The 57671-nt window shown below is 63.1% G+C and carries 43 protein-coding genes, 2 tRNA genes and 1 pseudogene (1 of these 46 only partly in view); 35 read left to right on the top strand and 11 right to left on the bottom strand.

Features of this window, described 5'->3' with window-relative positions:
- The first annotated feature begins 41 nt into the window (after nucleotides 1-41).
- The gene (locus ACFQ00_RS19640) at nucleotides 42-1277 is read left to right on the top strand and encodes a cytochrome P450 (protein ID WP_381495039.1); all 1236 of its coding nucleotides are present in this window, start codon (nucleotides 42-44) and stop codon (nucleotides 1275-1277) included.
- A gap of 125 nt (nucleotides 1278-1402) precedes the next feature.
- Nucleotides 1403-1555 carry a hypothetical protein gene (locus ACFQ00_RS19635; RefSeq protein WP_381495037.1) on the top strand — a complete coding sequence of 51 codons (153 nt, stop codon included), beginning with the start codon at nucleotides 1403-1405 and terminating at the stop codon, nucleotides 1553-1555.
- Nucleotides 1556-1564: 9 nt separating this feature from the next.
- Here the strand turns inward: ACFQ00_RS19635 and ACFQ00_RS19630 are convergent, their stop codons facing one another.
- The gene (locus ACFQ00_RS19630; RefSeq protein ID WP_381495034.1) at nucleotides 1565-2536 is read right to left on the bottom strand and encodes a 50S ribosomal protein L11 methyltransferase; all 972 of its coding nucleotides are present in this window, start codon (nucleotides 2534-2536) and stop codon (nucleotides 1565-1567) included.
- Nucleotides 2537-2571: 35 nt separating this feature from the next.
- On the opposite strand from ACFQ00_RS19630, the gene ACFQ00_RS19625 reads away from it, so the two are divergent.
- Nucleotides 2572-4275 (top strand): DUF885 domain-containing protein, encoded by a 1704-nt coding sequence (locus ACFQ00_RS19625; RefSeq protein ID WP_381495030.1) that lies wholly within the window; start codon nucleotides 2572-2574, stop codon nucleotides 4273-4275.
- 132 nt (nucleotides 4276-4407) lie between these two features.
- Nucleotides 4408-4782, top strand: coding sequence for a hypothetical protein (locus tag ACFQ00_RS19620; protein ID WP_381495026.1), 375 nt, complete (start codon nucleotides 4408-4410; stop codon nucleotides 4780-4782).
- A gap of 49 nt (nucleotides 4783-4831) precedes the next feature.
- Here the strand turns inward: ACFQ00_RS19620 and ACFQ00_RS19615 are convergent, their stop codons facing one another.
- Nucleotides 4832-7126 (bottom strand): ATP-dependent helicase, encoded by a 2295-nt coding sequence (locus tag ACFQ00_RS19615; protein WP_381495304.1) that lies wholly within the window; start codon nucleotides 7124-7126, stop codon nucleotides 4832-4834.
- Nucleotides 7127-7180: 54 nt separating this feature from the next.
- On the opposite strand from ACFQ00_RS19615, the gene ACFQ00_RS19610 reads away from it, so the two are divergent.
- Complete coding sequence (locus ACFQ00_RS19610) at nucleotides 7181-10330, top strand: AsmA family protein (RefSeq protein WP_381495023.1); 3150 nt, start codon at nucleotides 7181-7183, stop codon at nucleotides 10328-10330.
- Between the two features lie 5 nt (nucleotides 10331-10335).
- Here the strand turns inward: ACFQ00_RS19610 and rsmD are convergent, their stop codons facing one another.
- Entirely contained in the window at nucleotides 10336-10878 is a 543-nt protein-coding gene (rsmD, locus tag ACFQ00_RS19605; protein ID WP_381495020.1) for a 16S rRNA (guanine(966)-N(2))-methyltransferase RsmD, read from the bottom strand.
- Nucleotides 10875-11990, bottom strand: a complete 1116-nt coding sequence (locus ACFQ00_RS19600) for a pseudouridine synthase (RefSeq protein ID WP_381495017.1) — start codon at nucleotides 11988-11990, stop codon at nucleotides 10875-10877. The genes rsmD and ACFQ00_RS19600 overlap by 4 nt, the downstream gene beginning before the upstream one ends.
- Before the next feature lie 69 nt (nucleotides 11991-12059).
- Here ACFQ00_RS19600 and ACFQ00_RS19595 point away from each other — a divergent pair.
- The 7 genes from ACFQ00_RS19595 to ACFQ00_RS19565 all read left to right on the top strand — a co-directional run bounded on the left by ACFQ00_RS19595 (nucleotide 12060) and on the right by ACFQ00_RS19565 (nucleotide 19277).
- Nucleotides 12060-12144 (top strand) — tRNA-Leu (locus ACFQ00_RS19595).
- Nucleotides 12145-12303: 159 nt separating this feature from the next.
- On the top strand, nucleotides 12304-13524 hold the full coding sequence (locus tag ACFQ00_RS19590) for a tyrosine-type recombinase/integrase (protein WP_381495014.1): 1221 nt from the start codon (nucleotides 12304-12306) through the stop codon (nucleotides 13522-13524).
- Between the two features lie 169 nt (nucleotides 13525-13693).
- Nucleotides 13694-14113, top strand: coding sequence for a hypothetical protein (locus ACFQ00_RS19585; protein WP_381495011.1), 420 nt, complete (start codon nucleotides 13694-13696; stop codon nucleotides 14111-14113).
- Nucleotides 14114-14342: 229 nt separating this feature from the next.
- A complete protein-coding gene (locus ACFQ00_RS19580) occupies nucleotides 14343-17651 on the top strand; it encodes an NERD domain-containing protein (protein WP_381495009.1) in 3309 nt (1102 codons plus the stop codon).
- 90 nt (nucleotides 17652-17741) lie between these two features.
- Nucleotides 17742-18296 (top strand): hypothetical protein, encoded by a 555-nt coding sequence (locus tag ACFQ00_RS19575; RefSeq protein WP_381495006.1) that lies wholly within the window; start codon nucleotides 17742-17744, stop codon nucleotides 18294-18296.
- Between the two features lie 367 nt (nucleotides 18297-18663).
- Complete coding sequence (locus tag ACFQ00_RS19570) at nucleotides 18664-19161, top strand: helix-turn-helix domain-containing protein (RefSeq protein ID WP_381495003.1); 498 nt, start codon at nucleotides 18664-18666, stop codon at nucleotides 19159-19161.
- 9 nt (nucleotides 19162-19170) lie between these two features.
- Nucleotides 19171-19277: transfer RNA gene (locus tag ACFQ00_RS19565), tRNA-OTHER, on the top strand.
- 292 nt (nucleotides 19278-19569) lie between these two features.
- Here ACFQ00_RS19565 and ACFQ00_RS19560 read toward each other — a convergent pair.
- Together ACFQ00_RS19560 and ACFQ00_RS19555 are read right to left on the bottom strand one after the other, a co-directional pair.
- Nucleotides 19570-20502, bottom strand: a complete 933-nt coding sequence (locus ACFQ00_RS19560) for a hypothetical protein (RefSeq protein WP_381495001.1) — start codon at nucleotides 20500-20502, stop codon at nucleotides 19570-19572.
- 53 nt (nucleotides 20503-20555) lie between these two features.
- Nucleotides 20556-21251 (bottom strand): hypothetical protein, encoded by a 696-nt coding sequence (locus tag ACFQ00_RS19555; RefSeq protein WP_381494998.1) that lies wholly within the window; start codon nucleotides 21249-21251, stop codon nucleotides 20556-20558.
- A 361-nt stretch (nucleotides 21252-21612) separates the two neighbouring features.
- On the opposite strand from ACFQ00_RS19555, the gene ACFQ00_RS19550 reads away from it, so the two are divergent.
- From ACFQ00_RS19550 to ACFQ00_RS19530, 5 genes and pseudogenes are all read left to right on the top strand, one after another.
- The gene (locus ACFQ00_RS19550; RefSeq protein ID WP_381494994.1) at nucleotides 21613-22101 is read left to right on the top strand and encodes a sigma factor-like helix-turn-helix DNA-binding protein; all 489 of its coding nucleotides are present in this window, start codon (nucleotides 21613-21615) and stop codon (nucleotides 22099-22101) included.
- Nucleotides 22040-22821 (top strand): annotated as a pseudogene (locus ACFQ00_RS19545) (IS5 family transposase). Before ACFQ00_RS19550 ends, ACFQ00_RS19545 begins: the two are co-directional and overlap by 62 nt.
- Nucleotides 22822-23113: 292 nt before the next feature.
- Nucleotides 23114-24217, top strand: a complete 1104-nt coding sequence (locus ACFQ00_RS19540; protein WP_381494991.1) for a hypothetical protein — start codon at nucleotides 23114-23116, stop codon at nucleotides 24215-24217.
- Complete coding sequence (locus ACFQ00_RS19535) at nucleotides 24217-25797, top strand: GmrSD restriction endonuclease domain-containing protein (protein WP_381494988.1); 1581 nt, start codon at nucleotides 24217-24219, stop codon at nucleotides 25795-25797. The genes ACFQ00_RS19540 and ACFQ00_RS19535 overlap by 1 nt, the downstream gene beginning before the upstream one ends.
- 579 nt (nucleotides 25798-26376) lie before the next feature.
- Nucleotides 26377-28068 carry a DUF885 domain-containing protein gene (locus ACFQ00_RS19530; protein WP_381494983.1) on the top strand — a complete coding sequence of 564 codons (1692 nt, stop codon included), beginning with the start codon at nucleotides 26377-26379 and terminating at the stop codon, nucleotides 28066-28068.
- On the opposite strand, the gene ACFQ00_RS19525 is transcribed toward ACFQ00_RS19530, so the two are convergent.
- On the bottom strand, nucleotides 28069-30102 hold the full coding sequence (locus ACFQ00_RS19525) for a S9 family peptidase (protein ID WP_381494981.1): 2034 nt from the start codon (nucleotides 30100-30102) through the stop codon (nucleotides 28069-28071).
- A gap of 139 nt (nucleotides 30103-30241) precedes the next feature.
- On the opposite strand from ACFQ00_RS19525, the gene ACFQ00_RS19520 reads away from it, so the two are divergent.
- The 5 genes from ACFQ00_RS19520 (at nucleotide 30242) to ACFQ00_RS19500 (ending at nucleotide 37802) form a co-directional block, all read left to right on the top strand.
- A complete protein-coding gene (locus ACFQ00_RS19520) occupies nucleotides 30242-32470 on the top strand; it encodes a DUF885 family protein (RefSeq protein ID WP_381494978.1) in 2229 nt (742 codons plus the stop codon).
- Nucleotides 32470-33498 (top strand): isoaspartyl peptidase/L-asparaginase family protein, encoded by a 1029-nt coding sequence (locus ACFQ00_RS19515; RefSeq protein WP_381494976.1) that lies wholly within the window; start codon nucleotides 32470-32472, stop codon nucleotides 33496-33498. Before ACFQ00_RS19520 ends, ACFQ00_RS19515 begins: the two co-directional genes overlap by 1 nt.
- 146 nt (nucleotides 33499-33644) lie before the next feature.
- A complete protein-coding gene (locus ACFQ00_RS19510) occupies nucleotides 33645-35780 on the top strand; it encodes a TonB-dependent receptor (protein ID WP_381494973.1) in 2136 nt (711 codons plus the stop codon).
- A gap of 31 nt (nucleotides 35781-35811) precedes the next feature.
- Complete coding sequence (locus ACFQ00_RS19505) at nucleotides 35812-36495, top strand: cysteine hydrolase family protein (protein WP_381494970.1); 684 nt, start codon at nucleotides 35812-35814, stop codon at nucleotides 36493-36495.
- Entirely contained in the window at nucleotides 36492-37802 is a 1311-nt protein-coding gene (locus tag ACFQ00_RS19500) for an APC family permease (protein ID WP_381494967.1), read from the top strand. The genes ACFQ00_RS19505 and ACFQ00_RS19500 overlap by 4 nt, the downstream gene beginning before the upstream one ends.
- Here the strand turns inward: ACFQ00_RS19500 and ACFQ00_RS19495 are convergent.
- Nucleotides 37797-38546: a helix-turn-helix transcriptional regulator gene (locus ACFQ00_RS19495; protein ID WP_381494964.1), complete on the bottom strand. Its 750-nt coding sequence runs from the start codon at nucleotides 38544-38546 to the stop codon at nucleotides 37797-37799. The genes ACFQ00_RS19500 and ACFQ00_RS19495 overlap by 6 nt on opposite strands.
- Before the next feature lie 221 nt (nucleotides 38547-38767).
- Between ACFQ00_RS19495 and ACFQ00_RS19490 the strand changes: the two genes are divergently transcribed.
- From ACFQ00_RS19490 to ACFQ00_RS19475, 4 genes are all read left to right on the top strand, one after another.
- Nucleotides 38768-39988, top strand: coding sequence for an MFS transporter (locus ACFQ00_RS19490; protein WP_381494961.1), 1221 nt, complete (start codon nucleotides 38768-38770; stop codon nucleotides 39986-39988).
- Between the two features lie 15 nt (nucleotides 39989-40003).
- On the top strand, nucleotides 40004-41323 hold the full coding sequence (locus ACFQ00_RS19485; protein WP_381494958.1) for an amidase: 1320 nt from the start codon (nucleotides 40004-40006) through the stop codon (nucleotides 41321-41323).
- Nucleotides 41324-41392: 69 nt separating this feature from the next.
- A complete protein-coding gene (locus ACFQ00_RS19480; protein WP_381494955.1) occupies nucleotides 41393-42547 on the top strand; it encodes a CaiB/BaiF CoA transferase family protein in 1155 nt (384 codons plus the stop codon).
- A gap of 11 nt (nucleotides 42548-42558) precedes the next feature.
- Complete coding sequence (locus ACFQ00_RS19475) at nucleotides 42559-43683, top strand: CaiB/BaiF CoA transferase family protein (RefSeq protein ID WP_381494952.1); 1125 nt, start codon at nucleotides 42559-42561, stop codon at nucleotides 43681-43683.
- Between the two features lie 3 nt (nucleotides 43684-43686).
- Here the strand turns inward: ACFQ00_RS19475 and ACFQ00_RS19470 are convergent, their stop codons facing one another.
- Nucleotides 43687-44424, bottom strand: coding sequence for a GntR family transcriptional regulator (locus ACFQ00_RS19470; RefSeq protein ID WP_381494948.1), 738 nt, complete (start codon nucleotides 44422-44424; stop codon nucleotides 43687-43689).
- A 223-nt stretch (nucleotides 44425-44647) separates the two neighbouring features.
- On the opposite strand from ACFQ00_RS19470, the gene ACFQ00_RS19465 reads away from it, so the two are divergent.
- The 9 genes from ACFQ00_RS19465 (at nucleotide 44648) to ACFQ00_RS19425 (ending at nucleotide 56461) form a co-directional block, all read left to right on the top strand.
- Nucleotides 44648-46705: a hydantoinase/oxoprolinase family protein gene (locus tag ACFQ00_RS19465; RefSeq protein WP_381494944.1), complete on the top strand. Its 2058-nt coding sequence runs from the start codon at nucleotides 44648-44650 to the stop codon at nucleotides 46703-46705.
- A gap of 16 nt (nucleotides 46706-46721) precedes the next feature.
- Nucleotides 46722-48644 (top strand): hydantoinase B/oxoprolinase family protein, encoded by a 1923-nt coding sequence (locus ACFQ00_RS19460; protein ID WP_381494941.1) that lies wholly within the window; start codon nucleotides 46722-46724, stop codon nucleotides 48642-48644.
- A 3-nt stretch (nucleotides 48645-48647) separates the two neighbouring features.
- Entirely contained in the window at nucleotides 48648-49295 is a 648-nt protein-coding gene (locus tag ACFQ00_RS19455) for an isochorismatase family protein (protein WP_381494938.1), read from the top strand.
- On the top strand, nucleotides 49288-50094 hold the full coding sequence (locus tag ACFQ00_RS19450) for an alpha/beta fold hydrolase (RefSeq protein ID WP_381494935.1): 807 nt from the start codon (nucleotides 49288-49290) through the stop codon (nucleotides 50092-50094). The genes ACFQ00_RS19455 and ACFQ00_RS19450 overlap by 8 nt, the downstream gene beginning before the upstream one ends.
- Before the next feature lie 3 nt (nucleotides 50095-50097).
- The gene (locus ACFQ00_RS19445) at nucleotides 50098-50913 is read left to right on the top strand and encodes an HpcH/HpaI aldolase/citrate lyase family protein (protein WP_381494932.1); all 816 of its coding nucleotides are present in this window, start codon (nucleotides 50098-50100) and stop codon (nucleotides 50911-50913) included.
- Entirely contained in the window at nucleotides 50906-51415 is a 510-nt protein-coding gene (locus tag ACFQ00_RS19440; RefSeq protein WP_381494929.1) for a MaoC family dehydratase, read from the top strand. The genes ACFQ00_RS19445 and ACFQ00_RS19440 overlap by 8 nt, the downstream gene beginning before the upstream one ends.
- A gap of 11 nt (nucleotides 51416-51426) precedes the next feature.
- Nucleotides 51427-52596, top strand: coding sequence for an acyl-CoA dehydrogenase family protein (locus ACFQ00_RS19435; protein ID WP_381494926.1), 1170 nt, complete (start codon nucleotides 51427-51429; stop codon nucleotides 52594-52596).
- A gap of 73 nt (nucleotides 52597-52669) precedes the next feature.
- Nucleotides 52670-55204 carry a TonB-dependent receptor gene (locus ACFQ00_RS19430; protein ID WP_381494923.1) on the top strand — a complete coding sequence of 845 codons (2535 nt, stop codon included), beginning with the start codon at nucleotides 52670-52672 and terminating at the stop codon, nucleotides 55202-55204.
- A gap of 72 nt (nucleotides 55205-55276) precedes the next feature.
- Nucleotides 55277-56461, top strand: a complete 1185-nt coding sequence (locus tag ACFQ00_RS19425) for a CaiB/BaiF CoA transferase family protein (protein WP_381494920.1) — start codon at nucleotides 55277-55279, stop codon at nucleotides 56459-56461.
- Between the two features lie 15 nt (nucleotides 56462-56476).
- Here ACFQ00_RS19425 and ACFQ00_RS19420 read toward each other — a convergent pair whose 3' ends face one another.
- On the bottom strand, nucleotides 56477-56872 hold the full coding sequence (locus ACFQ00_RS19420; RefSeq protein WP_381494917.1) for a RidA family protein: 396 nt from the start codon (nucleotides 56870-56872) through the stop codon (nucleotides 56477-56479).
- Between the two features lie 17 nt (nucleotides 56873-56889).
- Nucleotides 56890-57671 carry the 3' portion of an alanine racemase gene (locus ACFQ00_RS19415; RefSeq protein ID WP_381494913.1) on the bottom strand. Its footprint extends 349 nt past the window's final position, so the window shows 782 of its 1131 coding nt (coding positions 350-1131); its start codon lies beyond the right edge, outside the window; its stop codon occupies nucleotides 56890-56892.

The raw sequence follows: 57671 nt of genomic DNA, 5'->3' as shown, positions 1-57671 counted from the left end.
TCATTCTGCCGCTTGCGGGGGTGAGGAAGGGAGGCTTCGCCATGGCGACCAAAGTGGCGGCGGGGATCAGCGATCTCGCCGCGATCGATCCGGCGGACTACCGCTATTTCACCGAGCAGACATGGCCCGCACTGTTTGCGCGGCTGCGTGCCGAAGACCCGGTGCATTACTGCACCGAGGGCATGTTCGCGCCTTACTGGTCGGTGACGCGCTACAAGGACATCGTGCATGTCGAGGCGCTGCCGGACATTTATTCCTCGTCGTGGGAATATGGCGGTATCACCGTGCTTGACGCGCTCGACCAGGAACTGAAGTTCCCTATGTTCATCGCGATGGACCGGCCGCAGCATACCGCTGAGCGCCGCGTCGTAGCGCCGGCGTTCACGCCGAGCGAGATGCAGCGGCTCGCCGGGCCGATCCGCGCACGGACGGCGGCGCTGCTCGACGGTCTTCCGGTGGGCGAGACCTTCGATTGGGTCGACCGGGTTTCGATCGAGCTCACCACGCAAATGCTCGCCATCCTGTTCGACTTCCCGTGGGAGGATCGGCGGCTGCTCACCAAGTGGTCGGACTGGGCGGGCGACGTGCAGGCGGCGGCCGATCCGGCGATGCGCGAGGAACGCACGCGCATCCTCTACGAGATGGGTGCCTATTTCCACGGCCTGTGGCAGGCGCGCCTCAACGCGCCGCCTGCGCCAGACCTGCTTTCGATGATGATCCATTCGGAAGCGCTGTCGAAAATGGACGAGCAGGAGTTCATCGGCAATCTCGTGCTGCTGATCGTCGGCGGCAACGACACGACCCGGAATTCGATGACCGGGCTTGTCCGCACCATGCACGAGTTTCCCGGCGAGTGGGAAAAGCTGAAGGTTGACCGCAGCCTGATCCCCAATGCGGTTTCCGAGCTGATCCGCTGGCAGACGCCGCTCGCGCACATGCGGCGCACGGCGAAAGAGGACACCGAGCTTGGCGGCAAGATCATCCGCAAGGGCGACAAGGTGGTGATGTGGTACATCTCCGCCAACCGCGACACAGAGGTTTTCGAAGACCCGGACCGTGTGGATTTTGCCCGTGAGAATGCGCGGCGGCACCTGTCGTTCGGCTACGGCATCCACCGCTGTGTCGGTGCGCGTCTGGCCGAATTGCAGCTTTCGATCCTGATCGAGGAAATGCTCGCACGCGGTATGGATGTGGAGGCTGTTGCGCCGCCGGTCCGCGTGCCGTCGCCGTTCATCAACGGCTACAAGGAACAGATGGTTCGCATCACGAAGGGTTAACAGGTATTTAGCATGAGCTATGCACTGGATGCATAGTTGTTAGGATATTTCAACGGCTACTCAGTGATGCTGCACTGCATCATATGTCTCTCTGTCGCCACTAGGGGCGGCAATAGGAGGCTTACATGATCTACGCATATGCGAAGGCGGCCACGATGGCTTTCCCGCAGGATGGGCAGACGGTGCAGCCGACCAAGCTTCGTGAAGCGCGCAGCCTCGCTGGACTTTTCAGCGATCGCGGCCGCGACATGCAGCTGTTCCACGCTTGGCGCCCGTAACCACGGGCCTCAGGCTCTGAGGAGCCGCAAGGTCGGCCACTCGCCGATGACGGTTCTGGAGACCGGCGCGACACCGCAATTGCGGTACGCCGCTTCAACCGCTTCGGCCTGACCCGCGAGCAACCCGGCGAGGACTAACGTCCCGCCGGGCGCAAGCGCCGCCGCGATGGACGGCGCCATTTCAATGAGCGGTCCGGCGAGGATATTCGCCACGATAAGATCGAACGGACCGCGTGCGGCAAGCGCTGCATCTTCAAGCCCGTCGGCCACGTAGAGCGCGATCTCGCCCGCTTCTTCCCCGACATTCACACCATTGATCTCGACATTCTCGCGCGACACCTTGATCGCGACGGGATCGATGTCGCTTGCCGTGCCCTTTGCGTCCGGCCACATTTTCGCTGCGGCGAGCGCGAGGATCGCGGTGCCGGTGCCGAGATCGAGCACGTTTTTCGGCCCGAAATCGAGCGCATCGAGCGTCAGCAGGCAGCCCGTGGTCGTCGCGTGCTGGCCGGTGCCGAAGGCGAGACCCGCCTCGATCTGAAGGCCGATGCGGCCCGGCGGCAGTTTTTCCGCATCCGCCGCGGTGTGGACAAAGAAACGCCCGGCCTCGACCGGATCGAGCCCCGCCTGACTGAGCGTAACCCAGTCCTCATCATCCAGCTCGACGAGCGTGTACGCGCCCTTTGCGCTCGGCAGTAGCGCCGAGACGGTCTCGATCAGCGCCTGCGGCGGGTGCTCCTCAGTATAAACATCGAGCTGCCAGTCATCGGGCTTCGATTCATCGGGCTCGCTCGTCATCACGACGGGCGGCGGATCGAAGTCGGCAAGCTCGGGCACGTCTCCGGTAAAGAGGTCCGCCTCGGCGCGCTTGCAGGCGAAGGTGAGTTTCCATGTCGTCATAGCGTTGCGGAATAGGCCGCGCCGGAGCGGGTGGCAATGTTTCGACGAACGGCTCTTGGCAGCCGTGGGAGCTGCCGTCATGCTCCGCGCATAGTGCTCCTGACGAGGCTGAAATCATGAAACTTCGTACGCTTCTGCCACTTCTTCTCGTCGGCGTCGCCGCGTGCGACTCCGCGCCCAAAGCGCCCGCGAAGGCGGATTGGAAGGCCTTTTCCGACTCCTATATCGAGGCAACCTTCAAGGCCGATCCCTATTTCGCGGTCTATCAGGGGCGACACGAGTACGACGGTGTGCTTCCCGATTGGTCTAAGGCGGGAATCGATGCCGAGATCGCTCGGCTGAAGGCGGCGCTTGCCGATGCCGAGGCGATCGATCCCGCCGGGCTCGCCGATGCCGAGCGCTTCGAGCGCGATTATCTGATCGCGGTGACGCGCGGCAGCCTGTTCTGGCTGGAAACGGCGCGCTGGCCTTACCGCAATCCCGCCTTCTACACCGATGGCGGGCTCGATCCGAACGTCTATGTGGCGCGGCCCTATGCGGCGCCGGACGTGCGCCTGAAGGCGTTTGTGAAATACGCGAACGCGCTTCCCAAGGCGGCCGAGCAGATCAAGGCTAACCTCGCGGGCCCGATGCCGCGCACGTACATCGATTACGGCCTCGCGGCGTTCAACGGCTATGCCGATTATTTCGCCAAGGACGTGAAGATGGCCTTCGCGGAGGTGAAGGACGAAGCGCTTCAGAAGGAACTGGATACCGCGAGCAGCACGGGCGCGAAGGCGATGCGCGATCTTGCCGCGTTCATGGAAACCAAGCGTGCGGGCCAGACCGAGGACTTCGTACTGGGGCCGAAAACGTTCGCAGCGATGGTACGCGAAACCGAGGGCGTCGACATCAGCCTCGATGAACTCGAACGCATCGGCGAGGCGGACCTTAAGCGCAATCAGGCAGCGCTAAAATCGGCATGCGACAAGCTCGCGCCCGGCAAGCCTATCGCAGACTGCATGGCGGTCGTTTCGAACGACAAACCGGACGGACCGGTCGCGGAGGCGCGGCGGCAGCTTCCGGACCTGAAGGCGTTTCTGGTGAAGGCCGATCTCGTGACCATTCCGGGCACGGAGGAGGCGCTTGTCGAGGAATCGCCGCCGTTCAACCGGCAGAACAGCGCCTACATCGACATTCCGGGGCCGTATGAGAAAGGCCTGCCTTCGGTCTACTACATTTCGCCGCCCGATCCTTCCTGGCCGAAGGACGTGCAGGACGCCTTCGTGCCCGGCAAGCTCGACCTCCTGTTCACCTCGGTGCACGAGGTCTGGCCGGGGCATTTCCTCAATTTCCTGCACGCGAACCGCGCGAAATCGCAGTTCGGAAAGGTGTTCGTCGGCTATGCCTTCGCGGAAGGCTGGGCGCACTATACCGAGGAAATGATGTGGGAAGCGGGGCTCGGGAACGGCGACCCGGCCACGCATGTCGGCCAGCTTTCGAACGCGCTGCTGCGCGATTGCCGCTACCTCTCCGCGATCGGGATGCACGCGCGCGGCATGAGCGTTGAACAGTCCCGCCAGATGTTCCGCGACCAGTGCTATCAGGACGAAGGCAACGCCCGCCAGCAATCGGCGCGCGGCACCTATGATCCTGCCTACCTCAACTACACGATGGGCAAGCTGCTGATCCGCAAGCTCCGCGAGGACTGGACGGCTCCACGCGGCGGTCGCAAGGCGTGGAAGGCCTTCCACGACGAATTCCTCGGCTACGGTGGTCCCCCGATTCCGCTGGTGCGCAAGGCGATGATGAAGGAGGCCGAAGCGAAGGCGGTGTTTTGAGGGGTGGGCGCCTCTTAATCGTCGTTTTGTTAATAGACTGAACTCATGGATTGGGAGAAGTAGAAAGGGTGCGTATTGTCCGGTAGCCTCCTAATGCTGACAATTAGAAATTGGCATCTTGGGAAAGGTCCGATGGCCGAAATTCTTCGGTACGAACCAGAACAGGAGCCGCCTGATGAGGATATTGAGAATTTTGTTTTTGGTGCAAGGGGGAGATTGCGTATTCTTCCCTTCCAAACATCACGATACGTTCTTAGAGAAACACGTCAAACTTTGTCGTGGATAAAGGCTTACATCGCGTGTGAAATAGATGATCTAAAATCTGAATTTGTTTGTAAGGATAAGTCATTTTATATCGCTCTAATTGAAAATATTTTGACCGGCGATAGGTCCGTATCGTTTCGTTTAACGACGGATGGTGTCGCTGGATGCACTGAGTGGCGTGTATCAATTCGTCGCGTCTCTTTTGAGGGAAGCGATGAGTATTTTCTCTGCGCTGAGTATTAGTGGAGCACTGTTCTGCAATGGCTGCCAGCTTTGATAAGCGGCTTAGCCATTAACCTTGCCCCTGCACTTCGACAAAACTGTCGAGCACACGCTTCTCGCCCGCATGATCGAACGCGACTTCCAGCTTGTTGCCCTCGATGCCCTTGATCGTGCCGCCGCCGAACTTTTGGTGGAAGACGCGCATCCCTACGGAGAGGTCGCGGCGGGCGGCGGCGCCGACGGTGACTGAGACGGGCTTCGCTTCGATCTGCGTGCCAGTGCGCACCGGGCGGCCGTAGGTTTGAGCGCGTTGCCAGCCGGGGCCGTGGCCGCGCTGGGTGGCGCGGCTCACATCGGCGAAGGGATCGCGTTCGTCGAGCGCGGCGCGCCAGAGCGAGGCGCCGCCGGAGAGCGAGGTTTCGGCCTCGATATGCTCGCGCGGGAGTTCGCTGACGAAGCGTGAGGGGATGGACGAGGTCCACTGGCCGTAGACGCGGCGGTTCGCGGCGTGGAGGATCGTCGCTTCCTGCTTGGCGCGTGTGATGCCGACGTAGGCGAGGCGGCGTTCTTCCTCCAGGCTCTTGAGCCCGCCTTCGTCGAGCGAACGCTGCGAAGGGAACACGCCTTCCTCCCAGCCGACGAGGAAGACATGATCGAACTCGAGGCCCTTGGCGCCGTGCAGCGTCATGATCGTGACCTTGGGCTCGTCGCGCGCCTCCTCGTTGTCCATCACGAGGCTGACGTGTTCGAGGAACGCCTCCATCGATTCGAACTCCTCCATCGCGCGGGTGAGTTCGAGCAGGTTCTCGACACGTCCCTGCGCCTCGGTGGAGCGGTCGGCCTGCCACATGGCGAGATAACCCGATTCCTCGATGATGATGCGGGCCAGTTCCGGGTGAGGCATCTTATCGGATAGATGTCCGCGCCAGCGGCGGAAGTCTTCCGAAAGCTGGGCAAGCGCCTTGCGCGCAGCCGGGGGAATCTCGCTGGTGCCAGCGATGTCCGAGGCAGCGACGGAGAGAGGGATTCCGGCCGCGGCGGCGAACTGGTGCAGGCGCTGCAGGCTCTTGTCGCCGAGGCCGCGCTTGGGCGTGTTGACGATGCGTTCGAAGGCGAGGTCGTCAGCGGGCTGGCTGACGACGCGGAAGTAGGCGAGGGCGTCGCGGATTTCGAGCCGGGCGAAGAAGCGCGGCCCGCCGATGATGCGGAACGGGATGCCGACGCGCACGAAGCGCTCTTCGAACTCCAGCATCTGATACTGGGCGCGCACGAGGATCGCGATGTGGTCAGCGGAGACGCCCCGGCGCTGGAGGCTTTCGATCTCTTCGCCGACACGGCGGGCTTCTTCGGGGCCATCCCACACGCCGAGCACGCGGACCTTTTCACCGCTGTCCGCCTCGGTCCACAGCGTCTTGCCGAGCCGATCTGCGTTCTGCGCGATGAGGCCGCCCGCTGCACCGAGGATGTGGCCGGAGGAACGATAGTTCTGCTCGAGGCGGATCACCTTTGCGCCGGGAAAATCCTGCTCGAATCGCAGGATGTTGGCGACCTCCGCACCGCGCCATGAGTAGATCGACTGGTCGTCGTCGCCCACGCAGCAGATGTTCTTGTGCTTCTGCGCGAGTAGGCGCAGCCATAGGTATTGCGAGACGTTGGTGTCCTGATACTCGTCGACGAGGATGTAGCGGAAACGCGTCTGGTACTGCTCCAGCACATCGCGGTGCTTCGCGAAGATGGTGAGCATGTGGAGCAGCAGATCACCGAAATCGGTGGCGTTAAGCTCGACGAGCCGTGCCTGATAGGCGGCGTAGAGTGCGCCCGCCTTGCCGTCCGCGAAGGCCCACGTTTCGTCCTTGGGGAGCGATTCGGGTGTCCAGCCGCGGTTCTTCCACTTGTCGATGAGCCCGGCGAACTGGCGCGCGGGCCAGCGCTTCTCGTCGAGATCGGCGGCGGTGATGATCTGCTTCAGCAGGCGAATCTGGTCGTCCGTATCGAGGATCGAGAAGTTGGACTTGAGGCCGACGAGCTCGGCGTGGCGGCGCAGCATCTTCGCGGCGACGGCATGGAAGGTGCCGAGCCAGCCCAGCCCCTCCGACACATCGCCAATCACGCTGTGCATCCGCTCGCGCATCTCGCGCGCTGCCTTGTTGGTGAAGGTGACCGCGAGGATTTCGGATGGCCACGCGCGCTGCGTGTAGATGATGTGGGCGAGCCGCGCGGTGAGCGCGCGTGTTTTCCCTGTTCCAGCGCCCGCCAGCATCAGCACGGGGCCTTCCGTCGTCAGCACAGCGTCGCGCTGCGGCGCGTTCAGGCCGCTGAGATAGGGCGGTTCATCGCGGGTCGAGGTGGGAACAGATACACTCATCATTCGCTGTGATAATCTCTATGGTGCTGTCTTGGCCAGCGTGAAGAACATTTTGTGAACGGAAGCGCAATGCGGAAGACGTGGATTGGTTTCGGTGCAGTGGCGGGAACGGCGGCGGTCGTTGCGATCGTGCCCTATTTCATCGACTGGAACTGGTTCAAGCCGCAGCTCGTAACGGCCGTGGAAGAGGCGACGGGCTATGACGTGGAGGTGGCCGGCGACATCGGCTTTTCGTTGCTGCCGAGCCCGCGGCTTTCAGCCGAGGGGCTGACCGTTACCGGTTTCGGGCCGAGCCGTGAGCCGCTGGTGAAGGCGGAAAAGCTCTCCGCCGCCGTCGCGTTCCTGCCGCTGCTCTCGAAGCGGGCGGAGGTGAAGTATATCGCGCTCGAAACGCCGGTGGTGCGGATCATCAGCTATGCCGACGGCACCAGCAACTGGTCCGATCCGGCGAAGGCGGAGTCGGACTCGTCTGGCGGAGAACTCTCGATCGAGGATTTCCGTATCGAGAAGGGTACGTTCATCATGCAGTCGCCGGAGGGCGAGCCGACGCGGGTGGACGATATCGACATGAACGTCGCCATCGCAAGCGCGGCAGGGCCGTACACGGTGGAAGGTTCGCTGCGCTACGGCGCGATGCCGGTGACGCTGAAGGCGGACTACGAGCAGGGCGGCCTCAAGCTCGATGCGACGCTCGCAAAGGCCGGGACGATCGCCTTCGTGGGCCGAATCGGTGAGGCGGAGGGCGATGCCGCGACGCCGGTTTCGGGCAGGCTCACCGTCAGTGGCGAAAAGCTCGGCGACTTGCTTGCCGCATTCAGCGGTGAAGAGGCGTCCAAGGCGCTCGCCTACGCCAAGCCCTTCCAGCTCAAGGCCTCGATCGAGGGCACGGCGGACCAGCTTCGGATCGCCGATGTCAGCGGAACGGTGGCGGGATCGAAATTCGGCGGGGCGTTCGACGTGGAGCGTGGCGCGCGGACCGCAATCAGTGGCCGGCTGATCATCGATGCGCTGAACGCGGCGGACTGGATATCGGGCGAAAAGAAGGACGAAAACAAGGAGCCGTTCGAGCTTCCCGAGACGATCGATGCCGATGTGCTCGTGCGCGTGAACGATGCGCGTTACGACACGATGCAGCTTGGCGCGGTGAATGCGCCGGTGAAGCTCGCGAACCGTGTGGTGACGCTCGGCGATACAAGGCTCGCGCTCGCGGGTGGGGGCAGCGCTGTTTTGCGCGGTATCTTTGATGCAGCGGATGGCGATCCGCGCTTCCGGGGCCGCTTCGGCACAAGCCTGCCGCGCCCGGCGCAGACGCTCGCGGCGTTCGGGACGGACGGCTACACGTCGCTGCCGCCCGCGACGCTCGGCGGCACGATCGAATACCGCGACGATGCCGTGACGCTCGGCGACCTGCGCGGAACGCTGGATGGCAAATCGGTCGCCGGCAAGGTTCACTACCCGCTGGGAGAAACGCTGCCGATCGACGTGACGCTCGGCCTGCAAGGGCTGAACTGGGATCGCGTGGTTTCCAAGCCATCGACGAGCGCCAAAGCGGGCGATGCTTTCGCGCGCACGGTCAACTTCGATGTGCGGCTCGGCGAACTGCTGATGGGCGGCAGCCGCTATGGCGGCATCACCGCGAAGGGCAGCTACGCGGCCGACAAGGTGACGCTGGCGCAGGCGGTGGTACAGGAGGCGCTCGGCTTCGGGATCACGGCGAAGGGCAGCATTGACAAGCTCTCGGTCGACCGCCGCGCCGACCTTGCGCTCGGGCTTGCGGGTGAGGGCGTGAAGGGCGCCATCACGGTGAAGGGGCCGATGTCGAAGCTCGATGTCGGCGGCGCGGTCACCTATGCGGGCGCGGAAATCGGCCTCAACGGCTGGGTGCGGACGGAGCCGGACGTTGCCTATCAGCTTGCGGCTTCGGCGAAGGCGCCGGAAGCGGGCGTGGTGCTCGCACGGCTTCAGGACGAGCCGCGCGGGGCGAAGCTCGGGCCTCTCGATCTCGGGATGCAGATCGCAGGCGCGGGCGACGTTGCGAAGATCACCGGAATCGCAGGCAAGATCGGCGGCATGACGCTTTCGGGCGACGCGTCCGTCAATACGGGCGGTTCGGTGCCGGTGGTGAACGCCGTGCTGAAAGCGGGCGTCGTGCCCGTGCTCGCGCTGATGGGCGACGACGGCACGGGCGCGGCCGAGGCGGCAAGCGGGAAGGGCGCGCGCTGGTCTTCGGAGCCGCTGTCGTTCGACTGGATCCGGAATTTCGATGGCCGCATTGCATTCACGGCAGAGCGGGCGAACTACGATGCCTATGTGCTCGAGAAGCCTTCGCTCGCGCTCGTCAGCAAGGGCGGGACGCTGAATATCGAAGGCTTGAAGGGTGGCCTCTATGGTGGCGCCTTCACAGCCTCCGGTACGCTCACATCGGGCGACGCGCAGGGCATGGCGCTGAAGGTCGCGCTGAGCGGTGTGCCGGTGGAGCCGTTCCTGAAGGCCGCGATGGCGAGCGCACCTGCGACCGGCACGTTCGACATGACCGCGAGTGTCACCGCGCGCGGCCGTTCGCAGAAAGCGCTGATGTCCTCGCTCGCCGGGCCTGTGCGCTTGGCCGCGACGAACGGCGTGATCCGCAAGGTGAACCTGAAAGCGCTCGACGAGGAACTGAACGATCTGCGTTCGCTCGACAGTTTCGCGCGCTTTGCGGGCACGGCGCTGAAAGGCGGCGAGACGCAGTACCGCACGCTCGCCATCGACGCGACCGGCAAGGGCGGTCGCTTCAATATCGACACGGTGACGAGCGACATGGACGGCGGCAGCGTCACCGCGAAGGGCTATGTCGACATGGGCGCGTGGTATGCGGACAGCGTCGCCACGATCCGCCTCGGCAGCCACAAGGATGCGCCAGCGATTCCCGCCACCATCAAGGGGCCGTTGCCGGTGCCTGAGGTGAAATACTCGCTCGGGCCGCTGCAAACGTGGTTCGGCAAGCGTATCGCGCTCGTTGGCATCAAGGCGGCGGTGGGCGGCGACAAACTCGATCTCGGCACGCTTATCGGCGGCAAGAAACAGCAGGCGCCGGCCATTGCGGAAGGCGAGGCGCCCGCCGAAGCTGCGCCGCAGAAGAGCGTGGAGGATGAACTCGGCACTGCGCTCGGCAAGGGCCTCGGCAAATTGTTCGGGAAGAAGAAGCCGGCCGAGGAGCAGTAGGACGGTTAAAGCGGCCGGAGCAAATGGAGGCAGGCCTTGCCGACGTTTCGCACCGCATTCACGGCATAGCCTTCCGGTGCCAGGGTTTCATCGCGGCTGGTTTCCACGCTGATCCATGCGCCGGGGGCGAGCCAGCCGCCCTGTCGTAATGCCGCCAGTGCCCGTTCGGCGAGACCCTTGCCGTAGGGTGGGTCAAGGAGCACGAGGTCGTGCGGCGCAACGGCTGTGCCGGGCGCATCCGCGCTTCGCGCCAGCACGTCGGTGTGATCGGCGGCGCCGAGCTTGGTGATATTGGTCTTGAGCGCGGCGAGCGCGGCGCGGTCTGTCTCGATGAACGTCGCGTGCGCCGCCCCGCGCGACAGGGCTTCAAGCCCGAGCGCGCCGGTGCCCGCGAACAGATCGGCGACGCGCAGGCCCTCGAACGTGCCGAGGCGACTCGTCAGCATCGAAAACAAGGTTTCGCGTACCCGGTCTGCCGTGGGGCGTGTTTCGGCGCCCGCGGGCGCGACGAGCGGGCGGCCGCGCCATGCGCCGGCAATGATCCTCATTTGCCGGGAAGGCGGCTCCGGAACCGCGAAACGATATCGTCGGGCACCTGATCAACGCCGCGTACCGGAAGCTCGCCCAGTTCGAACGGGCCGTAGCCGACGCGGATCAGCCGCGCGACCTTGAGGCCGAGATGCTCCAGCACCTTGCGGACCTCGCGATTCTTGCCTTCGGTGATCGTGATCACGAGCCACGCATAGGCGCCCGACTTGTGCTCGATATCGGCATTGATCGATCCGTAGCGCACGCCTTCGATGGTGACACCTTCCGCAAGCGCTTCGAGCGAGCGGGCATTCACGCTGCCGAACACGCGCACGCGATAACGGCGTATCAGCGCGTTCGCGGGCAGCTCCATCGCGCGTTTTAGCTCACCGTCGTTGGTGAGCATCAGCAGGCCTTCGGTGTTCATGTCGAGGCGGCCGATGGTGACGAGACGGGGCAAATCCTTGGGCAGCAGGTCGTAAATCGTGGCGCGGCCCTTGGGATCGCGCGCGGTCGTCAGGCAGCCGGTCGGCTTGTGGAAGAAATAGAGGCGTGTCGCGCTCGCAGCGGCGACGGGGTTTCCGTCCAACGTGACCTCGGCGAGCGAGGTGAGGTTGAGCGCGGGCGAAGTGAGCACCGTGCCCGCCACCGAAACGCGCCCTTCCGCAATCATCCGTTCGATATCGCGGCGCGAGCCCACGCCTGCGCGCGCGAGCAGCTTGGCAATGCGCTGCGGCGCACCCGGACGATGCGCGGCCGGCGCTGCAGAGCTTTCGGAGCGACGCGTAGGGCGCTCATCCGTGCGCCGCGAGGGTCGCCCATCCGTGCGGCGGGAAGGCCGGTCATCGGCCTCGAAACGGCGGCCTGGGCGCGGCCCACGCTCGCCGGGCTTTCCCGTCCGTTCATTAGCGCTGCGTTCCATGGGCGTGCGTTCCATGGGCGTGCGTTCACGGACGGGCCGTCCGGTACCGCGCTCGCCAGCGCGTTCCGCAGCGCGCGGACCATCGGAAACGCGGTCGTGGTCCGCCGGGCGGCGCGGACGCTGGGGTTTGCCGTCCGATGGCGGGCGGGCGGGGCCACCGGCTTTCGATGGACGGCGCGGCGGACCGGAGCGGCGAGGGGGTTTCGTCATGCCGATCACCTGAACCCGCAGCGAACAATTGGCAAGCCCGCCGCTTTCCGCTAGTGGCATCCCGCCCGGGCCCCTGTGGCGGAATTGGTAGACGCGCTCGACTCAAAATCGAGTTTCGCAAGAAGTGTCGGTTCGAGTCCGACCGGGGGCACCAGAGACCGTCCGTGGACGTCCATTTTCGTCCGCCAAGTGACTGGTTTTCCTGTATTATTTTTGCTATAGTGTCCGCACGTAATCGGGCAAATTCGCCCGATACCACGACGATACCATGGTATTTTTCGTGGTATCGAGTTGCCCTCCTGAAGGAGGTACCATGCGACTCTCGGCGCTGGCGATCCGCAACGCGAAACCGCGTGACACACCCTACAAGCTCGGCGACGGGCACGGTCTTTATTTGCTCGTAAAGCCGAGCGGCACCCGGCTCTGGCGCATGAACTACGCCTATATGGGGCGGCAGAAGACACTCTCCTTTGGTGAGTGGCCGTTGCTCAGCCTCGCCGAAGCGCGCGTGAAGCGCGACGAGGCTCGTCGCACCCTCGCGGCTGGCCTCGACCCATCCGAGGAGCGGAAGCTGGAGCAGATGCGCGCGGAGCTTGCTGCCAGCAACACGTTTCGGGCGATTGCCGAAGAATGGTACCTCAAGAACGAACGCGACGGCCTTTCAAGCCTCACGCTGGCGAAAATCCGTTGGCTCCTCGACAAGGCGTACGCGACGCTCGCCAACCGCCCGATCACCGAAATCGGCGCGCAGGAGGTGCTCATGGTCCTGCGGCGCATTGAGGCGGCCAAACATTACGAGAGCGCTAAACGGATGCGCAGCATCATCAGCCGCGTGTTCCGCTACGCCATCGCCACGGCCAGAGCCGACCGGGATGTTGCCGTGGACCTGCGCGGCGCGTTGGTGACACCCAAGGTCAAACACCTCGCCGCCATTACCGATCCGGCCGAGGCGGGCGGACTGATGCGGGCCATTGCCGGATATAACGGTCACACCATCACAAAAATCGCGTTGGAAATGTCCGCGCACGTGTTTGTGCGTCCGGGCGAGCTACGTCAGGCCGAGTGGCCGGAATTCGACTTCGACAGGGCGTTATGGGTGCTCCCGGCCGAAAAGATGAAGATGCGCCGGCCGCACCGGGTGCCGCTTTCGCGACAGGTGCTTGCACTTCTTGACCAACTGAAGCCGCTTACCGGACATGGCCGGTATGTGTTTCCGTCGTTTTACACGCCACGCCGCCCGATGTCGGAGAACACCGTCAACACGGCGCTGAGGCGTCTTGGCTACGCCCAGGACGATATGACGGCGCATGGGTTCCGGGCAATGGCGGCAACACTGCTCAACGAAATGAGCATCTGGAACGCCGACGCCATAGAGCGCCAGCTGGCCCACATGGAGAACAACGGCGTCCGCCGCGCTTACACGCGCGGGGAATACTGGGAGGAGCGCGTGCGCATGATGCAGCATTGGTCGGACTATCTCGACCAGCTCCGCGACGGCGCGAAGATCATCAGGGCGAAGTTCGGGGCGGGGTAAACCCAGGCTGCGCCGGTCAAGCAGCTTTCGGATTGTCTTTCCGGGATAGTTACCATTCCCAGCGAAAGCTCAGTCCGGCGCTTGCCGCTGAGATAACCATCGTTCAGCAGCTCGAGTTGGCTCACCGGGTGCTGCCGCTATTTGTCCTGGGCCGCGTGGACAAATTCGTATGGCAGGACACGACGACATATCGGTCAATGGAGAAATGTGCTCTACTGTCGGAATGCGTCGCCCGGTCAATCGCACCCTCATTCTTGCTTTTTTGGCGGCGCTGCCAATTCTAAGCGGCTGCGATCGGCCAGTTTCCGACCCGGCGATTCTGGCAGGGATTAGAGCAGAAGCTCTCTCGCTGACGGTCGCAGAAAATCGCGCTGAACAATCAATCTCCGCGCAGAAATACCCGGCTACTATCGCCAGCCTGCACCCTCAACTTGTGACTGTTCACACTTGGGGTGTCGACATTACGACGAGAACGGGCTTCGATGGAGGTTGGGGCTACCATATCCCACGCGAGAAGCGGGACTTGCCCTTTCCCGCAAAATGTTATGTCGAAGCTGGTCAAAATGTGTTCTGGCATGGCCCATGCTGATGTCCGTTTCCTACGACTTTTCAACCATTCCAGCACGCCATGAATTTGTCCACGCCGCCTAGCGAAGTGGAAATCGATGGGAGGGCCTAGAGGAGTGCGTCCCTCCCGTGTCGGCTCAAAGTAGCCATTCAGAATGAACAGGGGCGAAAACCTATCCTTTTCGCCTCGGGTACTTATAATGTGTGCTATGAACTCTTGATCGGGCTACCCCCACGTATAGCTTGGAGGAATGGCAGCGCGGGATGTGTCGTTACGAACTTATTGCGGTGATAACCTCACCAACTCGGCAGAGATCGCGTGTCTCCATGGGCTCGAGCGCGACTTGAAGGCAGCCGGCGTCGACGCCGTCTTACTCGCCAATGTCATTCTCGGGCCGAACCGGCGGCAGATCGACCTGATCGTCGCGACCGCCGCCACGGCGATCGTTGTCGAGATCAAGGCTTACATTCATCCGGTCCATGGAGGCGTGAACGGTCCCTGGTGTCTCGAACAGGACGACGGCAGCCGGCGAGATCTCGACGGTTCCAACCCCTATCAACAAGCCTTGGAGAATCGCTTCACCGTGACCGACTGCCTTCGCAATGTGGAGGGGGTGGACGTCCGCGATGCGGTAGGGGGCATGCTTTGCCTCTACCCCGCTGCTCCAAACGGGTCGGCGATACCCACGGGTGATTTCAAGGCCGCCATCGGGGGATATGCGGATCTGGTCGCGCTTCTCCAAACCCCAAGAAATAATCCGCTGCCCTTGGAGCGCTGGCGCGCCTTTGCCGAGGCGCAGGGGCTGAAAGACGCTCGCGCTAGTCCACCTTCTGACGCAGACCGGCTCATCGCCCAATATCTGGCGGCCCATGCCGACCTTTCTCGAGCTACGCTTGATCCCTATGTGGACCCCCTATTCGATAGCGAAGACAGTACCGAAAGTTTAACCGCGCGGATCTTGAACGGCGAGCAGATGCAGATTGTTGGTCCCTCGGGAAGCGGAAAGACCAGTTTCCTCAAGCAGCTTGCCAGCGCCTGTGCTGCACACGGCAATATTTCTATTTTCATTCGCAGCCGGGACTTCCATCGCGATCTCGGCCCGCTACTGCGAACGGATGTGGCACGCTACACCCGCGAGAAAGTGCCGGCCCTGTTTCGCGCAGCCGCCAGCATCGGCGCCGAGATCATCATTCATGTCGACGCCATCAACGAATGTCCGGCGGACCGGCGCGCAGACCTGATCGCGGCATTACAAGCGGCGCGCATCAACTATGGTGCCCGCATCGTGCTTTCCGGTCAGGAGATAATCGCGCTCCCGGCGAGCCTTGCGGGTGGCACTGTCCAACTCCCGCAACCCGAGCGAGACCAAGCCCAACGCATTGTCGAAGCGCACCTCGGCCGCGTACTGACCGCGTCGGAAACGCCAGCGCTCGAGGTCGTCGCAACCGCGCACGACGCCGCCATTCTGGCATCGACGCTTGGCGGGACGCATGCTCTTGATGGCCGCTTTTCGCTCTATCACGCATTCACGCGGGCTCGGCTGAAGGCGGCAGGGATAGCGCAGGCCAATGGAGGGCTTGCTAATCTTGCGACCGCGATGCGGACCGGGTTCGTCGCGGCCATGCCGATAGCCGCAGCTGAGCGCGTCATCGATCCGCAGGACGTGACCACGCTCGAAAAAGCGCACGCCGCTGGCCTGCTCTGGCGCGAGGCCGGCCGGGTCGGCTTTCGCCACGATCTGATCGGCGACTTTTTCGCGGCCGACGCGATCCTGCGCCGTGCGGATACGCCCGGTGCGCTCCGTTCATCGGCGCGCCAGCCGATGAACGCCGAACTGCGCGAATTCCTGCTGGGCGGCTGCGCGACGACTGCGGAAATCGAAGCTCTACTGTTGGACGCTCCGGATTCCCGGCTGCTCGAAAGTGCGCTGTCCGGTCGCGCAGGCGCGAAGGCAAAGAGCTATGTGATCAGCCGGCTACGCGACCTGATCGCGCAGCTCAGACAACGCTATGGTGACATCGACCTCGCGCTTCCCGAAGGCGTGACAAATGCCCGCGAACTATCCTCACTTGTCCCTAGCCTCGCGGATGCCGGCGAAGATGCCCCGCTCGACAGTCTATACCTCACGCTGATCCCCTCCGCTGTGAGCGAGGGACTGCTACCAGACCTGCTCGAGCTCTTTGCGCAAGTGGACGAGAGGCTTCTCGCCGAGGCCGATCGTCTGAGGGAGTTACATCCGAATGTTCGCCTCGCGTGGCGCGCCGCAGCCTACAGCACCGTTTACGGAATGCACCACACCGCCGGAGGCCCGCGGCACCTGCAAAATCTCATCCATGCGATTCCGAACAGCTGGGCGCAGCGTGAAGAGCGAAACACACAGCTGAGGCTCGCAGCCCACCTCGATGAATTCGAGACATTTGGCGTGGGGCAGCTCTTCCTGCTGGTCGCGATGTTGCGTTGTACCCTCGGTGAACCGATGCCGACGCGTTTTCCCGAACTGCTGCGTCACGTCTGGCGCACGCAGGTCTATCATCTTCGCCTGATGATCTGCGACATCATCCGGTTCCGCGGAAGCGAGCTGACCAATGCCGATCGGCAGGCGGTCCGAGAAGAACTCGACAGCTTTCTCTCCGACAATCCGTTCATGAACAGCACCGTGCTGGATGCGCTGGAAGGTGTTGGCGGCCTGGAGCATGATTTCTCGGTCGACGCGGCGGTGCAGGAATATGAGGACATGCTCGACCTGCCGGAGTCGCCGGAAGCCTGTGGGCTGGCAATCAGTGCAGTGACGCGCACCTATGACCATCCCTATGCCGACATCTACTGGGAAGCGTTCTACGATGTGCTTTCAGTGGAGAAGCGACAGGCCCTGCTGCTGCGCGGCTTGCGCGAGCGCCCTGGCGATCCGTGGTTCATCAACGATATTTTGCGGGCACTGCGCCGCGATCCCACACCCGAGGCGGAGCCTGAGCTGCAACGTCTGGCACTTGGACCCCTTCTCGAAGGACACTCGCATCAATTCGCAATCGTCGCTTATGCTGAGGCGATCGGGCTTTTAGCGACAATGGACCTGCCGCTCGATCCGCCCCAACCGGCACCGCCCGATATGACAATGCGCGCATGGTTTGCTGCAGCACCGCTTATTCACGTCCTCAACGGCGGCAATGGAACACCATCGACCGATGCGCTCGTCGCGTGCGGCGCCGCGAACGCCTTCGATGTCGTCCAGCGCCTGAGACGGGAAGCGCGCAATGTCGGATTTGGTGGTCATCCCGACATCGCGTTCGAAAGGCTTTGGCCTGACATGGTCCACCAGCTTGCTCGAGTGGTGTTGGCCCCGCACTATACCGCCGCATCCGCCTTTGCCCGCTTCCAGTTTGGTCGATCGCTGGAGGAAGATCATGTCGATGCCGCTCTTCAATTGATGGCGACTGTCGGCCGCCCGACCGACCTCAGACTGGTGGAAGACTGGCTCGACCATCCGCGGCATGGCGAGCAAGCACTGGCGACAGCACGATCGCTCGAGGCCGAGCGTGCCAGTGGGTCCGCGGCGACTTAGCAGCAAACAACAATTCTGGCAGAGCGGCCCCGCTCTGCCTTAGTCAGATCGCGCGCAAGCTGATAACGATGAGCTTCAACTGGATAGGTAATGATGTCGTACCAGCGCCGCGAGGCCCTCGTCGAAGAGATTGTTCAGGCGCAGCCTACGCTGCGCCCATTCGTACGGGATCTGTCGACCGACCTTATGGCCGGCTCTTGGGATCTCGTGTCCTACAGCTTTCAACGCGGGTTCGAGAGCCTGTGGGATTTGGCGCGGGTCGACAGCTCCGGGCTGCTCGATCGTCCGCTGCTCTCATTGTGGCGACAGAGCGTCGAGTTGGCGATCAAGTCCGCGATCCTCGAGCTTGCGGGATCGATGCGGGGGAGTCCCGGCCACAATCTGGAGAAGCTATTTCAGCAGCTTCTCGACATTCGTGCAGAGGAAGGCTGCGAGGACGATGACGATCTGGCCAACAATGTGCGGTCGATGATCGCGCAAGTGCAGTCTTTCGATCCGCTCGCCGACCGCTTCCGCTATCCCACTGATCCCGCCGGCAAGCCCTATGTCGGCGTCGCCGTCGATCTCGATCAACTGTTCCAGGCGCATTGGATCATAGCCACCTGGTGCGAGGGCGCAGTGATGGAGATGCGAGGTGACGTCTGACTGGCCAATGATGGCGAGGCGACGAAGTCCACAAACCTCTTGGTCCGGATCCCGCTCGAACCTTCCGCTGCGAACGGCTACTGAGTTGCCGACGACCTCGGAATTGGAAATTTTTCGGAGATGGGGAGGCGCCTAGGCCTCCCCGTTGGGGATACTGGGTTATGCGCATAGCGGAATATGCGTGAACGGGAATCCTGATTACCCAATATCCCTACTTTGTAGGCCCCGTCGGGCTCCCGGACCGAGCCGCCAGCGGCTCCCACTGGCAGGCCCAAGAACCTCCCCCTCCTGGGCGTCTGTGCCTCCCGGTCAAACTTGCGCTGCGGCACGGTCAGGCACATATAGGTCCGTGAAAGCGAGATACGCCATGCCCGTGAAAGCCCAAACCAAAGCCGTCGAAAGCCTGAAGACCAATGAGAAGAAATGGTCGAAGCCGCTCATGGATGCCGGTTGGACCGCGCTTCCGAGCGTCATCATCGAGAACCAGCGTCAGCTCGATCTCACCCCGCTCGACATGAACATCATCCTCTATCTGGCGAGCAAGTGGTGGAAGGCGGAAGGTAAGCCCTACCCGTCGAAGGGCACGATGGCGAAAGCGATGAACGTGCATCCGCGAACGATCCAGAAGCACATCGCGGCCATGGAAGGGGCGAACTACATCACCCGCGAAGAGCGGCGCACGCCGACCGGCAGCAAGACCAACATCTATCATCTCGACGGTCTGATTGCGGCGGTGATGCCGTTCGCCGAGGAAAAGCTGGACGAAATGAAGGACAAGAGCGAGCGCGAGCAGGTCAAGCGCGACCGCAAGGGTGCGCCGCGCCGGCTGAAGCTTGTCCACAACAAGGATGCGGACGAGGAGTGATCACGGAATTGCGCCGTAGCTCAGACGGATAGAGTCCGCGGTTGCTACGTAGTCGGTCGGGTGACACCGCCGATATACGGCCGCGGGGGTCGCAGGTTCAAGTCCTGCTGGCGCACCCCACATCATAGACACTCTCACGGGCGCGCAATACGCCCGATATTGACATTATCTTTAAAGGTGCCATGTAGGCGCCATCTAATGCCCCTATGGGCATCGCGTGGATTCTAACGGCAGTTAGGAAAAAGCGCTGGAGCTACGGCTTCAAGATCCGCTGGTCCCTACGGACCTTCCGCTCCGGTTGCGACCTGAGTGGAACGATAGGCTTCCAAGCCTTTCGACCGGCTGATGAGCGATAGGGTGTTTGTTAGATAATCGCCGTACACTCGCTTGAGAGTGTCGGCGGATTATCTATTCCACCGCCGTGTAGTTCGCGACCCTGACAAAATCGTTCGGATAGACGTTGGCGTATGGCGCGTTGGCGCTGATCCGCCCCTTCTCGCAGCACTCGAAGATCGCCCCACCCAACGCGGAGCTGTCGCTCCGCTGCGCGTCGTGATGAAGGCCGGGTTCGAGCGCACCGCCGAAACGGTAAAGCGAACGCAATGTGTCGAGGAGTTGATCTACGTCTTCGTCGTCTTCGACCTCCCGCGCCGCGCCGTCATAGGCTGCGGGATGGGCAATGAAGAAGCCGACCGCGCGGCTGTCGACGAACACGCGCCGGGTTTGCTGATGCTGAATGCGCGCCGGGACGTCATCATGGGTCAGCGCGGTCGGCCCCAGTTCCTCGAGGCGATCCGTCCAAAGGCGATTCCCTTGCCGAAGATCCAGAAATGCCGGCACGAGATCGCCATCCTGGGTCATGAAGTTGCGCGGCGGAAGCAACAGCGCCTCATTGTCCGAGCGATATCCCAACCGCCGCGCCACATGATTCAGATTTGTGCGCGCCTCTCCGGAAGCCCTCACCGCCTCAACCAGCGCGGCGACCGCAGCGTCGCGATCATGCCGCAGCTGTTGATAGCGCCCATCTCGAGCGACGAGCGTCGGCAACGGAGCGGACATGAGCGCGAAATCGAACCGCCGAAGCAACCGCTCCTGATCGGGCGCGGGGACGAAGAGCAGGGTAATCGAACCTGGTGTCGGCTGAGCATTGCCCCTCGTGCGTCGGCGCACCGCGAACTCTCCGACCGATCGCACCAGGCTATTGACGAGGGCAGGTGAGTAGAGCGCGCCGTCCTGGCTCGGCGACGGTATCCCTTTGACGATCGCGAGCGGCAACCGTGCCTGCAATGTGTCAACAGCCTCCTTGTGGATCGACTTTGGCAAGCCGGCCACCACATACATCGGTTGGGGGCCGCGCGGTTGCACAACCCGTCGGCGCCGTGACCCCGTCGACATCAGGGCATGCGGCTCAGGGTAAGCGCGATATCGATCGGCACGCTTAGGCGTTTCGCCACGTCGGGCTCCTGAGCGGCATAGAGCCGTTCGAGGGCGCTCGATCGAGCAGGCGCCGCTGTCGGCGCTTTTGCGGCCGCCGATTTGCCGTGAACGCGGACGAGGCTGGAGGGGTCGACCTCGTGACGCTCGCACCAGGCCTTAATATTCGTATCGAGCCGCTCGACGTCGGCCTCAGAGAGCGCCGTCACGTCCATCGCGTCGAGGCCGACTATGCGAAGATCCTGGTCGACGACAATCGATCCCTCTTCTGCTGCGGGGCCGCCGACATAGCTGATCTTCGGGCCAAGACGCACGGCCATGACCTGGCCCTCCGCCATGTCCAAAGTGAAGGCGAGGAGCAGGGCGCGCGGCAAACCGCGCAGAAAATGGCGCTTCTGACGGTTGGCAATCGCCCTGACGGCCCGCTGTTCGTCGCCCGCCCGAACAATCGCAATGAACGATTTCGCGGTTTCGTCCCGAACCACCGTGATGTCTGCTGTTGCTTCCGCCGCCTCCAAAAGCGTCCGTTTGTCATTCGCCGGCGGCCAAAGACCTTCCTTGGTTAGCCGCACGCCGAGATTTGAAAGAAGCAGAACTTCCGCTTCAGCATCGGCATAATGCTCCTCAACGAGTCTCTTGATTTCATTTTCGATCATGGCGCCTTCTTATTCGCTCGTGCGACCACCCGCCACTAACATCTCGATGTCGTAGCGCCTGCGGCAGATACCTATTCTACGAACATCTTTGGCCGGGAAGCCGTCATAAAGTTCGCACGCCTGCATAGCGCCATCCCGCCTTCGGCGGTCTGGAAGCTGTTTAATCCGGCTCCCGCGCGGTGTGTGCGGGTCGCTTTGCCTTTGGCCCGGCCGTGCCGGTCCTGCAACCCGCTGACGCGGGTCTTCCACGTGCGTTCCAGCCCTTCGGGTGCAGGCCCGGCCCTTTAGGCCGGACCTGTCGGCGCTCCGCCGCCCACCCCGCTCTTCCGCCGGGTGCGGCTGTTGGAGAGGGAGAAGAGGGATGCAGCAGCGTATCAATGGAGCCACCGTGCCGCAGGAGATGGACCGGCTTTCTGTTATGCGGCGGGTGCTTGAAGGTCTGCCGGAGACAACGCTCGTCGTGTTCATGGCGCACCGCGTAGAGGGTAAGCGCTATGCCGAGATCGCGCGAGAAATGGGCATCAGCGAATGGCGTGTCGAGCGTCATATGGTGAAGGCAATCAGCCGGATCGCGGGCGTGGGTGCGCGCTACCGAACGGCGTTCTTGGCGCTCGATCCCGTATCCCGGCAGGTGCTGGAGCTGGCCTGGGAGGGGCTTTCGCATGACCGCATCGCGCTGCGGCTGGGGCTTGCCTTGCACGAGGTCGAGACCCGCATGAGCGGTGTTGCTGTCCGGGATTCCCAAACTGGTCCATTTCTGATTCAAGGTTGCTTTTGGGGGAGCAGTCATGGGCCGTGGGGACTTGTCGGATGCGGAGTGGGAACTGATCGGCCCGCTGCTGCCATCTGAGCGGGGGCGCTGGTCCCGGCCTGCTGGCGATAATCGGCGCTTTCTCAACGGCATGCTTCATGTATTGCGGGTTGGCTGCCCCTGGCGCGACATGCACGAGCGCTACGGCAAGTGGAACTCCGTCTATGTGCGGTTCCGACGCTGGGCCGAACAGGGTGTCTGGGATGCCCTGCTGCAGACGCTGGTTGATCTCGGCCTGACAGACGACTGGCAGCACATGATCGACAGCACCACGGTTCGCGGCCATGTCGCGGCAGTGGGCGGAAAAGGGGGGCTTGTGCGCAGGCTTTTGGTCGATCACTCGGCGGCTTTACGAGCAAAGTCCATGCCCGCTGCGACAATCAAGGACTGCCTATCGGGTTCATCCTGACCGGCGGCGAGGCTTCGGACTACGCTGCCGTCGATGACCTGATGGCCCTGCCGTTGCCCAAGCCAAAGGCGTTGCTGGCCGACAAGGGCTACGATGGCGACCGGTTCCGCGAAAACCTGCTCATGCCCGGTATTCTGCCGATCATCCCACCTCGATCGAACCGCAAGACCCCAGTCCACCCGGACTATCGGCGCTACAGGGACCGCAACCGCATCGAGCGGATGTTCAGCAAACTGAAGCAACAGCGCCGCATCGTTACCCGCTACGACAAGACAATCTTGTCGTTCGAGAGCTTCCTCAACCTCGCCGCAGCACGCCTATGGCTTAAGTCTTTTGTCAACACGGCCTAGGGCAGCGCAAGCTCCAAGATCTGCGTGGCTGATTTTTGGCTGGAAGCTGCAAGCACGTCAGTTCCTGCCTAGCTTTGGCAACATGCATGCATTCGCGCGGAATGGGGGAAGATCGATGTTGCGTCGACTACGCGAATCTCGCATCGTGCCATGCCATGAGGCGGGATCGGGGCAGCTTGGTATTATTTCGTGAATTATCGGGTGGCATGAGGCCGGGCGCAAGAGCAAGAATGCGGTCGCTCGCATGCGCTGAGCGCGCGCGTCGACTAGGCTTGATGCGAGCGCTCAGGCGATGAGCGGCGAGGAGGAAGCGCCGGGCACCGCCGCCGCGGCGGGGCACAGTAGCGTTCGTCCTCGTCGGTCGGCTTGTAAGCCAAGCGAAACGGAATATTTTGCGAGCCACGGGGCAGCACTAGGCTTTCCCGACCCGCTTGAGCGCGGCAAGCGCATTTACGATTTCAATCTGTCAGGCGCGCGAAACTACCTGCAGCTTGACGGACTGATGGGCGAACTCACCGCCTTTCTGGTCGAGCTCGCCAGCGATTATGCGGGCGGACGGCCGGAGCTTCTTTACTATCCGGCTAAGCCAACCGATCTGCAGCTATTGGTCAAGCCCTATGCGAGCATGCTGACCAAGGTCTATCGCATCAATTGTCTTCAAAATCGCAACTATCCAGCAGCGCCGCGTGACGGGTTAGTCGAATATGCCACGCTTTACAGCCATCCTAAGATGAACGACCTCATTCGCACACGGTTGGTATGCAAATATATGGACGGGCCTAGGTTCGTCGCCGAGGGGATCGAACACTTCTGCGAGCGCCGTGAGTTTGGCTATCGTTCTTACCCTATGCACAGCGAGACGGGCTATCACGCCTGGCACTGCTACATCCGCACACCGGTTGACATGGCGGTCGGTGATGCGGTCGAGGCGCGCGATATATGGCTTGAGCTGCAGGTCACCACTCAACTCGCTGAGAGTATAACCGCGCTGACCCATGGCTTATATGAAACCAACCGGACTTCGGTGTCTGACCGCTCGAGCACAGAATGGCGCTGGAATCCTCGCACCCAGCAGTTCCGCTCAGCCTATCTTGGCCACACGCTTCATCTTCTTGAAGGGATTATCCAGACCTTTCGTGACGAGGTGCTAGGCCTCGAGCCGCCGTTTGCTGAAGGCGAGAAAGAAGCTGGGAAAGCGGACGCGGGTCGCTCTGCCCCGGGCGCGACCGACAACGAGGATGTCGCCCAAGGTGGGCTGGACGCGGACATCGCGCCGCTGCCACCTGAGTCCGATGGCGAGAAAGCCGCTGGTGAAGAAGCTGCTGACGAGGATGCCACGGACGACAGCGGCGAGCCAGCTGAAGCGCTGGACGACGAGGATGAAAGAACAAGCTAATGATCAGCGCCCCCCAACCCTTCGTGGTCCATCTCTTCACGATCTTCCGTCAAATTGCAGCTGGCGAGCTTCGCATTCCGGCCTTCCAGCGCGATTTCATCTGGCGCGAGCGACAAGTGATTGAACTTCTCGCAAGCGTGCGTGAGCATTATCCGGTCGGCAGCATTCTCTTGTGGCACGTTGAACAAAAAATGCTCGAGATCGCCTCGAGCCAGGTCTCAGCTTTTCCGCTCGTCACAGAGTCATATCCCACCAGCTATATCCTCGATGGTATGCAGCGCCTTTCGACGCTCTATGGTACATTCCACTTCAAGCTTGGCGACGACGAGGTCTTCAATGTCCTTTATGACCTGCGGCGGCAGAATTTCTATCATGCAGCTGATCTCACGCCCCAACAGGCCGAGGCTGCAATTCCGCTGGCAGCGCTGATCTCGCCGCGGCGGATGCTCGAACACCAGGCGCGGCTCGCCGAGCTGCCCGATGGTGACAAGCTTCTCGAGGAACTTCTCGCCACTCAGGGAGCGTTCCAGGATTATATGATCCCAGTGGTGCGCATCGCTGGCCATGACATCGACCGCATTGTTGGGATTTTTGAGCGCATCAACTCGACCGGGACGCGGCTCGACACCGTCGACTTCATGCGCGCGATCACTTGGAATCAGGCGTTTGACCTCAATCGCGCGCTAGATACAGCCCAAGAGGCGTTGGGCGAGGACGGCCTTGAGGTGTCAGACGAGACCATCATAAAGTGCGTTGGGCTCATGCTAGGCGTCCAGCCATCTCGCGAAGAGTTACTGACGCTGCGTGCACGGACTCCCGGCGAGCTTTCGCAAGCCTTTGCGCAGTTCCCGCAACGGCTTGAAGAGGTCGCCGCCTTTCTGCGCGAGCGGCTGCGCATCGAGAGCAGCGCCTATGTGCCTTATGAGGGGCAATTGCTCGTGCTGTTCAAGGCAGTCGGCATGGCAGAGGCAAGCGGGCCGGAGCTAGATTTGCTCGAGCGCTGGTTTTGGGCTGCGGGTTTCAATGAGAGCTTGCGTGGTAAGCCTGATCACTATGTCGTTCGCGCGGTCGAAGGTTGGCGCGCACTCATAGCCGGGCAAATCCGAGGCCTTGAGCCGCGTCTGCGCCTATCAGTCGCTGATTTCTTCGAGCGCAGGCTTATCAAGGGTAAGGCACTCTCCGGCGCCTTTGGCGCCATGTTCGCCGTGCGCGAGGGACGCAGCCTCCTTACGGGCGAGGTCGTTCCAGCGTCGCTCTACATGTCGGTAGCCGATCTCGACTCGTTCCAAACAATCTTCTCGGCTGAAGCGCTCCGCGCGAGCGGCATCGACCTTGGACCTTCCTCACGCATCTTCCCAAATATCATCTTGACCAATGTGCTTGAGCGCGAGGTCCCCGGGCCGTCTGACTGGCAAGAGCATATCCTGCGCCTTGCGCAAGCGGGAAAAGGCGAAGTGTTGGCCTCTCAGCTCATTGACGACCTCGCGGTGGCGCACTTGCGCGCTGGCGAGGTGCAAGCGTTCCTGCGACGGCGTGCCGAACTCATGCGCGAGCAGGCGCTTGCTCTGGTTGGGAGTTAGCAGGGGCGGCGATGCGGGGAGGGAGCCAGTCGGGATAGATACGTAGGCATCAGGCAATTTTCAGCCTGCCCACCATGGAGACTGAGGCGGCCGACCCGCAACGTTAACAAGGGCGGTCTCCAGTTCGCAGCAAATTTGACGACGAATCGGTACTAAGCGCAGTCCCTACAGAACCGCTTTAAGACTCGAACCATTCCGTGAAAAAGTCCCTTGGTATCGGTCATGGTATCGCTTGAAAAAGCTTAATTATTATCGTTTAAAATCAAATTGATGGGTTCGGACATCGAGTCCGACCGGGGGTACCAGAAGCCGTCTATGGACGTCCATTTTGGTTCGCCAAGTGTCTGCCTGGCCCGGACCAAGGCTTGTGCTTCTCTCCTCGGCACATCGAACGGGCCTATCAAGAATTTGATATTGTTGTCCGGTGCTCAGCCTTGAGAGAAGTTCGTCATGCATCCAGGGGCGCGACGTATGCTTTTCCGCATGGTTATGAGTTGTATTCTGGTTTTTTTTACAGCGCACGTTGCCGCTGAGGCAAAGGTCACGAATTGCGCTAAGCTGGGGTCCGAAAACCTGGACTTGCTGTTCCGGGAGAGCGATGCCGCCTATCTGACGCGCAATCCCATCCAACGCCTGCGTCGGAACAGCGCGGACCGTACACCACATTTCGGCGACATGATCAGCGACGCCTGGCTCGATTCAGAGCGATCGGCCGCTGAGGCGGAAGCGGCGGCACTGAAACAGATCGACCGCGCGACGCTCGATCCCGTGCGGCAGGTGTCCTACGACATGTTCGCGTGGAACAAGGCGCTGGCGCTTGAGGGGGCGATGCCGGCCATCCGGCACATCACGGACGTCCAGCCGCTGGATCATTTCTTCGGCTGGCAGGTCATCATGCCGCAACTCAGTTCCGGCGCGGGCGCTGCGCCTTTTGCGGCCGTTCAGGATTATGAGGACAACCTCCGTCGCCTCGACGAGTATGCGCTCTATCTCGATCGCATGGTGCAGCGCTTGCGCGAGGGGTTGCGGCGGGATCTGACACAGCCAAAGCGTGTTGCGGAGACTGCTCTGAAGCAATTCGACGCCGAGGTGGTGGACGATCCCAAGGCGTCGTCCTTCTACAAGCCCTTGCTATCGTTTCCCGCCGCTGTCCCGGATGCCGATCGCCGCCGACTGGAAGGCGCGTATCAGGCGTTCCTTCGCGATCGGCTGATACCTGCGCACCGGCAGGTGCGGGATGTGTTGAAGAGCGAATATCTGCCGCGCGCACGGGAAAGCATCGGACTCGGTGCGCTGCCGGGCGGAGACGCGCTCTATCGCCATCTCATTCACCGGCAGACGACGACCACCATCAGTCCCGAAGATGCGCACCGGCTCGGCATCTCCGAGGTCGCGCGCATTTCAGCAGCGATGGAGGAGGCGAAGCGTGGAACCGGCTTTTCCGGGAATCTTGCCGAATTCTCAGCGTTTCTGACGCGCGAACCCCGCTTTCAGCCTGCCTCGGCCGAGGAAATGCACGAGGCGTTTCGCGCGATCGATGTCCGCATGACGGGTGTCGTGGAGCGTGCCTTTTCCGTTCTGCCGAAAACCCCGCTCGATCTGCAGCCGACGCCTGCCTACCGGGCAGCCACGTCCGCGTTCGGAGAATATGCGCGCGGATCGCCGGATGGATCGCGGTCCGGCATCTTCTATTTCAACACCCATGCCTTGCCGACGCGCTTCACATGGGTCTACGAAACGCTCTACCTGCACGAGGCGGTGCCGGGGCATCATTTTCAGGCAAGCCTCGCGATGGAGAATGCTGCGCTCCCGAACTTTCAGCGCTTCGAAGGGCCGAGCGCGTTCAGCGAGGGCTGGGCGCTCTACGCCGAAAGCCTTGGTCCGGAACTGGGGTTCTACACCGATCCCTATCAGCATTTCGGTCACCTTGCGGACGAAATGCTGCGCGCGATGCGGCTGGTGGTGGACACGGGCATCCATGCGAAGGGCTGGTCGCGAGAGCAGGCGATCGCCTATATGCTAGCGCACTCCGCGATGAGCCGGAACGAAGTCGAATTCGAGGTTGACCGTTACATCGCCATGCCCGCGCAGGCGCTTTCCTACAAGGTCGGCCAGATCACGATCCGCCGGCTGCGCGACAAGGCCGAAAAGGCGCTTGGGACGCGCTTCGATCTGCGCCGGTTCCACAACGAGGTGCTGTCGTCCGGCCGGATCTCGCTCGCCGTGCTTGAAGCCAAGATGGATCGCTGGATCGCCACGCAGGCGGAATAGCTATTCGGGGCGCAGCGCACTTGCAAAGAAATCCTCGATCCGGTTCTGCAGATAGTCGAGGTCGTGCCCGAGGATCTGGTGCTCCTGCTCCGGGAAGATCAGCAGATCGAATTTCTTGTCGGCATCGATCAGCGCGTCCGTCATCTTCATCACGTCGACAAGGGTTGAGGTGTCGAGCGTGGTCCCTACGAGGAGCAGGGGGCCATTCACCTTCGGCGCCAGCCGGAAGATGGTCGCCTCGTCATATACGGCGGGATTCGTTGCGGGCAGGCCTAGGTAGGGCTCGTAGAGAATGCCGGCGCGCGCATCGAAACTGGGGACGATCGAAACTGCGGCCTTGTAGACATCGGGCGCTTCGGCGAGCAGCCGCAGTGCGAAGTGGCCGCCCCATGAGCGGCCCATCACGCCGGTGCGAGCAAGATCGATATAGGGCCGCTCGCCCGCGAGCTGGAGCAGCGCGGCGCGGTGGTCCGCAACCACATGCCCGCCCCAGTTGCCCATCACGGCATCGTGGAAGCGCTTCGAACGTCCGGGTGTGCCGCGCGCATCGAGGATGAGAACGAGATAGCCGCGTTGCGCCAGCGCCTGCGGGAACGAGGACCAGCCGGGCGCAGGGCAGAAGCGGTCCGGAGTCAGCCGCAGCTGCGGCCCGCCATAGACATATTCGACAAGCGGGTAGCGCTTGCCGGGGTCGAAACCATCAGGTTTGTAGAGGACGCCGTAGAGATCGGTTTTGCCGTCCGCAGCCTTGAGCCGGAGTTCCTCCGGCAACGGCCTGCCGGTTGCGGAGAGTTGCGTGGTGTCCGCTTCCAGGATCGTACCAACGATACGCCCATCTGTATCGCGCACGAGGTGGCGGGGCGGCGTGTTTACGGTCGAATAGCTGTCGATGAAGAGCGCGCCGTCTGCAGAGAAGCGAATATCGTGTCGGCCCTTGCCGTCAGTCAACTGGCGGACGGTGCCACCGTCCAGTGAGACAGAATAGAGGTGACGGTCGTAGGGGCGTTCTGGATCGCGCGAGCCCGTGAAGTAGACGGTTCGGCTGCGGGCATCGAAACGAGCCACTTCGTCCACCGGGAAGGCGCTGCTTGTCAGTTTTCGGACGAGCCGCCCATTGAGATCGTAGTGATAAAGCTGGTTCCAACCGTCCCGCTCGGATTCCCACAGGAAGCCGTCCGGCAGCATCGTGAAACCGTAGCTCATCGGGAACAGCACCTCGTGCTGCATCCGCACGAAGCTCTGGCCGGTTTCCGTCATCACGGTGCGCACATGGCCTGTTCGGCCAGCCGCGAGCACCTCGATACGGTTGAACGTGCGGTTGATCGCGGCGAAGAGAAGTTCCGTACTGTCCGTGGTCCAGCCGAGCGGCACGAAATAGCGGTCGTTGGTATCACCGACATCGAGGCGCAGCGGCTCTCCGCCTGCGACCGGCAGCAGAAACGGCTGGGCGCGGTCGAGCGGCTGGCCCGCCTTCTGCTGGCGAACCATTACGAGTTCCTCGTTCTGGCCGGGATAGCGGACCTGCGGGGCCTTGAAGACATTGGAGCGGTCGTAGCGGAGCGCGAAGAGCAGGCTGCCGTCTGGCGACCAGCCCTCGGCGGCGAAGGGGCCGATATCCCACGAGACGTCTCCAATGCCGTCTGTCGTCAGCGTTCGCGCGGGGCCGCCCGACGCCGCTCGCACACGGACGTTGAAGTCGTGCACGGACGCGAAGGCCGATCCATCCGGTGCTGCGAGTTCGTCGACATCGAGCGGGCCTGCGAACCAGAATTCGCGTTTGAATGTTCGCGACGGCGCGGTGGGTGCGGGGGCTGCCGCGGGTGCCGTCGTCCCCTTCTCGGGATCGAAGAGGTGCCATTCTCCGCTGCGCGCATAGACGATGCCGCCGCCAGGGCTCCAGCGCGGCTGGACGGCGCAATCGGGTACGAGCGCCCCTGTCGTTTGCAGGGGTGTCTTATCTGCCGCTGAAACAGGACTGGTCGTGGCAAGCGCCATCACGACCGCCAGAACCGAAATTGTCGCCTTGTGCTCCATGTCACCTCGCTTTCCCGTCGATCCTAACGCGTGGCGGCTGCGATTTCGCTAGCATGAATGGCATAGGTCCGCCGTTTGTCATTCGGCCTGTGTCATTCATGCTATTGGCGATGTGGCGATGCTGGATAGAGTGCCGCGCATGCAACGCTTCATCGTCCTCATCGCGGCGCTTGGGGCCGCCTTTCCGTCCGCTGCGGAAACGCAGTCTCAATCTTCTCTCCAGCTGCGCCGCGCGGCGGATGCCGTTCTCGCCTGGCGCACTGCGGAGGATGTCGAGGTGCGCCTTTCGCAGGGGCTTCCCGTCACGCGAATCGGCAGGGTCTCGTTCGCTGACGAAACCGCGTACGCCGCGCGCGCCACCGCGCTTGCAGGTGAGCTCGAGGCTGTTGAAACGGCTGGCCTTTCATCCGCCGAGGCGGAGCTGCGCCTCGCGCTGCTTCAGGACCTTCGCGCGCGTTCGAGCGCCGCCGAGGACTATTGGTTCGATTTTCTGGTGACGCCGTATCGCGGCGGCGACCTGCATCAGGCTGCCGCTGCGGCGCTGGCGAGCGCGGCGGTGAAAACCGATGCGGAGCGGGCGCACTATCTCGCGCTTATCGATAGCTACACGGCGATGGTCGATGCCATTGCGGAGCGGACGAAAGCGCAGCAGCGGCGCGGCAACCTGCTGCCAAAGTCCGCGCTCCCCGGCGCGCTCAAAACGCTTGAGGGCGCGCGAACGGCTGCTGTTGCACGCGCGACCGTTGGCCCAGATCGCCTCGCCGCTCTCTCAGCGGCTGTTTCGGCCCGCTTCGTTGCCGATGTCGAGGCACGGGTGGAGACACGTCTGCTCCCGGCCTTCGATCGTCTTCGCGCTGTGCTGGACGATCGCTATCTGAAGGCCGCGCCCACGGCCGTTGGCATCAGCCAGTATCGCGGCGGACTTGACCGCTATCGGCGCTGCGTTGCGGCGGGAACCGGGCTTGATCTCACGCCGGACAAGATCCACGCGATCGGCCTCAAGGCGCTCGGGGAGATCAATGCGCGAAAGGCTGAAATTCGTACGCAAACGGGTTTCACGGGCGACGCCGCCGCGTTCGACCGCGCAATGCGCACGGACCCGCGCGGGTTTGCAAAGACTGCGGACGAGGTCGTGGCGCGTTACGAAGCCTCCATGGCGACGATCGCACTGCTTCTGCCCGGCCTTTTCTCGGAATTGCCCTCGGCGCCTTATGGCGTGAAGCGCCTCGACCCCGCGGATGAGCCGGGCATGACCTACGGCGTCTATCAGCCGCCATCGCCGTCGTTCCCCATGGGCCAATACCGGTTCAATGGGTCCGGTCTTGAAACGCGCACGATGATCGGGGCGCATCACCTGATCGCCCACGAACTCATGCCGGGGCATCATCTGCAGATCGCACTCGCCCGCGAAAGTCGGCAGCTGCATCCGGTCCAGTCCTATCTCGGGGCAGGGCCATACGTGGAAGGCTGGGCGGAATATGCGGCGTGGCTCGTCGAGGATGCCGGGCTTTATGCGCCGTATGACCGGTTCGGCCATCTCGTCATGCAGTCGTTTCTCGCCTCGCGCCTGGTCGTCGATACGGGCCTCAACACGATGGATTGGCCGCTGGAAAAAGCGCGTGCGTTCATGGCTGCGAACACGTTCGAAGGGCCGGAGCAGATCGCAACGGAAACTCTTCGTTATTCGACAGATATTCCGTGTCAGGCACTGGGCTACTATCTCGGCTACGATACGTTCCGCGAGGGCAGGAAACGGGCGGAGGCGGCGCTTGACAAGGATTTCGACGTGCGCCGGTTCCATAAGGCGGTGCTGACTGGAGGTGCTGTTCCGCTCAACATCATTGCGCAGCGTGTCGACCGCTTCATCGCGGACGAGAAGGCGACTGGCGCGACGACCTCCCATGTCGCGGCGCTCAGCAGCACGGGCGTTTCCATCGCCGCGTCTCCGCGCGCAGTCTGGGATGTGCTTGTCGATAGGCGCCGCTGGATGCCGGCGATGACAGAGCAGAAGATGCTGCGCGGCAAGCCGGACGCGGCGGGCGGGCTCTACATGCATTCCGTGAAGGCGGGTGAGGGCGTTGTTTCCCGGCTTGAGGAAATCCTGCTCGCCGAACCCGGGCGCCGCCTCGTCCTGCGTATGGCCGATCCGGAAACCGGGCGAACATACGCGTTCGTCGATCATCGCATCCGCGCCGAGGGCAAAGGCACGCGTCTCGATTTCGAGATGTATTGGTATGAAGATGTATCGGGCCGCAAAGCACCGGCGGAGATCGATGCCATTCGCACCGACTATTCGACGCAGACGGTTTCCAAGATCGATGAAGCGCTCGCACGGCTGAAGACTGCCGCCGAAACATCGTCGCATTGATGACCGGCCTGAAGGAGCTTGGCATGAAGGGGTTAAGCATGAAGATCGGAACGTTCGCAGCCGCTCTCGCTCTTTTCATTGCGTCTCCCGGTGCCGCGGATGAGGCGGCGTGGACGCTTGTCATCCACGGTGGTGCAGGCGACATCACCCGCGATCAGATCTCCGCCGAGAAGGATGCGTTGCTGCGCGCTGGGCTGCAGCGGGCGCTCGCCGCTGGCGGCGACGTGCTGGAACGGGGCGGCACGGCCGTGGAGGCTGTCGAGGCGGCGGTGCGAATTTTGGAGGATGATCCCAATTTCAACGCGGGCCGAGGTGCAGTTCTTACGGAAAACGGCACAGCCGAACTCGATGCGTCGATCATGGACGGGGAAACGCGCCGCGCCGGTGCGGTCACGGTTGTTACCACCACGCGCAACCCCGTGAGCCTGGCGCGCACCATCATGGCTCATGGCAAGCAGGTGATGTTCGCGGGTCCCGGTGCGGACGCGCAGGCGCGACGGTTCGGGCTTGAACAGGTCGATCCGAGTTACTTCATCACCGAAGAGGAAAAGGACTGGCTGCGCAAACACCAGAAGGCATCCGGGGCGACGGCCGCTTTGGACGGTATGCGCAAATATGGCACGGTCGGCGCCGTGGCACGTGATCAACGCGGGCATCTCGCGGCAGCGACATCTACGGGAGGCCGCATGGGCAAGCCCTCCGGGCGGGTCGGCGATTCTCCGATCATCGGCGCCGGCACCTACGCGGACGATCGCGCCTGCGCGGTTTCCGCGACCGGGATGGGGGAGTATTACATTCGCAGCGCCGCCGCCCATTCGATTTGCGATCGTATGCGCTATCTTGGGGAAGGGCCGAAGGTTGCGGCCGATGCTGTGCAGGCTGAAACAGCCGCGCTCGGCGGAACGGGCGGTGTCATTGTCGTGGCCCCGGACGGTACACCCGCCTTGTCCTTTAATACTAACGGGATGATGCGAGGGGTCCTGCGCGCCGGCAAAACGCCCGAGATCGCGCTCTTCGGAGACGAGTGAGCCTTCGGGCTTGTCATAAAACACCTATGGCCGTCGCTGCCGCATAGCATGTTTACGACATGGAATGCGCTTCTGCGCTTCCGTAGGATTTCCGGAAATACAGCGGGCAAAGCCGAACGCAAAACCGAACAAGGGGGAATTTCCGGATGACCAACAGAGCTTTTCTTTGTGTTGCCCTGCTGGCGACAACAGTGATGCCGCAGACCGTGTTTGCACAGGACGTGCGGGAGAGCGCGTCGGACGACGTTCTGTCCGGCGAGATCATCGTCACGGCGCGCAAACGCGAGGAACGGGCGATTGACGTACCTGCTTCCATCAATGTCTTTTCCGGAGACGCGCTCGCCGCGACCGGCGTGACCTCGCTCGTCGATCTTCAGTTCCAGACGCCGGGCCTCAAGATTGCGCAGGGCGGCGGCGGCACACGCGTTTCGCTGCGCGGCGTCGGTACCAACATCAGCAGTGGCAGCCCCTCCGTCGCCGTTCATATCGATGGAATCTATATTCCGCGTCCCCGCTTCGCACTCACCGAGATGTTCGATATCGGGCGCGTTGAAGTGCTGAAGGGGCCAGAAGGCACGCTTTATGGGCGAAACGCGACTGGCGGCGCCATCAACATCGTGACGGAAGGGCCGGGGCCTGAACTCGCGGCGGATGGCTACGTGGGCTATGGCAGCCGCGACCTTCTCACCGCGCAGGCGGGAGTTTCTGTGCCGTTCGATGATCGTGGCGGTATTCGCATCAGCGCCGCTTTTGCCAACGACGATGGCTATACGAAGAACCTGAATGCGAGCGGCGATGAGGTCGACGATCGCAATTACCGCGCGATCCGCGTCAAGGGCGATTACGATCTCAGCGAAACGTTGTCGGCCTCCTTCACGGCTCAGTATGTCGACGATGAAGGCACGGTCAGCTTCGGTAACAGCAACAATCCAGACTCCCCCGTCTACGCGAGCCTCCCGTCCGAACAGCGCGAAAGCGCCCGGCGTATCAATGTCGATACGCCGCCAGAATCCGATCAGGAAGGTCTGCTGCTCTCGGGAACGCTCAGCCTCGATCTCGGCGGCGTGACGCTGAAATCGCTGACTGGGTACATCGATTACAAGTCGACGGCGCGCGTGGACGTCGATGGCTCTGGGGGATTCATTGCGTACTCCGATACGGATTCGCGTTCGAAATTCTTCTCGCAGGAATTCCAGCTTTCCGGCGGCAATGCCGATAGCGTCAGCTGGACCACGGGCCTCTATTATTCGAAGGAGAAGAACAGAAGTTCCGCGATCGAGACCGATGCAGACTATCCGGATCCGACAGGGTTCGTCTACACGGATCAAACCCAGGTCTTCAAATCGCGCAGCGCCGCCATTTTCGGTGAAGCGACGGTCGCGCTTGGTACGCGCAGCTCGGTTCTGGTCGGCGCGCGTTACACCGAAGAGAAGCAGACAGGCGAAAGCGCCTTCGCTGCGCCTCTCTTCTTTCCGGACCCGATCCTCCGCTCGTCATCCGTGAAGGATGATGCGTTCACGCCGAAAATCGTGTTCGAGCACAGGCCGTATGACGGTGGGAAAATCTATGCGAGCATCACGCGCGGATTCAAGAGCGGTGGTGCCAGCCTTTCCACCACCGCGAACACCTACAAGCCCGAAAAGATCTGGGCTTACGAGATCGGCACGAAGAATCGCATCGCGGGCGGCCTCGCCGAGATCAGCTTCGCGGGCTTCTACTACGACTACACCGACCTGCAGCTTCGCACGGTTCTGTTCACCGATACCGGTATCATCTCGCGCATCACGAATGCGGCCAAGGCGGAGATTTATGGCGCGGAGCTTTCGGCGGCCGTGCATCCGGCCGAGGGGCTGACGTTCGATTTCAACGGAGCGTGGATCGAATCCGAACTCAAGAACTTCGTCTCCCCCGTCACGCTGACACAGCTTGATGGGCTGCCGATGCCGCTCACGCCGAAATGGAGTTTCACCGCCGGCGCGCAATACAGTGCGCCAATCGGTTCGGCGGGCAAGCTGACGGCGCGCGGCGAGGTAAGCTATCAGTCGTCCGTGATTTTCCCGCAGTTCACCGATCTCGCGCGCGAAAGGCAGGGCGGATACACGTTGCTCAACGCCAATCTGCGTTACGATCTGCCGGGCGAAAACATCTATGTCGCGCTCATCGGGCGCAATCTTACGAACAAGCATTATCTGACACAGCGCTTCTTCTTCGCTGGCTTCGCGGACACCGAGTTTTACGGCACGCCGCGTACCATCGAGGCGCGCGTCGGTTTCAAATTCTAATCTCATCCCTTGTAGTGGAACATATATCCTCATGATCCGGGCACGCCCCTTCGATTACCCCTATGACGGCAAGCTGGATCCGAAAGCGGTCGGGATTCTCGTCATCGATCTGCAGACGGACTATTTGTCGAACGACGGTTACTTCGCGCGCAAGGGCTATGACCCTGCGCCGCTGCGCGCGATCATCCCTGCCGTTGAGCGGCTTGTATCGGCTGCAAGGGCAGCGGGGTGCCGGATCATCTGGACGCGGCAGGGATACAGGTCTGATGCCGCCGATGCTTCACCATACGACAAGTGGCGTGCGGCCCGGGCCGGCATCGAACTCGTCGCGGGGGACAGTGCGGCGCTGCTCCGGGGGAGCCCTGGTTACGATGTCATTCCGGAACTTGCACCGCACCCGGGCGATATCGTCGTCGACAAGACCGCGAACGGCGCCTTCTATCAGACCGACCTCGAACTCGTGCTGAAGGCGCAGGGCATCACGCACCTGCTGTTTTCCGGCGCGACGACGGACGTCTGCGTCCACACCACCTTGCGGGAAGCAACGGACCGGAAGTATCAGTGCCTGCTTGTGGAAGATGCCTGCGCGAGTTGTGATGCCTATGCCCATGATGCTGCCATCCATATGGTGACGGTCGAAGATGGAATCTTCGGCGTCGTCGCCACGGTGGATGCGGTGATCGCCGGACTTGAAGACGCCATCCGCGCCGAATGAGCGGACTGCCCGGCGATCCGTTGCCCCGCACAATTGGGGCTGGCGCGCTTGCTGCGCTTACGGCCGGCATCGTCATCGGCAGCGGCATTTTCAGAACACCGTCCGAGATCGCCGCGCTCGTCGGATCGCCGTCTCTCATTCTGCTGGTCTGGGTTGTGGGCGGCGCGATCACGCTTTGCCTCGGCCTCTGCCTCGCCGAACTTGGCGCGATGTTTCCGCGTGTCGGGGGGCTTTATGTCTATCTCGAAGAGGCGTTCGGGAAGCCGATCGCGTTCATGTTCGGATGGACTTTCCTGCTTATCAATCCCGCGAACTGGGCGGCGATCTCGCTGATCGCGGCGGCTTACATAGGCGCTGCGCTCGGCCTTGAACCCGGCGCCGACCGCTGGATCGCGACCGCCGCGCTCGCGGCGGTGACCATCATGAACGTCGCGTCGGTCACGCTTGCCACGCGGTTCACCAGCATATTCACCTTTGCCAAGGCGGCGGCATTGCTTTCGATCGCTGCCGTCATCATCGTTTCAGGCGTGGATGCTGGTGAAGGCGGTGCGCGCGGTGTAGGGTCCATGGGTGCGTTCGGCCTCGCGCTCATTGCCGTGCTCTGGCCCTACGAAGGCGTGGCAGCGGCAAGTGCGATGGCAGGGGAGGTGCGCGACCCATCGCGCAACATACCGCGCGGGCTGATCGGCGGCGTTCTCATCATCACTTTTCTCTATCTCGTCATCAACGTTGCCTTCCTGGCCGCACTCAACCCGGAGGTAATGGCAGCGTCGCGTTTCGTTGCCCGTGATGCAGCAACGGTGGTGCTTGGCGAAAGCGGCGGCGTGGCTGTGGGCGCTGCGGCGGCGGTCGCCGTGCTGGGCGCGCTCATCGCGGCCGGAACCTGCGATCCAAGGGTCTTGTTTGCAATGGCGCGGGATCGCTTGTTTTTCGCGCGCGTCGGAGACGTTCATCCGCGCGCGCAAACACCCTATGTCGCAGTGCTGGTATCGGCAGTGCTCGCCATGCTCTACGTGTGGGTCAGCACTTTCGAGGCGCTTGCCGCCCAGTTCGTGCTCGGCATGTGGCTGTTCTATGCGCTCTGTGTGGTTGGGCTCATTCGGCTACGGATCACAAAGCCCGATCTGCCGCGCCCATATCGAATGCCGGGGTTCCCCTGGCTGCCCGGCCTGTTTCTTGCCGCGTCGCTGGGGCTGCTCGTGAATGCGCTCATCGCGCTGCCGCTCATCAGCCTTACGAACATCGCCGTTGTCGCGATGGGCTATCCCGTCTACAAAATCTGGCAGCGATACGCCGCGCGCTCATAGCGTGCGGAGAAACAGGTCAAACAGCTGCGCTTGCGAGTGGATTTCGAGCTTCGCGTAGATATTCCGCTTGTGGTTCGCGACTGTGCCGGCTTCGATGCCAAGCAGACGCGCAACGGATTTGGCCGAGTGGCCCTTCAGCATCATCTCGATGATTTCCACCTCGCGTTCCGTGAGCTTGTCCGGCGCGATCGCGCGTACCTTTTCGGGCAGATTGAACGTAGTCGGCAGCGCGCCGGCATCACCGTTGCCGCCGTGCCTCAATTGCCCGCGAACAAAAGCTGTCACAAAGGGCAATACAGATTGAAAGCTGGCGATCTCGGTCACAGCGAAGGGTGATGCAGGCGCCTCGCGTTCGATGAAGAGGTGTGCAGACATGCCTTCATCCAGATGCACGATATAGCGCAGTTCGTCGATCACGTCGGTGAAGCGGTAGTGCCGCCGGTAGAATTCCGATGAGGTGAATGCTTCCGGCGCAATATCTCCCAGCCGGAAAAGGCCGCTGTGTCCGTCGGAATCGACCCGGCAGAATGGATCCAGCATATGAAGGCCGCGGATGTAGCTCTCCATCTGCTCGCCAATGCGCGCAAAATTGAGGTTCGTGTGAACAAGCGTGGGCTGTCTGCCTCGTTCGAATCGAAAGACAATAAAATTTCGAAATGTGCAGAGCGTTTGAAGCTGTTCGCACAACACATCAAAGCCGCGCGCGCCTCGCGGTGCTTCCAAAAGATGTTCGACCAGAATCATAATATCAGAGACTTACTAGCATCGAATCAGCTCAGGTTGACCAGCCGTCGTTTTATTCATGGCCATGCGATCATGTCGAATCGCCTGAAGGCTTACAGGAAGGGGTTGGTCGCTCGGTAGCGGGCACGGCATCGCGTTTCCGCCGCGCAGGTGAATGACGGCCATGGTCTTTGCCGGCAAATCTTCTTGGCCTTTCCTGCAAACTCGCCTTATGCGGGGGCATGGGCCAAAAGTTGTTCGAACAAAATCTGCGTTCTGTTGCTGACAACCTCGGCAAGGCGCTGATTCTGACTGTGCTCGTGCAGTTGCTGGCAACCAGCACGGCGCTGGTGCTTCCTCCCATCGCGCCGCGCGTTGCTGCGGATTTTGGCGTGGAGGCCCATGTCGTCGGCTATCAGGTCAGCCTGCTTTTCACGTCCGGCGCGTTTGGATCCGTACTGGCCGGCGCGCTGATCCGCAGTTTGGGTGCCGTGCGCACCGAACAATTCGGAATGGGCATGTTCGCGCTTGGGCTGCTCGGGCTGGCGACGGCCAACATTTCCGTCGGCGTGATCGCCTCTCTGCTGATCGGCTTCGCCTACGGGTTCCAGAATCCGGCTTCGTCTCAGATCCTGAGCGCCGTTACGCCCCTTAACCGGCGGAACGTCGTGTTTTCTATCAAGCAGGCGGCGGCGCCGCTTGGCGTGGTGCTGGTGAGTATTGCGCTTCCGCTGCTTGATGCGGTGATCGGCTGGCGCGCAGCGTTTGTCCTGATGGCGCTGCTGCCGTGCGCTGTGCTCATCGTTCTGGCGGGTCACAAGGTGCCGCATACGCCTCCACGAAACGAGGCGTCGCTACTGCGCGGCCTGCTGAAAGAGCAGCGGCTGATCTGGCGGCGCGGCGACTTGCGCGTGCTGACTATCATCGGTTTCCTCTACTCCTCGGTTCAGCTGACGCTTTCCACCTTCACCGTCTTGATGCTGACCGCGGATTGCGGGTGGCGGCTGATACATGCGGCGTCCGCGGCGGCAGGCGTGCAGGCCTTCGGCGTGCTGGGGCGGGTTTGCTGGGGCGTCTCGGCCGACCGGCTTGGGTCCGGGTTCGGCGTGCTGGCGTTCGTTGGCCTCGGCAGCGCCGCGGGTCTGCTGCTGTTGCCGTGGCTCGCGGACTTTCCAGCCTATATGCAGGTCGGCTTGCTGTGTTTCCTCGGCTTCTGCCTGAATGGCTGGAATGGCGTCGCGATGGCGGAGGTGCTCCGCCACGCTGCGCCCGCCGAGGTCGGAAGCGTGATGGGCAGCACGCTCGTCTATGTCTTCGCGGGTGTCATGGTCGGGCCGGCGAGCTTTGCGCTGCTTTATGAGATTGTGGGCAGCTACGGCCGGACATTCGCATTTGTGAGTGTCGTGTTGCTGATCGGCGGAAGTGCCGCGCTGCTGGTTCGACCAAAACGAAACAGTGCCTAAAGAGGGAGGATGAAGATGCAGGGTGAGGCACATCACGCTGAGGCAGCCATTGCACGGGCGCTGGACGCAGCCGACCGGGTCAATCCGTCGGTCAATGCCGTGCTGTGGCTCGACCGGGAGGCGAAGGCCGGTATTGGCCCGCTCGGCGGCGTGCCGGTTCTGGTGAAGGACTGCATCGACTGGCAGGGGCGCCCGACAACGCACGGCTCGGCGGTCTATCGGGATGCGCCGCCGGCGGCGGGGGATGCCGAGGTGGTGCGACGCCTGCGGGCTGCCGGCGCGACGCTCATCGGGAAATCGCACCTCAGCGAGTTCTGCTTCGGCGCGACTGGGGAAAACGCCGCTTTCGGCAACTGCCGCAATCCGTGGGACACCGCGCGCATCACGGGCGGATCGAGCAGCGGATCGGCCGCCGCCGTGGGCGCCGGGATCGTGCCCGCGGCGATCGGCACGGACACGGGTGGCTCGGTGCGCGTGCCCGCCGCGCTGTGCGGCGTCGTGGGGCTGCGGCCGACGCTGGGACGCGTTTCGAATCACGGCGTGCTGGATGTCAGCACGATCTGCGATGTGGTCGGGCCGTTCGGCGCCACCGTGGCGGACGCCGCGCGGCTGTACGCGGCCATTGCCGGCTATGATCCGCGCGATCCCCTGTCTTTCGCGGATTCGGCGGCGCTGCTGGAAGGAATGGACGCCGATGTGAAGGGGCTGCGTGTCGGGCTGCCGCGCGCGTTTTTCTACGAGGATTTGCAGGACTGCGTGGCACGCGCCGTGGATGAAGCCGCAGCTGTGTTGGAACGGCTGGGCTATACGCTCGTCGACGTGCCGCTTGGAGAGGCCGAGACGCTGCGCACCGGCGGCGCGTTCCGCTTCGTGCTCGCCGATGTCGCCGATGCGCGCCGCGATGTGTACCCCGAACATGCCGACCGGATCGGCGCGGAAGTCCGGCGGCGCATAGAGCTTGGGCATCAGGTGGGCGGCGCCGATTACGCGCATTGCATCCGCCTTCTCCAGCAGTTCCAGCGGACGCTTCGCGACACGTTCGCCGCCGGGATCGACGTGCTGCTCACGCCGACGACGCCCGTCACCGCACCGCTTTGGGCCGAGGCTTCGGACATGGTGGCGACGACGCGCCTCGTGGCGCGAAACACCTATGATCTCGGCGCGGCCGGGGTGCCGTCGCTGAGCGTGCCGTGCGGCCTCGATCGCCGGAACCTGCCCATCGGTATGCAGCTTACCGCACCCTGGCGCGCCGAGGCCCTGCTGTTCCGCGTGGCGCGCGCGTTCGAGGCGGCCACCGAGCATCACCGCCAACACAGTCCGATCATTCGCGATTAAAAGTTCGAACATTTATATTGATTGTGTCCGACCTTTTCGGCAGTCTCCGCCCGCGAAAGGGGAGGGCTCATGACTGCGTTGCCACTCGACGGCCTGAAAATCATAAGTTTCGAGCAATATGGCGCCGCGCCATATGCGACGATGTTCCTTGCCGATCTCGGCGCCGACGTGGTGAAGGTGGAAGGGGCGGACGGCGACTATGCGCGCAAGACCGGGCCGCTGACGCTGGGCGAGGCCGACAGCCTCTATTACCAGTGCTTCAATCTCAACAAGCGCAGCCTCATCCTCGATCTGAAGGCCGACACCGACCGGGCGCTGCTGCACCGTCTGGTCGCTGAATCGCACGCGGTCGTGAACAACCTGCGCGGCAGCCTGCCCGCGAAGCTGGGGCTGGATCACGCGGCGCTCTCGGCGGTCAACCCGCGCATCGTCTGCGGCCACATTTCCGCCTATGGCCGCACCGGATCGCGCGCCGACTGGCCGGGCTATGATTTCCTGATGCAGGCGGAAGCGGGCTTCATGGCGCTGACCGGCGACCCCGGCAGTCCCCCCACGCGCGTCGGGCTTTCGATGGTCGACTACATGACCGGCATGATGATGGCATTCGGCCTCGTCAGCGCGATCCGGGGCGCGGAGCGCAGCGGCATCGGCATGGATGTGGACGTTTCGCTGTTCGACGCGGCGCTCCACCAGCTCGCCTATCAGGGCACCTGGTATCTGAACGAAGGCGTCATCACGCCGCAGACGCCGCGTTCGGCGCACCCTTCGACCGTGCCGGTGCAACTGTACAAGACGGCGGACGGCTGGCTCTACATCTGCTGCATGAACCAGAAGTTCTGGGAAATCCTCGTCAGGCTGATCGGCCGCCCGGACCTCGGCGCCGACCCGCGCTTCGCCGATCTGGCCAGCCGCCGCGAGAACCGCGACGTGCTCACCGACGTGCTGGACGCCCTGTTCATGACGCGGACGCGCGCGGAATGGATGCAGATCCTGCAAGGCCAGATTCCGGCGGCGCCCGTGGAATCGCTGGACGGGGCCATCGACAATCCGTTCGTGGCCGAGGTCGGCATGGTGCAGGACGTGCCGCATCCCGCCGGCCGCACGCTCAGGATGTTCGCCAACCCGCTGCGCTTCGACGGCGCGCGTCTGGCGCAGCGGGCCGCACCCGGTCTGGATGCGGATGGTCCGGCGCTGCGCGGGCGCTTTCCCGCCGACGCTGCCTGAAGGGGGAAGCCGTGAAGCTTGAAGGTATCAAGGTCGTCGATCTCAGCATGTTCCTGCCGGGACCGGTGATGACGCAGATCATGGCCGATCATGGCGCCGACGTCATTCGCATCGAGCCGCCGGGCGGCGAGCCGAGCCGCGCCTTCGGACCCTACGATGCCGAAGGGCTTTCGATCTGGTTCAAGAATGTCCACCGCGGCAAGCGCAGCATCGTTCTGGACCTCAAGAAGCCCGAGGACGTGGCGGTGCTGCTGCGCCTGGCGGACGAAGCCGATGTCTTCGTCGAAGGGTTCCGGCCCGGTGTCGCCGCGAAGCTGGGCATCGATGCGCAGACGCTTTGCGCGCGGAACCCGCGCCTCATCTACTGCTCGCTCTCGGCGTTCGGGCAGTCCGGCCCGCTCTCCTACAAGGCGAGCCACGACATGGGCGCGCAGGCCTACACCGGCTTTCTGGCGATCAACGACAATGGCGACGGGCGTCCGGTGGTGCCCGGACTGCCGTCCGCCGACATGGGGAGCGCGCTGACGGGGCTCGTCGGGGTGCTGATGGCGCTTCACCGGCGCACCGCGACGGGACGCGGGGATATCGTCGATGCCTCCATGTACGACGCCCTGATGGCGTGGACGGCGCATCTGTCCGGCCCGGTGCTGGGCGGCGGCCTGCCGCCGACGACGCGGACGCACAGGTCCATCGGCGGCTCGGCCTTCTACAATCTCTACGAGACGCGCGATGGCCGCTTCATCGCGCTCACGGGCCGCGAAATGAAGTTCGCGAGGGCACTGCTCACGGCGCTTAGCCGGGAGGAGCTGATCCCGCTCGCCGAGGCTGAGCCGGGGCCGGTTCAGCAGCAGTTGATCGGTGAACTGCGGCAGATCTTCAAGGCGCGCGACTTCGACGACTGGAACACGTTCCTGCCGACCGTGGAGGTCAGCTGGGCACCGGTGCTGGACATGGCGGAGGGTTTCGATCACCCCCATGCGACAGCCCGGGAAATGCTCATCGATGACGGGATCGGCGGCCGCGTGGTCGGCACGCCGGTGAAATTCGCGGACGAGCCCGGCGAGGTGCATTTGCGCGCGCCGACGCTGGATGCGGACGGGGCCGCGATCCGCGCCACGGGCTGGGCGCGGAGCTGAAGGTCAGTCCTTTAGTTCCAGCCGCATGTTGTAAACGAAATCGCGCGAACGGAAGGTGTTCACCGAGATCAGGTAAATGCCGTTCCCGGCATCGAAATAGCGCCGGATGATCTGAAGCGCGGAAACGCCAATCGGTTCGCCGAGCTTGCCTGCTTCGGCGGGCGTGAGCATCTTGGCGCGGATATCCTGCGACAGGCCCGACGGCTTGATGCCGTGAACGCGGTGCAGCCATTCGTAGACGGGTTCGTCCGAAAATCCGTCTACGTCAGGCAGCACCGCACGCGTAACGTCCACGTAGACACGCACGATGCACAGCGGCATGTCGTGGTCGTCGTAGCGCACGCCTTGCATCGTATGCCATTCGCGCATCTCGTCGCAGCCGAGCAAACGGGCAAGCTGTCCGTCTGCACTCAGGCGTTCGCGCGCTTCCCACAGCATGTGCGTAGCGTGCGCATAGTGGAGGAGATCGGCGCGGGAGCCGATGGCGTGGCGGAAGGTCTGGATCGGGGTGTGACGCAGCACGGTGGTGCCCGCGCCCCGGCGGCGGCTCAGCAGACCTTCCTCTTCGAGCTGCAGGAGCGCGCCGCGCACCGCATAGCGGCTCGACCCGAGTTCGGCGCAAAGTTGCACCTCAGTGGGGAAGGGGGAGCCAACGGCGAATTCGCCCGAATCGATGCGCTCGCGCAGCTCGGTATAAACCCCTTCATACCTCGGGCGTCGTCCGGCGCTCACCTTGCTCACTTCGTTCTCCTTCGTTGCCGCCGGCATGGCCCGCGTCAGCGGTTCGTACTTGGCTCGAAAAGCACAAGAATTCAATAAATCAAACTAACTGAATTAAAAGTTCGAACTTTTCCATTGACCTGCCTGTCGCCCTTTGTCAGCTTACGGGCTGCGCGATATGTGCGGCCTGGCCCTGGGAGGGCGCCGGCACGATGAAATCCGTTTCGCGAGTGGAGGGAGTGGCATGGGTCTTCGGGTTGGGGTGGACGTCGGTGGGACGTTCACGGACATTTTCTTGCTCGATGAAGGGGCCAGCCGGACCTACACGGCCAAGGTGCCTTCGACGCCGGCCGATCCTTCGGAAGCGGTGATCGCCGGAATCGAGAAGGCCTGCCGCGAAAACAGCCTCGACATGGCGGACATCACGCATGTGATGCACGGCACCACGGTCGCGACGAACGCGGTGCTGACCGGCAATGGCGCGTCGGTCGGTCTGATCGTCACCGAAGGCTACCGGCAGGTTCTGCATCTGGCGCGCGGCTTCGTGCCCGGCGCTCTCTCGGGGTGGATCAACTTCGTGAAGGGCAAGCCGATGGCCGCCCTGAAGCACACGCTGGAGGTCTCCGAACGGATCAGCGCCAGCGGCGAGGTCGTCCGCCCGCTCGACGAGGCCCGCCTGCGCGCGGACCTTCAGCGCTTCAAGGGCAGTGGCGTCGGCTCCATCACCATTTCGCTGATGAACTCCTATGTGAATGCCGCGCACGAGAAGCGTGTCGAGGAGATCGTCCGCGAGGAGCTTCCCGACATCTCGATCTCGGTGTCGTCCGACACGCTGCCGGAAATGCAGGAGTATGAGCGCGCCATCACCACGGTGGCCAACGCGTTCGTGAAGCCGGTGGTGTCGCGCTACGTCTCCAACCTCAAGACCAATCTCGAGGCGCGCACGACCGGCGAGGTGAAGCTCTCGATCCTGCGTTCGGATGGCGGCCTCGCGACGGCGGCCTCCGCGGCCGACTTCCCGGTCAACCTGCTGATGTCCGGCCCCGCGGGCGGTGTCGCCGGCGCGATCTGGGTGGCGAAGCAGGCGGGCTTCCCCAACATCATCACGTTCGACATGGGCGGCACGTCGACAGACGTCTGCCTCGTCGAAGGCGGCGAGGCGCAGGTACGCCGCGAAACCGTTGTGCACGACGTTGTCGTTCGCGCGTCCTCGGTAGACGTGCGCACGGTGGGTGCGGGCGGCGGTTCCATCGCGACCGTTCCCGAGCTGACCAAGGCGCTCCGTGTCGGTCCCCAGTCTGCAGGCGCAGTCCCGGGTCCGGCGGCCTACGACAAGGGCGGCACGGAGCCGACCGTCACCGACGCCAACGTCGTGCTCGGCTACCTGCCGGCGGATGCGCGTCTGGGTGGTGACATGGTCATTCGCCGCGATCTCGCGCAGCAGGCCGTCCAGAAGATCGCCGATGCGCTTGGGCTTGGGCTCGAGACGGCTGCGGAAGGCATCATTCGTATCGTCAACGAGAACATGTTCGGCGCGCTGCGGCTTGTGTCGGTCGAGCAGGGCTACGATCCACGCAACTTCTCGCTTATGGCCTTCGGTGGCGCAGGGCCGCTTCACGCCAATGCGCTCGGGCGACTGCTGCAGGCTTGGCCGGTGATTGTACCGCGCGGTCCTGGCGTGCTCTGCGCCGCGGGCGACGCAACGACGCGTCTTCGCGATGAAGCGGCACGCACGATGATCCGCCCGGTGGACGGCATCGACCTTGCTGAACTGCGGGGACTGCTCGACGAGCTTGAGGAGCGTGTTCGCGCTACGCTCGACGTCGAGGGGATTCCCGAGGACGCGCAAGAGATCATCTATCAGGTGGATCTGCGCTATGCTGGCCAATCTGCGGATATCACCGTCTCGCTGCCGCCTGCCGAGTTCGCCGAGCACGGCCTCGCCAAAGCCGCCGAGCGGTTCGATCATCTCCACGAACAGATGTTCAGCTTCAGCCTCGACAAGGGCAAAGAGCTGGTCAACCTGCGCGTCATCGCGCAGGGGCCGGGTGCGAATGTCGGCCAGCTTGCGCTGGCGGAAGGCGACGGCGACCCGGCGCGCGCCGCCGTTCACAGCACGCGCATCTTCGACAGCGGCGCGTGGCACGAGGCGACGATCTACGACAGGCGCAAGCTGCTCGCCGGGGACCGCGTGAACGGCCCGGCCATCGTCACCGAGCTTGATTCCACCACGCTCATCCTGCCCGGCAGCCACGCGACGGTCGACACCGTCGGCAATCTGCTCATCCGCGACGACCGCTGAGAACTGGAGGCACAAGATGGCAAGGCTCATCGAAACCAACACCACGCCCTGGCCGACGGTCGATGTCGATCCGGTCACGCTCGATGTCATCGAGAACGCGCTCCAGAACGCCCGCGTGCAGATGGACGCGATATTGTTCCGCACCGCGATCTCGCCGATCATCCGCGAGCAGCGCGACGGCTTCCCGGTGCTGACCAACCGCGAAGGCATGATGCTGGCGGGGCAGTTCGGATCGCCGGTCGACGGGTTCGTCGACAATTATGACGGGGAGGTCTCCGAAGGCGACGTCCTCCTCACCAATGACCCCTATGCCTGCCAGGGCGCGATCAGCCATCTGAACGACTGGCTGTTCTGCATGCCGGTGTTCTACGACGGCCGCCTGCTCGGCTGGACCGCGATGTTCGGCCATATGTCGGACATTTCCGGCATGACGGCCGCCTCGATGCCGGTGACGTCTTCCGATCTGTTGCAGGAAGGCATCGTCATCCCGCCGGTGAAGATCGTCTCCAAGGGCGAACTGCAGAAGGACCTGCTACGCATGGCGATGCGCAACACGCGCACGCCGGACTGGAACGAGGCCGATTTCTTCGCGATCCTCTCCGCGTGCCGCACGGGCGCGGCGCGCCTCGTCGAGATGGCGGACCGCTTCGGGCCGGACGTGCTCGTCTCTGCGCAGGACCAGCTTCTGAAGCGCAACCGCGAGGCGATGCGCGCGCTCATCGTTTCGACGATGCCCGAGAAGAAGGTCGTGTTCGAGGACTGGATCTGTGACGATGCCATCGGCCACGGCCCCTACAAGCTCGGCTGCGAGATGTGGCGCGAAGGCGACAAATTGATCTTCGATTTCTCGCGCACCGATCCGCAATCGGCGGGCTGCGTGAACTTCCTGCTCAACGAGCGCATGTTCAAGATGTTCTGCGGGCAGTTCATGGTGAACGTGTACGATCCGCAGATCGTCCTCAACGACGGCTACATCGACCTCATCGACGTGCGCATCCCCAAGGGCACGCTGCTGAATCCGATCGCGCCGGCGGCGCTCAACGGACGCACGCACGCGCTCGGGCGCATCTTCGACATCATCAGCGGACTCTTTGGTTCGGCGAACCCGGACTTCCTCGTCGCCGCCGGATTCTCGGACAGCCCGCACTTCATGTATTCGGGCTTCAACAAGGGCAACGACTGGTTCCTGCTGTTCCAGATCGGCTTCGGCGGCATCCCCGGCAAGCCGGGCGGCGACGGGCCGGACGGCCACTCGCTGTGGCCGAAATTCCGCAACGTGCCGAACGAATATATCGAAGCCTATTTCCCGATCCGGATCGATCGCTTCGAATCCCTGCCGGATACCGGCGGCGCCGGCAAGCATCGCGGCGGCAACGGCGTGCGCACCGAATATGTGTTCGACGTGGAAGGCGAAATCTCCATCCACGACGACCGCTGGCTGACCTATCCGTGGGGCGTGAAGGGCGGGCAGCCGGGCAAGCGCAGCCGCAAGCTGCTGGTCCGCGCGGACGGCGAGGAGAAAATCCTGCCGTCGAAGATCGATCATATCTTCGTTGAGCCCGGCGACCGCCTGATCTTCGATACGTGGGGCGGTGGCGGCTGGGGCGATCCGCTGGAACGCGATATCGCCGCCGTTGCCTATGACGTGGAAGCGGGCCTCGTCACCCCGGAAGGCGCGCGGCGTTATGGTGTGGTCATCTCCGGTGACGGCGTCGTCGACACGGCGGCGACCGAGGCGTTGCGGGCCGAGATGCGGAAGGCCCGCCCGGAGGTGAATGCGTTCGAGTTCGGGCCTTCGATCGCGGAACTGCGCGCGACCTGCCTTGAGGAAACCGGGCTCAATCCGCCGGTCGATCCCAAACCGTCGCCGATCGCCACCGCATGGTTCAGCAAGCGCGGCGAAGCCGTGCCGATGCCCCAGCGCTACGCGGCGGAGTGAGCCATGGCGAACGATCGGGCAGACGCCAGGGGCTTTTCCGCAGCCGGCTATGGCGACCAGGGCAATATCGGGTTCGGCCGGCAGCCGGCCGTGCTGGTCGTCGATTTCCAGCGGTCGTTCACCGATAGCGCCTATCCGATGGGCCGGTCCGGCCATGTCGATCAGGCCGTGGAGAATACCGCGCGGCTGCTGAAGGTCGCCCGGGCGAACAACGTGCCGGTCGCGACGTGCAGCGTCGGGTGGAACAGCCCGCGCGACATGGGCCACTGGAAGGTCAGCTCGGTCTACAAGGACATGTTCTACGGCGACGCCGGCATGGAGCTCGATCCGCGCATCTCCGATCCTTCCGACTTTCATTTCATCAAGGGTGCGCCGTCGATCTTCTTCGGCACGCCGCTGCAGACCTTCCTGACGCGCCAGGGCGTGGACACGGTGATCGTGACGGGCTGTACGACGAGCGGCTGCGTGCGGGCATCGATCGTCGACGCGTTTTCGTACGGCTACCGGGTGATGGTGCCGGAGCCCTGCTGCGGGGATCAGGAGATGGCCGCGCATCAGGCGAACCTTGCCGACGTCGGGCGTCGCTACGCCGATGTTCTGGGCCTCGAAGAGGTCATTCAAGCGATCAGTGGAAAGCGTAAAGATGCCTGAATTGAAGCGCCCCGACGGCGCGGTGATCCACTACGAAATCGTGGGGGAGGGCGATCCGGTGCTCTGCCTCGGCGGCTGGGGCACGTTCTGCCACGGCAACAGCGGCGGCCTGCCGTTCGGGCTGGCCGATCACTATCAGGTTATCCTGATGGATTATCGCGGCATCGCGGAATCCACCGACAATCCCGAGACGCCGATTTCCATGCGCGTCTATGCCGACGACGCGATCGCGGTGCTCGATGCGCTTGGGCTGAAAAATGTCCATCTGCTCGGCATGGTCGGCATCGGTGCGTGCGTCTGCCAACAGATCGCCATCATGCGGCCCGATCTTGCGCGGACGCTGGTGAACACCGGGGCGTGGGCGACGATGGACCCGCTGCTCGCCGACCAGTTGCGGTTGTTTCTGGATATTCACCGCGATGCCGGCTGGGCGACGTTCCAGCGGCTGGTGTGCGCCTATTCGTTCAGCGCGGACTATTATAACGCCAATGCGGATCGCCTCATCGGGCCGCAGGGCCCGTGGCGCGAATTGCAGGGCAAGATCGAAACGCACGCGCGCTTCATCGATGCAAGCATCGACTACGATGTCATAGAAGATCTGAAGCGGGTGCAGACTCCCGCGCTGATCATGCACGCGCCGCTCGATACCATCACGGGCCCGCGCACGACCAAACCGATCGAGGAGGCGCTACCGAACGCGACCGGGTTCGTGATGGAGGGCGCGGCGCACGTTCTTGCCGGCAAGGACCAGCGCAGCCGCTTCTCCCAGCGCCTGTTTGAATTCTACGCGCAGCACTGATCGATGGACCGCGCCGTCTCCTGCCTTCTGTTCGTTCCGGGAAACCGGCCGGAGCGCTTTGAAAAGGCGCTGGCGACGGGTGCGGAGCTGGTCTGCATCGATCTTGAGGATGCGGTGCCGCCGGCCGCGAAGGCCGAGGCACGCGCGGCGGTGATCGCGGCGCTTGCCGGCCTGCCGAAAGAGCGCATCGCAGTACGCGTGAACGGCATGCGCACCGAGGCGGGACTGCGCGATCTGCTCGCGCTCAAGGATGCCGGGCCATTGCCGCTGCTGCTGGTGCCGATGGTGGAAAGCGCAGGCGAGCTTTCGCCGCTGCAGGCCGTCGGCGCGTCCGCGATCATCCCGCTGATCGAAACCACGAAAGGCCTTGCTGCGGCAGCGGAGATCGCGGCGGCGGAGGCGGTGGCCGCGATGATGTTCGGCGGCGGCGACCTTTCCGCTGAACTCGGCGTCGCGCTCGAATGGGAGCCGCTTGCGGCGGCGCGAGGACAATTCATTCTCGCCTGCGCGCGGGCGCGCGTTCCCGCGATCGACGTGCCGTTCATCCATATCGCCGACCCGGATGGGCTTGCCGAAGAGGTCCGCCGCGCGAAGAGCCTCGGCTTCTCCGCGAAGGCCGCGATCCATCCGGCGCAGGTGCAGACCATTCAGGACGTTCTGCGCCCGCAGCCATCCGACATCGAAGAGGCGCGGGCCGCGCTTCAGGCGTTCGCCGAGGCTGGCGGGCAGGCTGTCATGTTCAATGGCCGGATGCTGGAGGCGCCGTTCATGCGCCGGCTGGAGCGTCTCGCCGCATTTGGAGAAAGCCGTAATGCGTAAGGGTGTCATCGAGGTTGCGCCGGGGCGGTTCCGGGAAACCTTCGGCCGTTATTTCGAAGAGTTCGAGGTTGGGCACATCTATGAGCACCGGCCCGGCCGCACGATCACCGACGCCGACAACGTGTGGTTCACGCTGCTGACGATGAACACGCATCCGCTGCATTTCGATTATGAATATGCCGCGAAGACAGAGTTCGGACGGCCGCTGGTCTGCTCGCCGCTGACGGTCGCCATCCTTGTCGGCATGAGCGTCAGCGACGTTTCGCAAAAGGCCGTGGCCAATCTCGGCTGGACGAACATCAGCATGACGCATCCGCTGTTCTGCGGCGACACGCTGTATGGCGAGAGCGAGGTGCTGGGCAAGCGCGAGTCCGGCTCGCGGCCGCAGCAGGGCATCGTCACCGTGAAGACGACCGGACGGAACCAGAAGGGCGACGTCGTCTGCACCTTCGAACGCTCGATCCTGGTGTGGAAGCAGGGCTTCGGCCCGGCTGACGATTGAGGGCACGGCAGATGTCAGACAACACAGCGCGAACGATCGACCCCGAAGAGGAGGCCGTCCTGCTGCATTCCATCGATCGCTGGATCGACAAGGATGTGCGGCCCGTGGTGATGCACCACGATCACAACGATGAATGGCCCGCGAAGCTGGTCGAGCAGATGGCGGAGATGGGCCTGTTCGGCGCGACGATCTCGCCGGAGTATGGCGGCCTCGGCCTGCCCGCGACGACCTATGTGAAGATCGTCGCGAAAATCGCGTCCTACTGGATGGCGATCACCGGCATCTTCAATTCGCACCTGATGCTGGCGGCCGCCGTCGAGCGTTTCGGCACGGCGGAGCAGAAGGCGGAATGGCTCCCTAAGTTCGCCAGCGGCGAAATTCGCGGCGGGCTTGCGCTGACCGAACCCAACGCCGGGACCGACCTGCAGGCGATCCGGACGACCGCCGTTCGCGACGGCGACGACTATGTGATCAACGGCACGAAGACGTGGATATCGAACGGCATCCACGGCAGCTGCTTCGCGCTGCTGGTGAAGACCGATCCCGCCGCGCAGCCGCGCCACAAGGGCATGAGCCTCTTCATCGCGCCCAAGCTCAGCGGCTTCGAGGTTGGCAAGAAGATCAAGAAGCTTGGCTACAACGCCATCGACAGCGCGGAGCTGATCTTCGACAATTACCGGCTTCCCGCCGCGAACCTCATCGGCGGCGTGGAGGGCCAGGGTTTCCTGCAGGTGGCGGGCGGGCTTGAGCTGGGGCGCATCAACGTGGCCTCCCGCGGTGTCGGGCTTGCCGAAGGCGCGCTGCGCCATGCAACCGAATACGCGACGGTGCGCCAGACGATGGGCAAGCCGATCTGCGAACATCAGGCCATCCAGCTGAAGATCGGCGAGATGGTGACGCGCGCACGCGCCGCGCGCCTGCTGACCATGGATGCCGCCGAAGCCTACGACCGCGGCCAGCGCTGCGACATGGAGGCCGGCATGGCGAAGTATTTCGCATCCGAAGCCGCCGTGCGGAACTCCGAGGAGGCGATGCGCATCTTCGGCGGCTACGGCTATTCGAAGGAATACGAGATCGAGCGCTATTTCCGGGATTCGCTGCTGATGTGCATCGGCGAGGGAACGAACGAGATGCAGCGGATCATCATCTCCAAACAATGGGTCAAACGGCATTCCGCGTAGAGGTTTCACAACAGGAAAAATTCGCAGGCGAGCGTTCAGGGCAACAGCATTGGAAAGGGACAAGGGGGATACCATGACGAAATCCGAACTTAGACTTGCAACGTGTCTTACGACCGCATTCGTGATCGTGCTTTCGCTTCCTGCGCCGTCTTACGCGCAGGAGCAGGCAAGCGAGACCGCCGAACCCATCGGAGGCGAGATCGTGGTGACGGCACGCCGGTTCGACGAAAAGCTGCAGGACGTTCCTGCTGCGGTTTCGGTGCTGACGGCCGAAGCCATCGAGAACACGGGCGCCCGCGTCGCGGCCGATTTCGTGCAATTGACGCCGGGTGTCACGATCGTCACCGGCAACGTCGAAGCGGCCGATACGCAGATCAACATTCGCGGTATCAACGGCGCGCGCGATGCGGAAAGCAACGTTGCGCTCGTCGTTGACGGTATCCAGAAGTCGAACACGTCGTCGCTGAACCAGGATCAGGGATCGGTGCAGCAGATCGAAGTGCTGAAAGGACCGCAGGGCGCGCTTTATGGGCGCAATGCCGCCGCCGGCGCCGTTATCATCACCACCAAGAAGCCGGGCTCCGAGCTGGAAGGCAGCGGGCGTGTCAGCTATGGCAACAACAATACGGTAGAGGCGGCCGCGTTGATCTCGGGTCCGCTCAGCGACTCCGTTGGCTTCGTCCTCAATGGCGATTACGGTCGGGGAGACGGCTATTTCCGCAACAGCTTCCTGCCGACCGACATCAACAAGACGCTCTATCCGGGCAACAGCACCAAAGCCGACTCGATGGACAATTACGAGCGGTGGAACGTGAACGGCCGCCTCGTGTTCACGCCGAGCGACGATACGGAAATCGATCTGAAGGCGCGCTACGGCAAGGTCCGCAGCGGTGCGATCGCGTTCAACGCGGCGTTCCAGATCCCGGCGCTGGAAGGCGCCGACAAAGTGTTCAACATCGACATCAACGATCACAAGTTCATCTTCACGCCGAACATCGATCCGCTGAACACCCAGAAGACCATGGAAGCCTCTGCGCGTCTCACGCAGTCGCTGGGTGCGGTCGATCTGATCGGCTACGTCGCGTACAGCAACATCAAGAACGACTTTTACGCGGATGGTACGAGCGGCGCCTTCGGGTTCTTCGCGAACGAATCCACGTGTCAGGCGACGTCGGTGGGCACGGTGCCGGTCGTCAATCAGGCGCCGTTCGATGAAGCCTATCTCGGTGGCGCGTTCGTCGGGTCGCAGCCTTACTCGCCGGCATCGTGCGATGGAACGCAGTATCAGCGGCGCAATCAGGAGGATTTCAGCGCGGAGATTCGTCTGGTCGGGGAGGCCGATTCACTGCGCTGGCAGCTCGGCGGCTATTTCCTGACGCTCGATCGGCGGACCTGCATCAATCTCGGTCTCGACACGGGGCAGGGCGTGGTTCGCGAGTGCTATACGACCGATCCCACCAACCCGACCGAATCCCTGGTCGACGACAATTTCAAGACCAAGGTCTACGCGGCATTCGGCTCGGTCGATTATGACGTGAGCGAAGCCTTCAAGATCGGCCTCGCGCTGCGCTACGACATCGAGGATCGCAGCACGAGCAACAACGTGCCGACGGGGCGGCTCACGCGCTGGGTGGGCAACGTGCTCACGGGGAACCCGAACGGCACGGCGACGACACCGGCGAATTACTACCTGAACCCCGGTCTCGACCCGGTTTACAACCCGAGCGGCATTCTTGCCGACCGCAGCCAGACCTACAAGCAGCTGCAGCCCAAGATCACGCTCGGCTACAAGGTCAGCCCCGACGTTTCGCTGTTCGCGAACTGGGGTATCGGCTTCAAGTCGGGCGGCTTCAACAACGGCGGCTCGCAGGCCGTTATCGACAACTTCTTCAACGCGACGATCTCGTCCGGCCTTTCGATCTTCGACGATTACCGCAAGGAACGCTCGAGCGCGTTCGAGGCGGGTATCAAGGGCAGGGCGCTCGACGGGCGCCTGACGTTCGATTTCGCCGGCTATCACACGACCGTGAAGGATATGCAGTTCTTCGAATTCTTCGTGGGGCCGTTCGGACTTCTGCGCGTCGTCTCCAACATCGACAAGGTGGAGCTGTACGGCGCCGAGGGCTCGGCGAGCTTCCGCCTGATCGACGGCTGGTCGCTGTTCGGCTCGTTCAACGTGACCGACAGCAAGATCAAGCGCAACGACGCGCGGCCGTATACGGAAGGCAACAAGTCTCCCTACACCGCGGATTACACGCTGAACATCGGCAGCCAGATCGATGCACCGCTCAGCGATGCGCTGTCGCTGCTGGTGCGTGCGGACTATCGCATCACGGGCAAGACCTGGTTCCACACTGTGCAGGACAATACCGTGCCCACGATTTTCGGGCTCGCGGCGAACTTCAAGAACTCGCAGCGCGATCCCTATGGCATCTTCAACCTGCGCGTTGGCCTGAAGTCGGATAGCTGGTCGGTCAGCGCCTTTGCCGAAAACATGTTCAACAAGAACTACGTGGCGGAAGTCATTCCCGCGCCGGAATTCGGCGGCGACTTCCTGACGGCGGGTATCCGTCGCAGCTATGGTGTGGAACTGGCTTACAAGTTCTGACCCTGGCGACTGCAAGAAGAATGGAAGCGTTCCGGATCGGCGAATGCTGATCCGGAAGCTCCGGAGGAGTTGATGATGGCGTCTGGGGCGTTGCAGGGGTTGCGGCTTGTCGAGATGGGGCAACTCATCGCCGGGCCCTTCTGCGGACAGTTGATGGCCGATCACGGTGCCGAGGTGATCAAGATCGAGGCGCCGGGCGAGGGCGACCCCATGCGCGAGTGGGGACGGAACAAGCCGGTCTGGTGGCCCGTCGTCGCGCGCAATAAGAAGAGCATCACGCTCAACCTTCGCGATCCGCGCGGGCAGGAGATCGTGCGGCGTCTTGTGGAGAAGTCCGACTTCTTGCTCGAGAATTTCCGCACCGGCACGATGGAGAAGTGGAATCTCGGTTACGAGCAGCTTTCGGCTATCAATCCGGGGCTGATCATGATCCGCGTGACCGGCTTCGGGCAGACCGGGCCCTATGCGCTGCGGGCAGGCTACGGGTCGATCGGCGAGGCCATGGGGGGTATCCGAAACCTCGCGGGTGATCCGTCTACGCCGCCGAGCCGCGTGGGCCTTTCGATCGGAGATTCGCTGGCCGCCACGTATGCCTGTCTCGGTGCACTCATGGCCTTGCAGCACCGGAATCGCACGGGGCAGGGGCAGGTGGTCGATTCCGCGATCTACGAAGCCGTGCTGGCGATGATGGAATCGACGATTCCGGAATATACCGAAGCCGGCTTCACGCGCGAGCGGACGGGTGCGACGCTACCGAAGGTGGCGCCTTCGAACGTCTATTCGACGTCGGATGGAGAAATCCTGATCGCCGCAAATCAGGACAGCGTGTGGAAGCGCATGGCGGAAGCGATGGGGCAGCCGCAGCTCGGCAGCGATCCGCGTTTCGCGACGCATCATGCGCGCGGCGAACATCAGGTAGAACTGGACGACATGATCAGCGCCTGGACGAAATCATGGTCCAGCGCCGATCTTCTGGCGCACCTTGAGACGCACGGTGTACCGGCGGGGAAGATCTACAAGGCGCCCGACATGCTGGAAGACCCGCATTTCAAGGCGCGGGAATCCATTATCAAGGTGCCGCATCCGGCCTTTCAGAACCTGTGGATGCAGAACGTCTTCCCAAAACTCTCCGAAACGCCAGGCGAGGTCGCGTGGGCGGGGCCGGAGCTTGGCCAGCACAACGAGGAGATCTATGGCGATATTCTTGGGATGAGCCGGCAGCAGATGAGCAGCCTGCATGACGACGGCGTTATCTGACGAGAGGCTGCTGCCTCAGTCGCCCACCGCGACGACCGCTTCAATCTCGATCAGCGCACCGAAGTGGAGCGGGCCGCACGGGACGATGGACCGTGCCGGACGATGGGCGCCAAAGAACGCCGCATAGGCACGATTTGCGTCGTCCCAATGTGCGATGTCGGCCACGTAAACAGTGCATCGGATGATGTCATCGACGGTTGCGCCCACAACGCCGGCAATGGCCGCGATGTTGTGGAGCGCAAACGTTACCTGCTCGGCGATGCCGACGTTTTCGGCATCGGGCGTTTCGCTGGTTACGCCGAGTTGACCTGAAACATAGAGCGTATCGCGGTGAAGGACGGCCTGAGCGTAGTGCCCTCCCGGGGGAGGCGCTGCCGCGCATCGTATCTCGGTCGTTTTTTGAAGTTTCATCCTGATCTCCGAATTTCTTACCATCCGCCAATGCGCGGCCATTCCTCGGTCGCTTTTCCGGCGTGTAGCACGTTGTATGAAGCGTAAGCCGCGCAGGTGAGGCAGGCATGATTGGGCAGAATGCGGACCATGCTGCCGATCGGCAGCCGCGCGAACCAGCTTTCGTCGGGCACCGGAACGGCGCCATGTTCCTGATGGACTGTCGTGACCGCCAGTGAACCCAGCCGCTCCAGCGTTACGGGATCGCAGACCAGGCCGTATCCCGCCTCCGGCATGAAGCGGTTGGCACCGATGTCCTTTGACAGCGCGAGCGCCCCGGCGTCGAGAATGAGGCTTGGACCGCTGTGCTGATGGCCGATCACCGTGGCAAGCACCGAGACAGCGATATCGTCCTCCGCGCACATGCCCCGCGACAGCTGCGACAGATCCCAGAACAGGTAGATGCCCGCACGCACTTCGGTCACGCCCGACAGATGCTCCGCGAAGAGAGTCGTGGGTGTCGAGCCCACGCTGACAATGGGGCAGGGGTATCCCCGGGCGCGCAGCAATTCGGCGGATGCGACCGCGGCCTGCCGCTCGACCTCGGCAAGTGCCCGGATCGGTGCTGGCTCGTCGAAAGCGTAAGAATGCCCGGCATGGGTCATCACACCCGTCAATTCCAGATGCGGCGCGCAGGCGTGGATCGCGTCGGCGATCGCGACAAGCGCTTCCGAAGCCGGTTCGACGCCGCTGCGGTGTTCGCCGCAATCGACCTCGATGAGCACGCCGAAGCGCGCGCCGAGGGATACTGCCGCCTTCC

Origin of the sequence: Sphingosinicella xenopeptidilytica, assembly GCF_042676985.1 — a bacterium.
Taxonomy (GTDB): Bacteria; Pseudomonadota; Alphaproteobacteria; order Sphingomonadales; family Sphingomonadaceae; genus Sphingosinicella; species Sphingosinicella xenopeptidilytica.
Note: the sequence above shows the minus strand (reverse complement) of the source record. Positions and strands in the feature narration are given on the sequence as shown.

Excerpts from the sequence above, each read along its gene's own strand:
- ACFQ00_RS19640 (WP_381495039.1), top strand. The coding sequence starts at position 42 with ATGGCGACCAAAGTGGCGGCGGGGATCAGCGATCTCGCCGCGATCGAT.
- ACFQ00_RS19635 (WP_381495037.1), top strand. The coding sequence starts at position 1,403 with ATGATCTACGCATATGCGAAGGCGGCCACGATGGCTTTCCCGCAGGAT.
- ACFQ00_RS19630 (WP_381495034.1), bottom strand. The coding sequence starts at position 2,536 with ATGACGGCAGCTCCCACGGCTGCCAAGAGCCGTTCGTCGAAACATTGC.
- ACFQ00_RS19625 (WP_381495030.1), top strand. The coding sequence starts at position 2,572 with ATGAAACTTCGTACGCTTCTGCCACTTCTTCTCGTCGGCGTCGCCGCG.
- ACFQ00_RS19620 (WP_381495026.1), top strand. The coding sequence starts at position 4,408 with ATGGCCGAAATTCTTCGGTACGAACCAGAACAGGAGCCGCCTGATGAG.
- ACFQ00_RS19615 (WP_381495304.1), bottom strand. The coding sequence starts at position 7,126 with ATGAGTGTATCTGTTCCCACCTCGACCCGCGATGAACCGCCCTATCTC.
- rsmD (WP_381495020.1), bottom strand. The coding sequence starts at position 10,878 with ATGAGGATCATTGCCGGCGCATGGCGCGGCCGCCCGCTCGTCGCGCCC.
- ACFQ00_RS19600 (WP_381495017.1), bottom strand. The coding sequence starts at position 11,990 with ATGACGAAACCCCCTCGCCGCTCCGGTCCGCCGCGCCGTCCATCGAAA.
- ACFQ00_RS19590 (WP_381495014.1), top strand. The coding sequence starts at position 12,304 with ATGCGACTCTCGGCGCTGGCGATCCGCAACGCGAAACCGCGTGACACA.
- ACFQ00_RS19585 (WP_381495011.1), top strand. The coding sequence starts at position 13,694 with ATGGCAGGACACGACGACATATCGGTCAATGGAGAAATGTGCTCTACT.
- ACFQ00_RS19580 (WP_381495009.1), top strand. The coding sequence starts at position 14,343 with ATGGCAGCGCGGGATGTGTCGTTACGAACTTATTGCGGTGATAACCTC.
- ACFQ00_RS19575 (WP_381495006.1), top strand. The coding sequence starts at position 17,742 with ATGATGTCGTACCAGCGCCGCGAGGCCCTCGTCGAAGAGATTGTTCAG.
- ACFQ00_RS19570 (WP_381495003.1), top strand. The coding sequence starts at position 18,664 with ATGCCCGTGAAAGCCCAAACCAAAGCCGTCGAAAGCCTGAAGACCAAT.
- ACFQ00_RS19560 (WP_381495001.1), bottom strand. The coding sequence starts at position 20,502 with ATGTATGTGGTGGCCGGCTTGCCAAAGTCGATCCACAAGGAGGCTGTT.
- ACFQ00_RS19555 (WP_381494998.1), bottom strand. The coding sequence starts at position 21,251 with ATGATCGAAAATGAAATCAAGAGACTCGTTGAGGAGCATTATGCCGAT.
- ACFQ00_RS19550 (WP_381494994.1), top strand. The coding sequence starts at position 21,613 with ATGCAGCAGCGTATCAATGGAGCCACCGTGCCGCAGGAGATGGACCGG.
- ACFQ00_RS19540 (WP_381494991.1), top strand. The coding sequence starts at position 23,114 with ATGAGCGGCGAGGAGGAAGCGCCGGGCACCGCCGCCGCGGCGGGGCAC.
- ACFQ00_RS19535 (WP_381494988.1), top strand. The coding sequence starts at position 24,217 with ATGATCAGCGCCCCCCAACCCTTCGTGGTCCATCTCTTCACGATCTTC.
- ACFQ00_RS19525 (WP_381494981.1), bottom strand. The coding sequence starts at position 30,102 with ATGGAGCACAAGGCGACAATTTCGGTTCTGGCGGTCGTGATGGCGCTT.
- ACFQ00_RS19520 (WP_381494978.1), top strand. The coding sequence starts at position 30,242 with ATGCAACGCTTCATCGTCCTCATCGCGGCGCTTGGGGCCGCCTTTCCG.
- ACFQ00_RS19515 (WP_381494976.1), top strand. The coding sequence starts at position 32,470 with ATGACCGGCCTGAAGGAGCTTGGCATGAAGGGGTTAAGCATGAAGATC.
- ACFQ00_RS19510 (WP_381494973.1), top strand. The coding sequence starts at position 33,645 with ATGACCAACAGAGCTTTTCTTTGTGTTGCCCTGCTGGCGACAACAGTG.
- ACFQ00_RS19505 (WP_381494970.1), top strand. The coding sequence starts at position 35,812 with ATGATCCGGGCACGCCCCTTCGATTACCCCTATGACGGCAAGCTGGAT.
- ACFQ00_RS19500 (WP_381494967.1), top strand. The coding sequence starts at position 36,492 with ATGAGCGGACTGCCCGGCGATCCGTTGCCCCGCACAATTGGGGCTGGC.
- ACFQ00_RS19495 (WP_381494964.1), bottom strand. The coding sequence starts at position 38,546 with ATGATTCTGGTCGAACATCTTTTGGAAGCACCGCGAGGCGCGCGCGGC.
- ACFQ00_RS19490 (WP_381494961.1), top strand. The coding sequence starts at position 38,768 with ATGGGCCAAAAGTTGTTCGAACAAAATCTGCGTTCTGTTGCTGACAAC.
- ACFQ00_RS19485 (WP_381494958.1), top strand. The coding sequence starts at position 40,004 with ATGCAGGGTGAGGCACATCACGCTGAGGCAGCCATTGCACGGGCGCTG.
- ACFQ00_RS19480 (WP_381494955.1), top strand. The coding sequence starts at position 41,393 with ATGACTGCGTTGCCACTCGACGGCCTGAAAATCATAAGTTTCGAGCAA.
- ACFQ00_RS19465 (WP_381494944.1), top strand. The coding sequence starts at position 44,648 with ATGGGTCTTCGGGTTGGGGTGGACGTCGGTGGGACGTTCACGGACATT.
- ACFQ00_RS19460 (WP_381494941.1), top strand. The coding sequence starts at position 46,722 with ATGGCAAGGCTCATCGAAACCAACACCACGCCCTGGCCGACGGTCGAT.
- ACFQ00_RS19455 (WP_381494938.1), top strand. The coding sequence starts at position 48,648 with ATGGCGAACGATCGGGCAGACGCCAGGGGCTTTTCCGCAGCCGGCTAT.
- ACFQ00_RS19450 (WP_381494935.1), top strand. The coding sequence starts at position 49,288 with ATGCCTGAATTGAAGCGCCCCGACGGCGCGGTGATCCACTACGAAATC.
- ACFQ00_RS19445 (WP_381494932.1), top strand. The coding sequence starts at position 50,098 with ATGGACCGCGCCGTCTCCTGCCTTCTGTTCGTTCCGGGAAACCGGCCG.
- ACFQ00_RS19440 (WP_381494929.1), top strand. The coding sequence starts at position 50,906 with ATGCGTAAGGGTGTCATCGAGGTTGCGCCGGGGCGGTTCCGGGAAACC.
- ACFQ00_RS19435 (WP_381494926.1), top strand. The coding sequence starts at position 51,427 with ATGTCAGACAACACAGCGCGAACGATCGACCCCGAAGAGGAGGCCGTC.
- ACFQ00_RS19430 (WP_381494923.1), top strand. The coding sequence starts at position 52,670 with ATGACGAAATCCGAACTTAGACTTGCAACGTGTCTTACGACCGCATTC.
- ACFQ00_RS19425 (WP_381494920.1), top strand. The coding sequence starts at position 55,277 with ATGATGGCGTCTGGGGCGTTGCAGGGGTTGCGGCTTGTCGAGATGGGG.
- ACFQ00_RS19420 (WP_381494917.1), bottom strand. The coding sequence starts at position 56,872 with ATGAAACTTCAAAAAACGACCGAGATACGATGCGCGGCAGCGCCTCCC.